57 protein-coding genes and 1 pseudogene (2 of these 58 only partly in view) are annotated in these 57,671 nt (G+C 49.5%); 8 read left to right on the top strand and 50 right to left on the bottom strand.

The features are described from left to right. From EV294_RS18690 to EV294_RS18660, 7 genes are all read right to left on the bottom strand, one after another. On the bottom strand, positions 1 to 45 hold the beginning of the coding sequence (locus EV294_RS18690) for an SRPBCC family protein (protein WP_132309465.1). 414 nt of this gene lie to the left of the window's left edge; the window shows 45 of its 459 coding nt (coding positions 1–45); it begins with the start codon at positions 43 to 45; its stop codon lies off the left edge, out of view. 16 nt (positions 46 to 61) lie between these two features. Then, the gene (locus tag EV294_RS18685; protein ID WP_132309464.1) at positions 62 to 571 is read right to left on the bottom strand and encodes a GNAT family N-acetyltransferase; all 510 of its coding nucleotides are present in this window, start codon (positions 569 to 571) and stop codon (positions 62 to 64) included. A 126-nt stretch (positions 572 to 697) separates the two neighbouring features. After that, positions 698 to 1,879 (bottom strand): GTP-binding protein, encoded by a 1,182-nt coding sequence (locus tag EV294_RS18680; protein WP_132309463.1) that lies wholly within the window; start codon positions 1,877 to 1,879, stop codon positions 698 to 700. 90 nt (positions 1,880 to 1,969) lie between these two features. After that, positions 1,970 to 2,893: a metal ABC transporter substrate-binding protein gene (locus tag EV294_RS18675; protein ID WP_132309461.1), complete on the bottom strand. Its 924-nt coding sequence runs from the start codon at positions 2,891 to 2,893 to the stop codon at positions 1,970 to 1,972. 25 nt (positions 2,894 to 2,918) lie between these two features. Next, complete coding sequence (locus EV294_RS18670) at positions 2,919 to 3,782, bottom strand: metal ABC transporter permease (protein WP_132309459.1); 864 nt, start codon at positions 3,780 to 3,782, stop codon at positions 2,919 to 2,921. Further along, a complete protein-coding gene (locus EV294_RS18665; protein WP_132309835.1) occupies positions 3,719 to 4,438 on the bottom strand; it encodes a metal ABC transporter ATP-binding protein in 720 nt (239 codons plus the stop codon). The genes EV294_RS18670 and EV294_RS18665 overlap by 64 nt, the downstream gene beginning before the upstream one ends. A 185-nt stretch (positions 4,439 to 4,623) precedes the next feature. Further along, entirely contained in the window at positions 4,624 to 5,820 is a 1,197-nt protein-coding gene (locus tag EV294_RS18660) for an NAD(P)/FAD-dependent oxidoreductase (protein WP_132309457.1), read from the bottom strand. Positions 5,821 to 5,994: 174 nt separating this feature from the next. Here EV294_RS18660 and EV294_RS18655 point away from each other — a divergent pair, with 174 nt between their 5' ends. After that, positions 5,995 to 6,633, top strand: a complete 639-nt coding sequence (locus EV294_RS18655) for a cysteine hydrolase family protein (protein ID WP_132309455.1) — start codon at positions 5,995 to 5,997, stop codon at positions 6,631 to 6,633. On the opposite strand, the gene EV294_RS18650 is transcribed toward EV294_RS18655, so the two are convergent. The 6 genes from EV294_RS18650 to EV294_RS18630 all read right to left on the bottom strand — a co-directional run bounded on the left by EV294_RS18650 (position 6,630) and on the right by EV294_RS18630 (position 12,353). Further along, positions 6,630 to 7,547, bottom strand: coding sequence for a tyrosine-type recombinase/integrase (locus tag EV294_RS18650; protein ID WP_132309453.1), 918 nt, complete (start codon positions 7,545 to 7,547; stop codon positions 6,630 to 6,632). The two genes, EV294_RS18655 and EV294_RS18650, sit on opposite strands and share 4 nt — an antisense overlap. 190 nt (positions 7,548 to 7,737) lie before the next feature. Continuing rightward, on the bottom strand, positions 7,738 to 7,878 hold the full coding sequence (locus tag EV294_RS30350; protein WP_165930728.1) for a hypothetical protein: 141 nt from the start codon (positions 7,876 to 7,878) through the stop codon (positions 7,738 to 7,740). Positions 7,879 to 8,218: 340 nt separating this feature from the next. Beyond that, positions 8,219 to 9,757, bottom strand: coding sequence for an MDR family MFS transporter (locus tag EV294_RS18645; protein ID WP_132309451.1), 1,539 nt, complete (start codon positions 9,755 to 9,757; stop codon positions 8,219 to 8,221). A 444-nt stretch (positions 9,758 to 10,201) separates the two neighbouring features. Then, the gene (locus tag EV294_RS18640; RefSeq protein WP_132309449.1) at positions 10,202 to 10,531 is read right to left on the bottom strand and encodes an antibiotic biosynthesis monooxygenase family protein; all 330 of its coding nucleotides are present in this window, start codon (positions 10,529 to 10,531) and stop codon (positions 10,202 to 10,204) included. Positions 10,532 to 10,582: 51 nt separating this feature from the next. After that, the gene (locus tag EV294_RS18635) at positions 10,583 to 11,476 is read right to left on the bottom strand and encodes an oxidoreductase (RefSeq protein WP_132309447.1); all 894 of its coding nucleotides are present in this window, start codon (positions 11,474 to 11,476) and stop codon (positions 10,583 to 10,585) included. A gap of 313 nt (positions 11,477 to 11,789) precedes the next feature. After that, positions 11,790 to 12,353 carry a TetR/AcrR family transcriptional regulator gene (locus EV294_RS18630; RefSeq protein WP_132309445.1) on the bottom strand — a complete coding sequence of 188 codons (564 nt, stop codon included), beginning with the start codon at positions 12,351 to 12,353 and terminating at the stop codon, positions 11,790 to 11,792. A 124-nt stretch (positions 12,354 to 12,477) separates the two neighbouring features. On the opposite strand from EV294_RS18630, the gene EV294_RS18625 reads away from it, so the two are divergent. Genes EV294_RS18625 through EV294_RS18615 form a run of 3 tightly spaced genes read left to right on the top strand, consistent with a single transcriptional unit; the run spans position 12,478 to position 15,954 of the window. Beyond that, positions 12,478 to 13,806 carry a spore germination protein gene (locus EV294_RS18625; protein ID WP_132309443.1) on the top strand — a complete coding sequence of 443 codons (1,329 nt, stop codon included), beginning with the start codon at positions 12,478 to 12,480 and terminating at the stop codon, positions 13,804 to 13,806. Then, entirely contained in the window at positions 13,736 to 14,902 is a 1,167-nt protein-coding gene (locus tag EV294_RS18620) for a GerAB/ArcD/ProY family transporter (RefSeq protein WP_132309441.1), read from the top strand. The genes EV294_RS18625 and EV294_RS18620 overlap by 71 nt, the downstream gene beginning before the upstream one ends. 11 nt (positions 14,903 to 14,913) lie before the next feature. Then, a complete protein-coding gene (locus EV294_RS18615; protein ID WP_243711703.1) occupies positions 14,914 to 15,954 on the top strand; it encodes a Ger(x)C family spore germination protein in 1,041 nt (346 codons plus the stop codon). Between the two features lie 41 nt (positions 15,955 to 15,995). Here EV294_RS18615 and EV294_RS18610 read toward each other — a convergent pair whose 3' ends face one another. The 8 genes and pseudogenes from EV294_RS18610 to EV294_RS18575 form a co-directional block, all read right to left on the bottom strand. Continuing rightward, positions 15,996 to 16,616 carry a hypothetical protein gene (locus EV294_RS18610; RefSeq protein ID WP_132309437.1) on the bottom strand — a complete coding sequence of 207 codons (621 nt, stop codon included), beginning with the start codon at positions 16,614 to 16,616 and terminating at the stop codon, positions 15,996 to 15,998. Between the two features lie 83 nt (positions 16,617 to 16,699). After that, positions 16,700 to 17,989 carry a UDP-N-acetylglucosamine 1-carboxyvinyltransferase gene (murA, locus tag EV294_RS18605; protein ID WP_132309435.1) on the bottom strand — a complete coding sequence of 430 codons (1,290 nt, stop codon included), beginning with the start codon at positions 17,987 to 17,989 and terminating at the stop codon, positions 16,700 to 16,702. A 21-nt stretch (positions 17,990 to 18,010) separates the two neighbouring features. Then, entirely contained in the window at positions 18,011 to 18,709 is a 699-nt protein-coding gene (locus EV294_RS18600) for an FHA domain-containing protein (protein WP_132309433.1), read from the bottom strand. 173 nt (positions 18,710 to 18,882) lie between these two features. Then, positions 18,883 to 19,356 carry a hypothetical protein gene (locus tag EV294_RS18595; protein ID WP_132309431.1) on the bottom strand — a complete coding sequence of 158 codons (474 nt, stop codon included), beginning with the start codon at positions 19,354 to 19,356 and terminating at the stop codon, positions 18,883 to 18,885. Between the two features lie 144 nt (positions 19,357 to 19,500). Continuing rightward, the gene (locus tag EV294_RS18590) at positions 19,501 to 20,661 is read right to left on the bottom strand and encodes a Ger(x)C family spore germination protein (protein ID WP_132309429.1); all 1,161 of its coding nucleotides are present in this window, start codon (positions 20,659 to 20,661) and stop codon (positions 19,501 to 19,503) included. Next, a complete protein-coding gene (locus EV294_RS18585) occupies positions 20,658 to 22,106 on the bottom strand; it encodes a spore germination protein (protein WP_132309427.1) in 1,449 nt (482 codons plus the stop codon). Before EV294_RS18585 ends, EV294_RS18590 begins: the two co-directional genes overlap by 4 nt. Before the next feature lie 73 nt (positions 22,107 to 22,179). Then, positions 22,180 to 23,196 (bottom strand): annotated as a pseudogene (locus EV294_RS18580) (endospore germination permease); the annotation flags it as partial. Positions 23,197 to 23,307: 111 nt separating this feature from the next. Next, positions 23,308 to 23,700, bottom strand: coding sequence for a winged helix-turn-helix transcriptional regulator (locus EV294_RS18575; protein WP_132309423.1), 393 nt, complete (start codon positions 23,698 to 23,700; stop codon positions 23,308 to 23,310). Between the two features lie 171 nt (positions 23,701 to 23,871). Here EV294_RS18575 and EV294_RS18570 point away from each other — a divergent pair, with 171 nt between their 5' ends. Next, positions 23,872 to 24,414, top strand: a complete 543-nt coding sequence (locus EV294_RS18570; protein ID WP_132309421.1) for an NAD(P)H-dependent oxidoreductase — start codon at positions 23,872 to 23,874, stop codon at positions 24,412 to 24,414. On the opposite strand, the gene EV294_RS18565 is transcribed toward EV294_RS18570, so the two are convergent. The 4 genes from EV294_RS18565 to EV294_RS18550 form a co-directional block, all read right to left on the bottom strand. Next, positions 24,415 to 25,506, bottom strand: a complete 1,092-nt coding sequence (locus EV294_RS18565) for a GerAB/ArcD/ProY family transporter (protein WP_132309419.1) — start codon at positions 25,504 to 25,506, stop codon at positions 24,415 to 24,417. It abuts the gene before it with no gap. Next, complete coding sequence (locus EV294_RS18560; protein ID WP_132309417.1) at positions 25,503 to 26,666, bottom strand: Ger(x)C family spore germination protein; 1,164 nt, start codon at positions 26,664 to 26,666, stop codon at positions 25,503 to 25,505. The genes EV294_RS18565 and EV294_RS18560 overlap by 4 nt, the downstream gene beginning before the upstream one ends. Beyond that, on the bottom strand, positions 26,663 to 28,060 hold the full coding sequence (locus EV294_RS18555) for a spore germination protein (RefSeq protein WP_132309415.1): 1,398 nt from the start codon (positions 28,058 to 28,060) through the stop codon (positions 26,663 to 26,665). Before EV294_RS18555 ends, EV294_RS18560 begins: the two co-directional genes overlap by 4 nt. A 126-nt stretch (positions 28,061 to 28,186) precedes the next feature. Next, complete coding sequence (locus EV294_RS18550; RefSeq protein WP_132309413.1) at positions 28,187 to 28,903, bottom strand: RNA polymerase sigma factor; 717 nt, start codon at positions 28,901 to 28,903, stop codon at positions 28,187 to 28,189. A gap of 173 nt (positions 28,904 to 29,076) precedes the next feature. Here EV294_RS18550 and clpP point away from each other — a divergent pair, with 173 nt between their 5' ends. Beyond that, complete coding sequence (clpP, locus tag EV294_RS18545; protein WP_132309411.1) at positions 29,077 to 29,661, top strand: ATP-dependent Clp endopeptidase proteolytic subunit ClpP; 585 nt, start codon at positions 29,077 to 29,079, stop codon at positions 29,659 to 29,661. 53 nt (positions 29,662 to 29,714) lie between these two features. Here clpP and EV294_RS18540 read toward each other — a convergent pair whose 3' ends face one another. The 14 genes from EV294_RS18540 to EV294_RS18475 all read right to left on the bottom strand — a co-directional run bounded on the left by EV294_RS18540 (position 29,715) and on the right by EV294_RS18475 (position 40,291). Next, complete coding sequence (locus EV294_RS18540; protein ID WP_132309409.1) at positions 29,715 to 30,953, bottom strand: hypothetical protein; 1,239 nt, start codon at positions 30,951 to 30,953, stop codon at positions 29,715 to 29,717. 73 nt (positions 30,954 to 31,026) lie between these two features. Continuing rightward, complete coding sequence (locus EV294_RS18535) at positions 31,027 to 31,395, bottom strand: YrdB family protein (protein WP_132309407.1); 369 nt, start codon at positions 31,393 to 31,395, stop codon at positions 31,027 to 31,029. A 125-nt stretch (positions 31,396 to 31,520) separates the two neighbouring features. Next, positions 31,521 to 31,820 (bottom strand): spore coat protein, encoded by a 300-nt coding sequence (locus EV294_RS18530; RefSeq protein ID WP_132309405.1) that lies wholly within the window; start codon positions 31,818 to 31,820, stop codon positions 31,521 to 31,523. Next, positions 31,817 to 32,026 carry a hypothetical protein gene (locus tag EV294_RS18525; RefSeq protein WP_132309403.1) on the bottom strand — a complete coding sequence of 70 codons (210 nt, stop codon included), beginning with the start codon at positions 32,024 to 32,026 and terminating at the stop codon, positions 31,817 to 31,819. Before EV294_RS18525 ends, EV294_RS18530 begins: the two co-directional genes overlap by 4 nt. A 26-nt stretch (positions 32,027 to 32,052) precedes the next feature. Continuing rightward, complete coding sequence (locus EV294_RS18520) at positions 32,053 to 33,189, bottom strand: zinc-dependent alcohol dehydrogenase (RefSeq protein WP_132309401.1); 1,137 nt, start codon at positions 33,187 to 33,189, stop codon at positions 32,053 to 32,055. Continuing rightward, positions 33,186 to 33,578, bottom strand: a complete 393-nt coding sequence (locus EV294_RS18515; RefSeq protein WP_132309833.1) for a spore coat protein — start codon at positions 33,576 to 33,578, stop codon at positions 33,186 to 33,188. The genes EV294_RS18520 and EV294_RS18515 overlap by 4 nt, the downstream gene beginning before the upstream one ends. 17 nt (positions 33,579 to 33,595) lie before the next feature. Continuing rightward, entirely contained in the window at positions 33,596 to 33,844 is a 249-nt protein-coding gene (locus tag EV294_RS18510; RefSeq protein WP_132309399.1) for a spore gernimation protein GerQ, read from the bottom strand. Between the two features lie 367 nt (positions 33,845 to 34,211). Further along, positions 34,212 to 35,021, bottom strand: coding sequence for an HAD family hydrolase (locus EV294_RS18505; RefSeq protein WP_132309397.1), 810 nt, complete (start codon positions 35,019 to 35,021; stop codon positions 34,212 to 34,214). After that, entirely contained in the window at positions 35,014 to 35,790 is a 777-nt protein-coding gene (locus EV294_RS18500; protein WP_132309395.1) for a DeoR/GlpR family DNA-binding transcription regulator, read from the bottom strand. The genes EV294_RS18505 and EV294_RS18500 overlap by 8 nt, the downstream gene beginning before the upstream one ends. Positions 35,791 to 36,094: 304 nt before the next feature. Then, positions 36,095 to 36,994, bottom strand: a complete 900-nt coding sequence (locus EV294_RS18495; protein ID WP_132309393.1) for an SDR family oxidoreductase — start codon at positions 36,992 to 36,994, stop codon at positions 36,095 to 36,097. A 118-nt stretch (positions 36,995 to 37,112) separates the two neighbouring features. Beyond that, positions 37,113 to 37,895, bottom strand: coding sequence for an ABC transporter ATP-binding protein (locus EV294_RS18490; RefSeq protein ID WP_132309391.1), 783 nt, complete (start codon positions 37,893 to 37,895; stop codon positions 37,113 to 37,115). 68 nt (positions 37,896 to 37,963) lie between these two features. After that, a complete protein-coding gene (locus tag EV294_RS18485) occupies positions 37,964 to 38,614 on the bottom strand; it encodes a response regulator transcription factor (protein ID WP_132309389.1) in 651 nt (216 codons plus the stop codon). 118 nt (positions 38,615 to 38,732) lie between these two features. Beyond that, positions 38,733 to 39,713: an aldo/keto reductase gene (locus EV294_RS18480; protein WP_132309387.1), complete on the bottom strand. Its 981-nt coding sequence runs from the start codon at positions 39,711 to 39,713 to the stop codon at positions 38,733 to 38,735. A 95-nt stretch (positions 39,714 to 39,808) separates the two neighbouring features. Continuing rightward, the gene (locus EV294_RS18475) at positions 39,809 to 40,291 is read right to left on the bottom strand and encodes a tetratricopeptide repeat protein (protein ID WP_132309385.1); all 483 of its coding nucleotides are present in this window, start codon (positions 40,289 to 40,291) and stop codon (positions 39,809 to 39,811) included. Between the two features lie 110 nt (positions 40,292 to 40,401). Between EV294_RS18475 and spoVB the strand changes: the two genes are divergently transcribed. Beyond that, complete coding sequence (gene spoVB, locus EV294_RS18470; protein WP_132309383.1) at positions 40,402 to 41,949, top strand: stage V sporulation protein B; 1,548 nt, start codon at positions 40,402 to 40,404, stop codon at positions 41,947 to 41,949. Between the two features lie 61 nt (positions 41,950 to 42,010). Here spoVB and EV294_RS18465 read toward each other — a convergent pair whose 3' ends face one another. The 11 genes from EV294_RS18465 to EV294_RS18415 all read right to left on the bottom strand — a co-directional run bounded on the left by EV294_RS18465 (position 42,011) and on the right by EV294_RS18415 (position 56,813). After that, positions 42,011 to 43,237, bottom strand: a complete 1,227-nt coding sequence (locus tag EV294_RS18465; RefSeq protein ID WP_132309381.1) for a VWA domain-containing protein — start codon at positions 43,235 to 43,237, stop codon at positions 42,011 to 42,013. A gap of 3 nt (positions 43,238 to 43,240) precedes the next feature. After that, the gene (locus EV294_RS18460; protein ID WP_132309379.1) at positions 43,241 to 45,580 is read right to left on the bottom strand and encodes a DUF5682 family protein; all 2,340 of its coding nucleotides are present in this window, start codon (positions 45,578 to 45,580) and stop codon (positions 43,241 to 43,243) included. Next, a complete protein-coding gene (locus EV294_RS18455; protein ID WP_132309377.1) occupies positions 45,538 to 46,632 on the bottom strand; it encodes an ATP-binding protein in 1,095 nt (364 codons plus the stop codon). The genes EV294_RS18460 and EV294_RS18455 overlap by 43 nt, the downstream gene beginning before the upstream one ends. An 81-nt stretch (positions 46,633 to 46,713) precedes the next feature. Continuing rightward, entirely contained in the window at positions 46,714 to 48,417 is a 1,704-nt protein-coding gene (locus tag EV294_RS18450; RefSeq protein WP_132309375.1) for a hypothetical protein, read from the bottom strand. A gap of 13 nt (positions 48,418 to 48,430) precedes the next feature. Continuing rightward, positions 48,431 to 49,879: an SWIM zinc finger family protein gene (locus EV294_RS18445; RefSeq protein WP_132309373.1), complete on the bottom strand. Its 1,449-nt coding sequence runs from the start codon at positions 49,877 to 49,879 to the stop codon at positions 48,431 to 48,433. Positions 49,880 to 50,041: 162 nt separating this feature from the next. Further along, positions 50,042 to 51,313, bottom strand: coding sequence for a metal-dependent hydrolase (locus EV294_RS18440; RefSeq protein ID WP_132309371.1), 1,272 nt, complete (start codon positions 51,311 to 51,313; stop codon positions 50,042 to 50,044). Between the two features lie 55 nt (positions 51,314 to 51,368). Then, the gene (locus EV294_RS18435; RefSeq protein ID WP_243711701.1) at positions 51,369 to 52,121 is read right to left on the bottom strand and encodes a uracil-DNA glycosylase family protein; all 753 of its coding nucleotides are present in this window, start codon (positions 52,119 to 52,121) and stop codon (positions 51,369 to 51,371) included. Positions 52,122 to 52,269: 148 nt separating this feature from the next. Then, a complete protein-coding gene (locus EV294_RS18430) occupies positions 52,270 to 53,496 on the bottom strand; it encodes an MFS transporter (protein WP_132309829.1) in 1,227 nt (408 codons plus the stop codon). Positions 53,497 to 53,529: 33 nt separating this feature from the next. Beyond that, positions 53,530 to 54,558 carry an ROK family protein gene (locus EV294_RS18425; RefSeq protein WP_132309369.1) on the bottom strand — a complete coding sequence of 343 codons (1,029 nt, stop codon included), beginning with the start codon at positions 54,556 to 54,558 and terminating at the stop codon, positions 53,530 to 53,532. A 143-nt stretch (positions 54,559 to 54,701) separates the two neighbouring features. Next, positions 54,702 to 55,679, bottom strand: coding sequence for an aromatic ring-hydroxylating dioxygenase subunit alpha (locus EV294_RS18420; protein WP_132309367.1), 978 nt, complete (start codon positions 55,677 to 55,679; stop codon positions 54,702 to 54,704). Between the two features lie 27 nt (positions 55,680 to 55,706). Next, positions 55,707 to 56,813 carry a BMP family ABC transporter substrate-binding protein gene (locus EV294_RS18415; RefSeq protein ID WP_132309365.1) on the bottom strand — a complete coding sequence of 369 codons (1,107 nt, stop codon included), beginning with the start codon at positions 56,811 to 56,813 and terminating at the stop codon, positions 55,707 to 55,709. 334 nt (positions 56,814 to 57,147) lie between these two features. Between EV294_RS18415 and EV294_RS18410 the strand changes: the two genes are divergently transcribed. Next, on the top strand, positions 57,148 to 57,671 hold the 5' portion of the coding sequence (locus tag EV294_RS18410; protein ID WP_132309363.1) for a LysE family transporter. Its footprint extends 106 nt past the window's final position; 524 of the gene's 630 nt are visible here — the first part of the coding sequence; the start codon lies at positions 57,148 to 57,150; the stop codon falls past the right edge of the window.

Genomic DNA, 57,671 nt, shown 5'->3' with positions numbered 1-57,671 from the left:
GTCGATTGGCGCTTCGATAAAAAGGGTTTGTACGATAACGGGCACAGGAGAACCTCCGATCTTACGCGAATGCCAATTTCTTTTCCATAATAAAGTCGTCCATCACATAGCCATTGCCAATGTCCGCAACTTGCTCCCTCACGCTGATGAAGCCTTTTTTCTCATAAACCGCGATACTGGATGCATTATCCCGGTTAACCGTCAGCCAAATATGGCTTAATCCGCGTTCTATGCACAGCTGCTCGATAAACTGCATCGCTTGACTGGCATAGCCTTGGCCGCGATGCTCCTTGGATACGTAAAATTTGCTTAAGAACAGCTTCCCGTTGTCTGCTCGAATAGACAAATAACCAGCGGCAGTGCCGTCTTGTTGCTGCAGCAGGCAATATTCATAGCCCTGATTCTCAATCTGGCCGGTTATCGCGGACACGGATTGAAATTTCTCAATCATATAATCAATCTGCTCGATTGTAATGATGGATACGTAGTGCTCGCGCCAGATTTGCTCCGCCAAGCGGGCAACCTCGGCGATTTGTTCCGCTGTATGGACCTTCCTAATATCTATCTTCATCCGGGGTACCTCCCTATTCCGATTTATAGTTCCATTTTACCTTATCCCTTCTTTAAATTCATGCGTTCTCGTTCGCGAACAATAAAAAAGCCAGCCATTATCGAAAATGGCTGGCTTCCCGCTAATCTAACGGATATCCGGCAGCGTATCCTTGAGTCGGGACCAGTCTTCCAGCATCTCGGCTTCGGTTAAGAGACATGCGTCCAGTGTTTCGTTTATGGATTCCCGGTCCATCTTTATGCCGATAAATACGACTTTATTGATACGGTCGCCATACTCAGGAGACCAGCCGTCACGTACCTCCGGATACTCCCGAAGGTACATATCCTGTTCCGCTTGCGGCAGCGCGGCGATCCAATAACCGGACGGACCAAATTGAATAGAAGGACCGGCTTGGCTAATCGTTTGGCCGATATTGTTTCTCGAAGCGACCCACATGACTCCTTTGGCCCGCACGACATCTTCCGGCCAGTTTTTCAGCCATTTCTTCAACCTTCCGGGATGAAAAGGTTTAACGCGCTCGTAGACGAAGGAAGAGATACCGTACTCCTCCGTTTCCGGCGTATGCTCCGGCTTTGACAGCTCCTTCACCCAGCCCGCAGACTGACTGGCTTCATCGAAGTCGAATAAGCCTGTATTTAATATCTCCGCCGGATTCACTTTCCCGTTAACGGTTCGGATCAGCTTGGCGCGTGGCTGGAGCTTTCTTAACACGCCTTCTAATTCAACCCGTTCATCCTCTTCGATCATGTCGCATTTGTTAAGCAGCAATACATCGCAGAATTCAATCTGGTCGATAAGCAGGTCAACGACTTCGCGCGTATCCTCGTCTCCCACAGCTTGACTCCGGGCGAGCAGCGACTCCCCTGAGGAAAAATCATGCCAGAACCGGTTCGCATCCACAACCGTTACCATACAATCAAGCTGACAGAAACGGGATAAATCGATTCCTTGTTCTTCATCGATATAGGTAAAGGTTTGAGCCACGGGGACAGGCTCACCTACGCCGGTAGACTCGATTAATATGTAGTCGAATCGCCCATCCAAAGCCAATCGTTCTACTTCGCGAAGCAAATCCTCCCGAAGCGTGCAGCAGATACAGCCGTTCGACATTTCCACCAGCTTCTCATCGATACGGGAAAGGCCGCCTCCTTCTTTAATAAGTCCCGCATCTATATTTACTTCGCTTAAATCGTTTACTATAACGGCAACCTTCATGCCTTGCCGGTTATTCAGAACATGATTGAGAACCGTCGTTTTGCCGGCGCCTAAATAGCCGCTTAGAACGGTTACGGGTATTTTTCTCATAACGTCATCTCCATTTCCGTAATTATTACGATTTATTACGGTAGATAAAGCCGGGCTTCATCCCAGCGTATCTACCCTTGCATCGTCGAATTATTTGTTGAGCGCTGCCTTTAATGCCTCAAGATTATGGGTCATGATGCCGATGTAGTCCAGGTTATTCCGGATGTCTTCCGCGGTCAGTCCTTCCAGCGGGTTAAGCACAGCCGTTTCCGCGCCTATCTCGTCTGCCACAACTTGAGCGACTTTCGGATCAACCAGCGTTTCGAAGAAAATCGTCCGAACCTGATGCTCCTTCGCGAACTCAACAACCTCCGCCATCTCATCCGGGGAAGGCTCCTGCTCCGGCGATAATCCGGAAATCGGAACTTGGGTGAGTCCGTATTGCTTTGCCAGATAACCAAATGCCGCATGTTGGGTAACAAATTCTTTATGCTTGGCGTTTGATAAGGCTTCCTTGAAAGCATGATCCAGCTCTTGCAGCTTCGCGATATATTGATCCGCGTTCTTCTCGTAATCCTTTTTATTGCCGGGATCCGCCTGTTCCAACGCAGCCTGGATTGCTCTTACCTCTTGCTGCGCAAGTACCGGATCCAGCCAAACATGGGGATCCAGGTGCGACTCTTCCCCATGCTCGTGCTCTTCTCCCTCCATCAAAGAGATGCCTTTGCTCGCCTCAACGACTACACGCTGCTCGCTTGCCGCACTGGATAACGCGCTATCGACCCAGCCTTCCACGATGCCGTTATAGACGAATACATCCGCGTCTTTAATGGCAGCCATGTCTTTAGCGCTTGGTTCCCAGTCGTGCGGCTCGGCTCCGGAAGGAATCAAGGCAACAACCTCCGCATGGTCGCCCGCAACCTGCTTGCTGAATTCATACATGGGGTAAAAGGTTGTGACCACCTTCAGCTTGCCTTCCGTACTTGCTGCCTCTTTTGCTTGATTGCCGCAACCGGTCAGGATGAAAGACAGTCCTGCTCCCAGCACGATCGATTTTTTCAACCAGGATTTCATAATATAAAGAACCTCCAAATTTGATTTATAATTGGCCGCGGGATACGGGCGATTCCGGACGCGCAACCATGCTGGATCTCTTGGATCCAAGCGCAAGCAGCTTTTTCAAGCTCAAACCTGCCACTAAAAAGATTAAAAGAACAAAAGCAATGGTGCCTCCGGGAGGCGTACTTAACTCGTAGGAAGCGGTTAATCCCGTAAACGTCCCGGTTAAGCCGATTCCCATCGATACAAGTATCGCCGTCGTGAAGCTTGACGAGATTCGCACCGACAGAGCTGCCGGCAATATAATAAGTGCCGATACGAGCAGCACGCCTACAATCGGCATAGCTGCGGCTACGATCATGCCCGTAACTATGCTGAATCCAAGGGAAATCCACTGAACGGGTATTCCGCTCGTTCTGGCGGATTCCTCATCGAAGGAAACTATATAGAGCGGTCTTCGCAGCAGGAAGAAAAACAAAGCGCCAATAAGCGCGGCCGCGAGCATAATCATCAGCTCCATCCGGTTGACGGCAACTACGGAACCAAACAAATACGAGGAGAAGCTTTTGTTAACCGTCTTATTCATAGTCATCAGGATGACAGACAAAGAGAGACCTCCAACCATAATAATGGCTACGGAAAGCTCGCTATACGTTTTATAGGCTTTACGGACGTATTCCACCGCAATTGCGCCGATAACGGCTACGATAAAACCCGACAGGGACGGATTGATCCCAAGGTATGTACCTGCAGCAACCCCCGCGAGCGATACATGCGAAAGCATATCCGCCATTAAGGCCTGCCTTCTCAGGAGCAAATATACGCCTAGCACCGAAGCCATTAACGCAATGATTCCGCCGGCGAAAAATGCCCGCTGCATGAAGTCGTAGTGCAGCATTTCCAGCCCCCCTCCTCCCTTCTCTCGAGCGATATGATCCGGTCCAGCATGCCGTCCAGCTCGGACAGGTTATGGGTCACCATAACGACCGTCTTGCCATATTGATCGATCTGCTCCCGCATTAGCCGGTAGAAATCTTTCCGGCTTTCTTTGTCCATGCCGGTTGTCGGCTCATCGAGAACAAACAAATCAGGAGACATAGCCAGCGCCCTGGCGATGCAAATTCGCTGCTTCTGCCCGCCGGACAGTTCTCCGATCCGGCGGTTGCGCAGTTCCCATATGCCCATGCTCCGCATCGCTTCATCCGCGGCTTGTTTAGCCTTAGGACTTAAGCTTCTAAGCCAATTCCGGCTTTGCGAGTAAAGGCCGGAGCGTACAAATTCGGTCACTTGACTAGGGAACCCGCTGTTAAAGGCGGCTATTTGCTGCGGGACGTAAGCCACAACAAGCTTGTCGCCGTTAGCATTCGTCGAGGATAGATTCACCTCCCCCTGCCAAGGATAAAGCAGCTGCAGAGCAAGCTTTAGCAAGGTGGATTTGGAAGCACCGTTCTGACCGGTAACCGCAATGAATTCTCCCGAGTGAACCTCGATGTTCGCCTTTTCGAGACAAGGTACATCCCCGTACCCAAAGGTCACATCTTGGAGTGAGGCAAGCAGCAACATAATCATCCTTTCGTTTATATAATTGCAATGAAAGCGTCTCATTTCGTAATGATTACGATTAATAGCTAAATAAAAAGTCCAACAGCTTGTGTTGAACGTAATCATTACGTATAAGCAACAATAACAGAACTTTTCTTAATCGTCAATATTACGATTAAGAAAAGTCCTGTCGCATAGCCTGCTTAGGTTGTCAAAAGCGGTCGATCTTGCAAATAGCGCTCCATATAAGGGCTATATCCTTCGGTAATCTCCTGAATAATGATTTTCGACAGGAGCTGACTGTATACGGTCCCGTTATCGCCGTAAGCAAGCAGGAAATAGCTATTCGGGTATTCCTCGTACTTTCCTATAATCGGGAGACCGTCCACCATCCCGCCGTAAAAGGCCGCACACGAATAAGCAGACTCAACGGGAATGTCAGGAAACCTGAGGTGAAACTCCTGTTTACTGTCCCTATCGTCGGGATACATCGTGTTTTCATCGAGACCGCCTATAATTACGCGATCGTCTGCCGTCGTGCGGATATAGATATAAGGACGCGCCGTCTCCCATAGCAGCGTCCGATTATGCCAAGTTGAGAAATCGGTTACCGGCTGCGTAGTTACTGTATAGGTACTAACGAAGGAAGCCTGCTTTTCTTTGCGAATGTCCATATTGTCGTATCCCGCCGCAAAAATGACATAGCGCGCTTGTACGTTATATCCGTTTTTAGTGGAAATCATCATCCGTTGAAGCCCTCTGTCATAGTGATGTCCGTTCATTTCGGATTGCTCATACACCATGACTCCCCGATTCGCGGCATATTGGAATAACGCATGAGTGAATTTATACGGATTCAATTCTCCGTCCCGGTAGGAGTAGATAGCCGCTTCCCTGCTAAACGGATAATGGGCCTCAATTTTGTCCTTTAACCAGAAGTCCACTTCCGCTCCATGCTGCTTAATGAATTCGTATTCGCTCCGCAATCGATCGACATCCTCGGGACAGCTGGCTGAATATAGCGTGTCGCGACGTCGGAATTCACAATCCGTTTCCACTAGCAAGGAGGCTGCTTCGATGTCGTCAATGGCTTGTTTCAGCAGCTTGATATGGTCAGCGATATATGATTCTCCGAACGTATGGGCAAGCGAGGTAAACATCTTTTCCCCGGAATATTGAATGATGGCCGTATTGGTGCTTGTGCTGCCCCCGCCAATCCTCCCCTTTTCCAGCACAACCGTCTTTAATCCCTGCTCAGCCAAATAATAAGCGCATTGTGCCGCCGAGCTTCCTCCCCCAATAATCGCAACATCGCATTCCGTGTCTGCTTGAAGCGAAGGGTATGCCGGGGCATCCGGCAAGGTTGTTGGCCAATAATATGTACCAGACTGTAAATTCATCACGTTCCCCCTGTATCGGCTAGAATGGAAATTATTATGCCCGGAAATTCCGTTCTTAACAGATAAAGAGCCGCAAATGAGCGGCTCCTTATTGATGGAATCCATATGCGTATGGATAGGAATGATTCTTTTCCGGAAAACTAATTTCCAAAAAACGATAAGCAGGTGTAACCAATGGATAAGTTAAACCAAAGACTTGAACAGAAAAATGCCGCCGTTATCGTCGTTGACGTCCAGAATGATTATTGCCATCCCAAAGGCGCCATCGCCAAAACCGGGATTGACGTAAGCGCCGCGGGCGAGATGATACCCGATTTGCAAGCACTGCTGGACGCTGCCCGGGAGCATGGCATCCCTGTCATCTTCCTGCAAACCAATCACGAGAAGGCGACGGATTCCGAGGTTTGGCTATCTCGCTTCGAGGATGGCGTTAATCCGATTTGCCATACCGGCAGCTGGGGTGCCGAATTTTTTGTTGTCTCACCCAAAGAGACGGACATCATTGTTAAAAAGCACCGTTACAGCGGCTTTATCCATACCCGCCTGGAAACGGTTCTGCAGACCTTAAAAATTGAAACTCTTATTATGACGGGAGTAAGCACTAATCTTTGCGTCGAATCGACCGCAAGGGACGGCTTTATGAGGGACTATCATATCATCCTCATGAAAGATGCATGCGCAGCCTTTTCTCAGGAAGAGCATGATATGACGGTTAAGACGGTTGATGCTTATTTCGGCATGGCCGCGAGTACAAACGACGTGATTGATTACTGGAAACAGCACGCCGGCCGCATACCCCAACTGCAAACTTAAAGATTCACGGGCAATCGGATGGTCGCCATGGCGTCCTTCTTCTGTTCGTCGTTCACGTGGGTGTAAATCATCGTTGTTTCGATTGAGGCATGTCCAAGCAGCTCCTTGACTACACGGATATCTACACCATTCTTCAGCAAGATGGTGGCAAACGTATGGCGCAGCTTATGGCAGGAGAGCTTTTTATTCGCCGCATTGGGATTTACGCTTTTGAATGCCTCAAAGGTTTGACCGGCAATCTTCTGAATTTGCCGGATCGACAGTCTTCTCCCCTTTTGCGAGACGAAGAAAGCATCCTCCTGCTCCTTGTATGGCGTTAGGCGGTCCTGCGCGACTTCGGCAAGGATGGCTGCCAGCTCTTCCGGCACCGGAATTTCATTCCATTTCCGTCCCTTGCCAAATACCTCGATGGTTCCTCTTACCGGGTTAAAGTCGCTCCGGTTCAACCGGTGAACCTCGCCAACCCGCAGGCCGCAATAGCTCATCAGCAGAAAAATGGCCAAATTGCGCGCACGGTATCTCCCTTCTATGCAGGACAAGCTGGCTGCCAGCTCGACTTCTTCCAGATAAACCGGCTTCTTGTTCTTCTCGGTCTTCGATTTCTTCACTTCCATTGCGGGATTGCGTACGGCCAACTCGAAATCGATTAACGCCGTATAGAAAGATCGGATTGCCGATAAGGTCCGGTTCCTCGCACGGTCCCCCGCCCCGCGCTGCTTCGATACAAGAAACGAAATGACATGCATCTTCCCGGCTTGCTCGGCGGCTGCCCCTTCGAGAGATTCCAAATAGGCATAGGCCTCCCTCATATATTCTTTTTGCGTGGTATCCGTGTATCCGGCTTGCTTCATCCAGATGCGAAAGGCCTGCGTCAGCTTCCCGTACAAATCTTCCAATTCATGCTGCTTTTTCAACGCGCATTCCCCTATCTTATGTATAAAAAAATGGCTCTCAAGCGAAAGTACGCAAAACTCTGATTTTGCGCACTTTATTATAGCATATATCTGGCTTAAAATTGCCGCATCAGGACCGAAAAGCATGAAAAAAGCAGCCCCTGGCACTCAGGGACTGCTCTAACGATTATATTGTCTTCCTTATTGTCACTTATTCGCCATCCATATATAACGAAGACTCGTAGATCATCTCGCCAAGCGTTTGGGGCTGAGCCGATTGATCCTTCAAGGGTTGGTTAAGCTTCATGGTCAATTTATCCAAGATATAAACAAACAGCTCTTTTATTCTCATTAATAATACCTCCCATTCATTCGGTTCATATTCCCCATCTGACGGTCTGGAGCCATATTCGTAATAAAAATCCAGAGATGCAGCGTTCGGAAGGTCGGATAGTCCAAGGACATTACGATCCGGGCAACGGTTAGTAAGATCTGCTCTCAATGACTATCGCCTCCGTCTTCATGTTTCATGGCCTCAGTATATCAAGAATATAAACGGACCAAATCTGTAAAAAGTCATGAACGAAGTTATGCATCCCCTGCCGAAAGTCATTTTGTTAACATAATAATTATTATGTAACTAATTCGAATCAAAAAAAAGCAGCCGCATAATGCGACTGCTTCATATTTAACTAGTGCCCGCCAAAGCTTTGTTGTTCCATCTCTGCATTCGGATCAAGCTTGCTGCGGCCCATGAAGAACGAAACAATCAAAGCGAGCACGGCCGGAATGATTGCCCATGCGAATGTACCCACGATTGAATCGGCCAAGGAGTGGATGATTTTGTCCAGAACTTCAGGCGGAATCTGTTCCCGCGCTTCCGGTGTCAGAATCTCGCGCGGATCCTTGAATTGTATGCTGCCTTCAGGAGCGGCTTGCCCTCCGGCCGCAAACGCATCGGTCATTTTGCTTGTAAATAGATTGCTTTGCACAATTCCGTAGATCGTGATGCCGATTGTCATACCAAGCGAACGGATAAAGTTAAGCGTCGAGCTTGCTGTCCCCCGCTGTCTGGCAGGCAAGCCATGGATGGCCGTATTTCCGAGTACCGAGAAGGAAGCGCCGATGCCAAGACCAATCAGAATCATATAGATTGTCACAATCAACCGGGAGGAATCGGCCGTAAGGGTGGTGGTCAGAATCGAGCCAACAACCAGGATAATAAACGTTGCCACCATAATATTGCGATACGGCATCTTGGTCATCAGGAAACCGCCGGATGTAGCGGTAACTACCGTACCAAGCATCATTGGCAGCAGGACGAGTCCGGAGTTGGTTGCCGAACCGCCGAGCACCCCTTGAATAAAGATCGGAATAAATACGGAAGCGACGATAAACGCTGCCCCGCTGAATAATGCGCTTAATATACTCGTTGAATACAGCCGGTTCTTAAAGAGCGCGTACGAGATGATCGGCTCTTTTACCTTTGTCTCAACAAACAGGAAGGTAACCAGCAGGATGGCGAATCCGGCAAACATGCCAAGAATTTGAACGGAATCCCATGCGTAGGTTTTGCCGCCAAGCTCAAGCGCGAACATCAGGCAGACAATAGCGCCGATTAAAGTTGCCGCACCGTACCAATCGATTGGCTGCTTCGAATGCTCCATCGATTCCTTATAGAAGAAGCCAATCATGCACAGCGCGATAATGCCAAGCGGAAGATTGATGTAGAATACCCATTCCCATGCAAAGTTGTCGGTGATATAAGCACCGATCAGCGGGCCGAAGATAGAGGACATTCCGAACACGGCTCCGAACATGCCGCCCATTTTGCCCCGGCTTTCCAAAGGTACCGCGTCAAACATAATGGTAAAGGCGACGGGCATCATCGCCCCTGCCCCAATCCCTTGAACCGCGCGGAATAAAGCGAGCTCGGTAATCGAACCGGCCGTCCCGCACAAGACGGAGCCCGCCATAAACATGATGATGCCGAAAAGGAAGAACCGCTTTCGGCCATACATGTCGGACAGCTTGCCGAAGATCGGCATCCCTGCCATTTCCGCCACCATATAAGCGGATGTCACCCATACGAACTTGTCGAGTCCGCCTAGTTCGGCAACGATATTCCCCATCGCCGTAGCGACGATCGTATTGTCCATCGACGCCATTAGAATACTAAGCAACAGACCAGCGATAACAAGCCCCACGTTGCTTTTTTTGTTTGCTGCCAATTTACACGCAACCTTTCTTTCGTAACATTAGTTCTCTTTTTAATTGGTTTAAAACAATGTTCTGCTAAACCTGAATTCCGACAAAAAACAATGGCCTGCATCTCAAATACGTTAGCTCTCCGCCCCTAAATCAACGGTTCGTCCGCAATTTCCAGGATGATATAGGATTTGCCGCACTGTTTCCTACGTATGACATCGTAACATAACATTGTTTCGTTGCATAGTCCAGAATTTTGGATTCCGGATTCTAATGATTCCCTCCTTGCCAATCGAATCACGCTTTCTTCAAGGAAATGGAAAATCGTACATTCATATATTAAAGAACGGGTGTTCCCCTGTCAATTCTTATTTTATTCGTCCGTCAAATTTATTATTAATTACATAACTTATATTATGTTAACTAAAAATGCCCCAAGGAGATTTCCTCCCTGGGGCAAAAGTCTGTTACGCTTTGACCGGCTCAAACGTCTTGACGACCTCGTACATTCCCGGTTCGAAGGTTGCTATCTTTAATGCTTCCTGCAAATACGGAAGCGGCTTTGGATCATCCCGCATTGCCTGGTAGTCCTCCAGGCTTCTCCATTGCGCATACATCGTTACTTTCTTGCCGTCCGTGCTCCTGTGCAAGCTGGACGAAATGAATCCGTCCGCATACCGGACAGAAACGTCCGTTGCGCTTGTAAGAAGCTCGACCAGACGATCCTGATTCTCGGGTTCAACGGTAAATACGTTGATAAAAGTTAAAACCGGATGATCGGCGGAAATATGAGTCATGCTGCACACTCCTTTTATTTTCTTCAATAATATTTGCGAATCCCCTCACGTTCATTCAACGTCTTGCTTCTGTTCAAACTCGTCATACATACGAGTAACCTGCGGATTCAGCTCTTTTGCTTCAAAGTCGGTAGATACGCTCAGCTTCTCCCATCGTTTGGTTTCAGCCAGCTTGCCGGCATCCACTGCGTTTGCAATGGCGACAGCATCGCTGCCGAGCAAGAGACGAAGCGGCGGATTTTCTTCATTTGCAATGGCTAGGATGGCTTGCGCGGCTTTGTCCGGGTCTCCGTTCTCCTTCCCGGTTACATCGCGCAGATGCTTCAGCAGACCGCCTACCGTTTCTTGGTATTCGCCGCGCGGTTCGATATGCTGCATGGAGGATCCCGCCCAATCGGTACGGAAGCCGCCCGGTTCGATCAACGTAACTTTGAGCCCAAGAGGAGCAACCTCTTTCGCCAATACCTCGGAAAAGCCTTCAACTGCCCATTTTGACATCTGGTAAGGTCCAAGGCCAGGCGCGCCGGAGCGTCCTCCGATAGACGAGAACTGAACGATATGCCCGTGCCCCTGTTCCCGCAATAACGGAAGCGCGGCTTTCGTAACGTTCACGACCCCCCAGAGATTGGTTTCCGTTTGTGCCCGGAAATCCTCCATCGGCGTTTCTTCAATGGAGGAGACATTGCCGTATCCTGCGTTATTCACAAGAACATCCAATCGTCCGAACGCTTCGAACGCCTCTTGAACAGCTGCCTCCGCCTGCTCGTAGCTCGTAACGTCCAGGGGAACAAGTCGAACCTGGCTGCCGTAACGCTCTTTCAGATCGGCCAATTGCTCCGTTCGGCGCGCGGTTGCGATCAGCCGATCTCCGTTTGCCAATACGGCTTCCGCCAGACTGCGGCCGAAACCGCGGGAGCTTCCTGTAATGAACCATACTTTAGACATATAAAAGTACCTCCTGATTGTTTTAGATTTAACTTGGAACATTCATTCCACCGTTAGTATAGTCCCGTTGATGTTTAAATGCAATAGTTTTCGGAATGTTTATTCCAACCATATTTATACATATGCCAAAATCCCTTAAATCACAACGTACTTCGGCTATTTAAGAGGCCTTTCCCTTAATCCATTCCTCCTCTGGCTTTTATTAACCTAAGAACAAAACAAACAAACTTCTTAAACGTTTTCGGAATACATATTCCAATATGAGCAAAAATAAAAACAGCCCTTGGATTCAAATCGATCCGCAAGGCTGCCGCTAGACTAAAATGGCTTTCCATGACGCTTCCAAAATCTGTTGAACCTGAACATCGTCCAAAGGATATTTATCTATGTAATAACCTTTAAGTATGGACGAAATGATACCGTGAATAAGCTGGTGGCACAGATGCGAGTCCATCTCCTTGATAATCCCCTGTTTCTGCCCCTCCACGATCAAGGAAAGAACGATCTCGCTGGACTGACGGGCATCCTCCATGTTGCGCAGCTCGGGCGAAATATAGGGGGAGAACGAAAAACTGTCGATAAACAAAAATTCCTTCGGATAACGGATCCCGAATTTCAATCGGTTCAACTGCAAGCACTTAAACCGCTCGTATAAGCTTGCTTCCGGATTATAGTCTTGAAGCAGGTATTCTCCCATAAGAAGGCGTGCTTCTCTATACACCGCATTAACTAACTCTTCTTTGTTTGCGAAATAATTATAGATCGTTCCCGCTCCGACGTTTGCGCGCTTGAATAGCTTGGCGAACGTGACGGACTGAAGTCCCTCTTCATGGATCAAGTCGAGAGTAGCCTCCATAATATCCTGCTTTTTGCTCATGTGTCCCACCTCTTGCAATAACATTAGTATGTTTCCGAGTATGGTGTCAAGGATACGGCTTCATCCAAGAGTAACAATGGAAAATTAGGGCATAATATTTTTTGACCTTATACCTTAGAGGAGCATGGCTAATATGGATGCAATAGATGAAGTAAGAGCCCACTTTTCAACCTACCCGGATTACGTAAACCAGCAGTTGCAAATTGCGTCTGATACCTTTACCATTACCGGCTTAAAATCATTGATAAACTTCCCGCAAACGGTATATATGGTTCGAGATTCGCTGCTTACGGCATCCCTTAAACGTCTGGAGCTAGTCGATGTATTTGCTGGGCTTGGCCAGATCATGCCGGCCGACTCTAATCGATTAATTTCAGAAATTACGGACGGTATGCTTGTTGCCGTACATCATGTCTCCGGCCAGTATGTCAGTATATACCCTATTCCGCAACCGAACAGCAGATCAATCGCGATGCCGATTATGGAAAACAACGTAGGCGGCTCCAACAGCGCGTTTAATGAGAACCTGGAATCCAACATTACTCTGCTTCGTTCCCATTTGAATACGAAGGACCTCCAATTAAGGACCTATACATTCGGCATTCATGTGAAGACAAGGGTGATTTTATGTTATTTGGAATCCTGTACCGATACGGAGCTGCTAAATTCGCTCACAGAGAAGCTTGAATCCGGACAAGCTAAGGATGTTTCCAACATTCAAGACCTTTCCTCGATTTTAGGATTTTCGAAGTTCTCAATGATTACCCGTTACATGACCTATGAGCTGCCTCAAAACGCTGCAAAAGCATTAAAAGACGGCAAAGCTGTTTTATTTCAGGAGAGGCTTCCGTTTTCCATTGTATTACCCAATTTGATTACGGATTTATTTATTACGGAAGACGACAGGAACCATCCGCCGGTTTATACTTGGCTGCTTCGAGTCCTCCGTCTAATTGGAATATTAACGACATTAATTGTGCCTGGATTATACGTAGCGCTCGTATCGGTGAACCCCGATGTATTACGATTTGAGCTAGCCCATTCCATTGCGCGAAGCCGGCTTGACGTCCCCTACCCCGCCATTGTTGAGGCTCTGCTTCTATTAATCATAATGGAATTGATTATGGAGGCTATTATTAGACTCCCTTCCAGCATAGGACCCACGGTGACGATGGTTGGTGGCATTGTTCTTGGACAAGCAGCGGTTGATGCCAAGTTGGTAAGCAATCTGCTTATCATCGTAATTGCCGCCGCAACCATTGCGAATGCTGCCGTAGTGGGATTTCGGAATTCCTATTCGATTCGCGTATTTAAATATTTGCTGCTGTTCCTGTCAGCGTTCCTCGGAGTTCTTGGTTTATTATCGGGGCTTGTCATTTTATGTGCTTACTTCGCTGGCATCCGTACACTTGATGTTCCCTATTTACAATTTAGACGCTCAAAAGGAGAATGACATGTCAAAAAGTCTGCAAGTTTCCTTGACCTATATCATCATGCATATGGGGCTGATTTTTTTCTTGTATCCTTTGGATGTGATTGAATGCGCGAATGAAGCACATTGGATACCGGTACTTGCCGGTTATTTGTTTCATATTCTAATGATTTATATCTACCTCAAGGGTTTAAGTTATTTCAAAGGCGAGAGTATTGTAAATATACTGATGAAAAAGAATAAATGGTTGGCTTGGTTAGCATTACTGCCTATGCTGATCTATTTGATGTGGATTATCGTATTATGCATTCGGTCATTGGCTGAGGTTATTTCAATCGCCTTTTTATCCAACACGCCTCTATGGATTCTTATGCTTCTCATGCTTGCCATTTCCGGTTATATGACCATTCACGGGAAAATTGGAGGCCTGTTAAGATTATCGGTTCTATTTATCGTACTGTTTATCGGACCGATGTTTTTTGTTCTAGTCTCTTCTTTCCAGAATGTCGATTGGCATTATTTATTTCCGATATGGCCAGCGACCAACGCGTTGACTTTTCTCAGTCATCCTTCTTTCTACAAAAGCTTGTTTGCTTACACGGGCGGCTTCCTAATGCTTGGATTTCTGCCTCCTAAAGCGGCTTTCACACCAAAGTCCATATTTTGGTCAAGCCTCTTGCTCCTGCCCATTTATCTCGTTTCCGTCTACATTCCTGTACTTAAGCTGGGCGAAGAAACGGCTCGTCGGCTGCAGTTTCCATATATTTTTGCGGTAGACACGGTTGAAATAAACTGGCTGATGTTTGAGAGGATCAATGTCTTCTTATTGCTTTCGATTGTTGCTTTCTGCATGTTGTTTGTAGCAGTTACAATCTGGCAAGTTATTTGCATCTTCCAACAGAGCATAAAGAACATCAGCTCCAATATCCTGATTCCAACCATTATCTTCATCACGTTTATCACCTGCCTAACGATTCCGGATTGGAAAGAAGTCGACAGCTTCTTCCAATGGAATACGGGCTTGCGGCTGTACGTTGCCATTACAACGCCAAGCCTTCTTTTATGCCTCGGTTTGTTGCATGCGAGGAAGATGAGGTTAAGGTTGAAGAGCTCATGAAGGTTCGGATAATGATTAGTCTTATTGTCATTGGATTACTCGGCGGATGTTGGGATAATAAGGATATTAACCACCGGGCACTACCGATCGCGATGGGAATCTCCTATGAACAAGGCAGTTATGAGATCTATCTGGACATCCCTAAGGTCAGCGAGAGCGACCAGGGCATTCAAGTAATTAAGGCCAAGGGCTCTTCCATAAGCTCGGCGTTTGATCAGATCTCCATGAACATGGAAAGTCAGGTCGATTTGCTCCATCTGAAGGTCATTCTTGTCAATAAAGCATTCGCAATTCACGGATTAAATGAAGTAACAGCCAGTTTCATCCGATCCCGTCACGTTTCTCCGAAAACCGTCATTTCCATTTGCGATGAACCGCTTGATCAATTTTTCAAAAAGATTAACCTGCTTAATAACGGTGACGGAAAGGAAATCTACGACTTTTTCCAGAAAAACGCCGGTTGGAATCCTGAAATTGCCTATACGCCGCTGTGGAAAGTATTCAGAAGCATCCACTCGTATACCAATGACGTTGTTCTGCCAATTATCGAATCGGGCGAGACAACCGCTATCCAAAGCAAGGGAGCGGGAATTATTAAGAACGGAAGAATGGTAGGCCGATTGAATAATGATCAAACCCTGTTGTACAACGTCTTTGACGGGAATAGTCTGGATGGAAAGATTGAAGTTATGGGCAAAGCTACCGTTCAAATAGCAAGCACCCGGATCCATCATGAAAGTAAGTTTGTCGACAATCAGCCTGTATTAAACAGCCGGCTTATACTGAGGGTCATTATCCTGGACGTCATTGGTGAGCCTTCGATGGAAGTTATCAAGACGGAACTGCAAAGTCTACTGCAACGCATATTGAATCAAATTTTCAAAAAAATTCAAAGCGTAAACGCGGATATCTTTGGTATCGGCCAGCATTTCCGGGATGATCTGCCCCGAACGGAATTGGCGAAGTGGCGCACCAAATATCTGCCCGAGGCCAAAATCAATCTCGAAGTGAAAACAACCATCAGAAATACGGGCAATCTTAAACTGCACTAAGTTTTACGGTTTGAATTCCGTAAGGCTTTCTGCCAACTGGTTTATCGTCGCATCCGTATAGTAGTATCGAGAACTTTGAGCGTTTCCTCAATGGATAAACGGATATATTCCAGGATCGTGTCGAGGCTATAGATTTCCAGATCGTCCGGGGAAAAGGGCTCTTCGATATGGAAGTCGCCGATAAGCTGGTTCGCAATATCCGGTATGTACTCCGGATATAAGCCGTCGATCAGGACGTTGTCAATGACGGGGACTTCCATGGGAGGAGATAATGGATATTCTCGTAACAATAATTTGTTTAATCTTCTAAAATCACGGTAGCCTTTTTCTATCGCGGCTTGCCTCTCCTCCTCCGGGAGTGCCTTGATCAATTTCAGGTACATCGTTTCGTACCAGATGTGATCGGCTACTAGATGGCTTAAATAACCGACATAAAAGGAATCGTCAAAGTTGTCCTTGTATTTCTGAGCGAAAAACTCGTAATCCGTCCTCTTCTTGCCCTCCTTGTCGATACGAACAAAATGAGTGACCGATTTAGGCGCGTAAACGGGATGGGTTAAGTCGGGAGCGAGACCTCCCAGATGAATTCGGGCTTCTAGCGAACTATAAATCCGTTTATTGACTTCTGATGTAATACAATAATGCATCATGCGGGATCCCATTTGCATCCACTCCTCTTTATCCATGATTGGTATTAAAAAAGCCTCTAACACGAAATGGTTAGAGGCTTCTGTGATGTCGTATATTAACTCAGGATTTTGTCTCCGGTGATCAACGTATCCGCCCGTTCGTGAATGGACAGCTTAGCCCCGATTGCGCGAAAGCTGCCAATCACGTCTTCATAGCCGCGTTCGATATGCTCAACGCCCGTAATGTTGGTGCTTCCCTCCGCGGCGAGGCCCGCCAGCAGCAGGCATGTACCGGCGCGCACATCCGTTGCGTGCACCCAACCGCCTTGCAGCGGGATTCCGCCTCTGATAAACGCGCTTTCCTTCCGCAGCTCAATCTCTGCGCCAAGCCGCCTTAACTGCGGGACGTGAGCGAACCGCATCGGGTAGACGCGCTCCGTGATGATGCTCTTGCCTTTCGCCTGCAGCAGAAGAGCCGTCATGGGCTGCTGCAGGTCCGTCGCGAAGCCGGGATACATGCCTGTCCGAATGCGCGACGCTCTTAACGAACCGGAGCTATACGCCGTAATATGGTTCTCGCCGCATTCAATTTCCAGCCCTATTTCTTGCAGCTTGGACAGACAGGACCCCAGATGTTCGGGGATCACATCCTCCACGGTAACCTGTCCGCCGTTCATTCCGGCAGCCATCAGAAAAGCTCCGGCAATCAAACGATCGGGAATAACCGTATGTCTTCCCCCATTCAAATAAGACACGCCTTCAATGCGGATCCGGTTCGTTCCCGCACCGTAGATTTTCGCGCCAAGCCGATTCAGGAAAGCCGCCGTATCCACAACCTCCGGATCTACGGCCGCGTTATGAAGAATCGTGCGGCCTTTCGCCCGGGAAGCTGCGAGTATCGCGTTAATCGTTGCGCCGGATGTGACCATATCGAAGTAGATGTCCGCGCCTTTGAGCTCCGCGCCATCCACAACGTAATAATCCTGGAACATGTGAACCTGGGCGCCAAGCGCTTGGAACACCTTAATATGCTGATCAATCGGCCTGGAGACGAAATTATCGCCTCCGGGGAATCCGATCGTTACTCGTCCAAATTTAGCCAGCAGGGCACCCGCAAAATAATACGATGCCCGGTAGCTCGAGGACTTGCCCGGATCGATCACGGCACTGTGAATCCAGCGCGGGTCAAGGATCATTAGCCCTCCCTCTTGCTTCAGCTCCATGCCGATATCCTGGCTTATTCCTTCAATCATTCTTATATCGTCGATGAGGGGAATACCCTCGAGCATGACAATATCATCCGCCAAACATGCTGCGGCAAGCAGCGCCAGAGAACTGTTTTTCGCTCCAGGAATATGTACTTTTCCGTTAAGGGGTCCTGAATACTCTGTCTGTATATATTTCATGAAGGAATTCTCCTACTTTCGTCAGGAAGATACAATCTCCGATTCGAGTACGTAGCCGCTGCCGCGCACTGCGCTTATCAGGAAGGTGTCTTTGCCGTATTTTTTGCGCACCCGGTAAATCAGGGCATTTAATTCATCGAGCGTAACATCCGGGATGCCTTCTTCTCCCGCTAGCCGTTCAGGCCATACCGTAGCCTTAATGACTTCAAGCGGTACAAGCCGATTCGCATTCTCGTGCAGAAGGCGGATCAGCAAATATTCCTTTTCCGACATCGGAATACGCTGCCCTTCCACTATGCATTCTCTCTTCTCCCAATGAATGGTCAGCGGCATTCCCGGGATTTCAAGCTGTCTGGTAATGCTAAGCGGTTCAAGCTCCAGCGTCTGGTCGGCGAACACGTAGGAGAAGTGAAGGACACTCATGCCGTTGGCCAGCTTGATGATGTCGAAATTGTTCAAAGGATAAGGTCGGTGAGGCTTCACGCGTTCCCCGTTGATCTCCGTTCCGTGCAGGCTTCCTTTATCGTACAGCACGGCTTTGTCCAGTTCTTTCCGTATGACGATATGCTGACGTGAAATAAACGGATTGGTAAAGGCGATATCCGGAGTCAACTGATTGGATAACCGGCCAACCGTCGTTTCATTCTCATCCAAATTCACGATGGTTCCCGACTTGTAGGGCTCACCGCGAATGATATATAAGCATGCAAAGTTTTCCACTTGTGTTCCTCCGTATGGGATGGCGGACTGCCATCGGTAGTGACTCCATTAGATATCGTAACTCAAACCGGGCATGATTAAAACCTCCGCACACTGACGCCCCGCTTATTTTTCAGTAACGCTGCGGGAGTCAGTGAAGCAAAAAAAGAGCCGCTGCCCGAGCGACTCTACCCTTACAACCAAGACATGAAATCTTTATCGACCATCTTTACGTTGTTAGCTGCGGCCCACTCTTTCAGATCCATTATACCCTGATCTTCATTCGCAGCGAAACTGAAGCATAACCGAAGGGGGACGATTTTCTTTCCTTTTGGCTTTATGCCGATAACCGGATTGAAATAGCCCATTTTCATAATGACTTTAATCTCTTGCGCAGAAAGGGTGTGGCCGTTCACCAGAATCGCGTTTTCATGCATAGATAGCCCATTAGGTTTTCTTAAAGCTCTGATTACGGTTAATATTAAGAGAACGATATAAACCAGGAATATGAAAGAGTTCGAATCTAAGATAAGCAACTCCGTCTCGCCTCTACTTGAATAGTCCCTCCAGCGATGGATAATGATAAACAACCAAATCAGACTTGCGACTGAAAAAACGATCATATTTTTTAACCTGGTTGGGTTTTTCACGGAATACGTAACGTTCAAGTCAGTTCCCCCTTTATGCTGCCTATCTTTTTCTCGCCTTTAATCCCATCCAATTAATTCCACGCAACTTGCCTAATATCCTGCATTAAAGGCAACGCAAAAAAATCCGCGGGCTACGCGGATTTCCACTAAACTTATTACAACTTACGGCTCCATATCATACATGCCGGAGTGAGAGATGTTAACCTTTACTTTTACGTCCTTTAATGAATTTTCATTCAAAAACGATCCGTGTTCCGTGCTGCCCGCAGCAGCCGTCAAAGACTTCCATGTTTTCGGATCCCTTCTGTACAAATACTGCTCCAGTCCGTAAATATCCGTAGCATTCGCGATCCCGGCGTTATAAGTTTGAACCACTTGTTCTCTAATTTCTTTCTCCGCGATGACTTGAAATTCCTTAGCTCCGGAGCCCGTAAGCACCTCTTCGATTACTCCTTTGAATTCCAACTCCAAACGTATAAACGGTTTGCCGCCCTCGATTGCGAAATCTACTTTTTTGTCCGGCTTTAAGATCGACATCATCCCTATTCGCCTGCCGTCTTTATTAATCGGCAGAACGGACCGCCTCGTCTTGGGAGTGACCCATCGCACGCCGTCCAATTGTTTTTCCGAATAAAAATGCTCCGCTCTTCCGTCATCCAAAGCAAAAGCCCCATTCATTTCAAGAACCGTTTGATCCCTTTCCGTGTCTTCCCACTTCTTCTTGACGAGAATCAGGTTCGGAATCAGATCGGTTTCCCCTTTCTCCTCTTTATTGGCCAATACGGTGTTGAGCCGAATCGGCGGAACGTAGGACAGTTGGTTGTGAAGGACCCTAGGGTTATGCAAAAGATTCGAAATAGGCGAAAGATTGAAAAAGGTGGAGTATTTGAACAACTCGCTAATAGGCTCGCGTGTGCTAAAAACCCAGGTATTATACCGAATTTGCGGAAACCGCGGAATCGAATCAAAAAAAGTGTTGATATCGTTTTTTATGGCGTTTTCGCTAAACACAATGGCCATCAGATGATCCCAATACAAATTTTGCTGCGAGGTTTTGTAAAGCTTGTTAATCGCCTCATACAGGGACTCCCCTTCGCTTCTGCCAATCCATACATTTGATCGGTCTCCAGGAGGACTCTGGTCATGCGTACCCATGTCGCCGAAATCCATAAGTTGTACATAAATGGTATACTTGCCCTCTTTGTGATCAATACCCATCGCGGTAACAAAATTGTAGTCGGATACAGTCTTTACATCCCAGCATCCCGTTAACACAAGGCATATACCGAGCAATATGAAGGCGACTCCGACTCTTTTTCTCATTTCCCGCTCTCCTTTCGTTCGATATCCTGCGGTTTGTAAATGAACGGCCTTCTCTTTACCCTGGATCTCGGTTTGGTCAGCAAAGCCATAATCATATCCTTAAATACCGGAGGCGAGAATGGCGCCAGATAAGGCACTCCGAACGACTGCATTCTTGTTAAGTAAATAAGCAGCGCGAACATGCCCCAGAAGAAACCATACATGCCAAGAAACGCAGAGCATGCCAATATAAACAAACGCAATATCGTTACCAATCCGCTTAACGATTGATTAACCAGCGTGTAGGTTGAGACCATGGACAAAGCGGTTACTACGAGCATGGCCGATGAGGTTAAACCTGCGTCTATTGCAGCTTGACCAATGAATAAGCCCCCTACCACAGTAACAGTCTGCCCAACCCCTTTTGGAAGCCGGATGCCTGCTTCACGGAACAATTCAAAAGTAAATTGCATGAGAAAGGCCTCCAAGGGTGCGGGTATTGGCAGCCCTTTGCTGACGTTAATGACGGTCGCTAACGTTGTAATTGGAATTTGGTCCAGATGATACGACGTAAGGGCAACATAGAAACCCGGAATAAAAATACCGATAAACAAGCCCAGATACCTTAGAAGGGACTCGCAAGCAACAAATAAATAGTTGGCATGAATGTCTTCGGGTGTTTTCAGTAAAGAAGACAAGGTGGCCGGTGCAATAAGCACCATTGGCGTCCCATCCACGATAATAACGAAACGCCCCCTGAGGATCGCCTCAACCGCATAGTCAGGTCGTCCGATATAATCTATGGAAGGAAATATACGGAATGGCCAATCCGAGATGAATTCCTCTAATTCTTCGCTGCTGACTAAAGCATCCACATCGATTTTCTGAATCCGCTTGCGGGCTGTCTCAAGAATTTTCGGGTGGATAATATCGCTGTCATACAAAAGCGCAACCTTGGTTCTGCTCCTGCGGCCAACCACAAAGCTTTCGCAGCAAAGAGTTGTATTACGCAACCGTTTGCGCACAAGCGCGATATTGGTAGAGATATTCTCCGTAAAGCCGTCACGCGGTCCTTTAACCGATACTTCCGTATTGGATTCCTCGGTATTTCGCTGTGGAGGGTTGGAAATATCAACAGCATAGATCCTTTTGTTTTGGTCGAAAAGGAGCAGGAGCTTTCCGGAAAAAACGGCATCCACAATACTTTGCTGCTCGCGTTCCACTGGCAAGAAAGACAAATTTCCCAGGGTACCTGTCATCATTTCTTCGGCTGTCAATTTTTCCAACTGGGGAATTATGGTTTGGTCGATAAGCTTCCTGTCCGTTAAACCCTCGCAATAAACAAAGAGCACCCCCCACCTGCTCTCCTCGTTTATAAGATGAACGGGCTGGAAAACGACATCGGAGCATTTATGGAACCATTGCCGCAAGACCGATTCAATGGGATGGATCTCTTTTGACTGCATGGCTTTGACCTCCCCTTTCTCTTATGCGGACAATAAATGCGAACAGAAGCAGCAGACACAAAATACCCATGAGTAAAATCAAGGCAATCGGGTAAAACCATTCCCTCAGAAACCAGACGAACGCGGGATCGCTTATCGGAAAAAGCGGCATGATCAACATGAACGCCGTAAGCGCCAAAAGGGTAATATTTCTCGATAAGGCATGCTTGAATTGAAACAGCTCGACAATCAAAAACATGCAAAGCGCCAAGCGGATAAAAGCCCCGCTTAACCATTCGTAGATTGACAAAAAATCAAGATGGGCTACGTTTTTCCCTATGGTGACAAGGCCCCATTGCTCAAAGGTTGGATACCGCTGCAGCCCGACTTCGCCGGGGGAGAAGTTGGTTATAATATCAACCAGCGTACCTAACACAAGACCGATATGAACAGCAACCAACAGGAATATGAAGCCAGGACGGACCTTCGATTGAATATGATGCTGGATAAATAAAAGAATGATTATTTCTAGCACCGTATGGGAAGAAAAAATCATTCCGTGCAGTACCGGCGGCATACCGTTCTCCAAAACCGGCATGACATATTGATAGTTTTTATATTGAAGGTTTACGAATAGCAAAAATATTTCGAGCAGGATAAAAAACGGAAGCAATACTCCAGCGCATAGTGTAATGGACCAAAAGCCCGCTTGCGCTGCCATGTAGCATAACAGCGTCAATGAAGCAGCGATTACAAACCGCGGGGTTTCCTGAAGAAAGGTTGCGTCTACCCAATTAGTCGTATCTTTTAGCGTTATCAGACTATCGGATAATAAATAAAGCATAAACGGAATCGCGATCATCCAGCTGGAAAATACACCGAAATGACGTTTTACCCAAGGAATAATGGACTCGTTCTTGGTTGAATTCATGATAAATTGGAGGATTAATAGCAGAAAAACGCCCGGCACGATTGCAAGTACAACGCTAATCCAGGAGTCTCTTCCCGATACTTTCAAAATAAGCGGTATAATGGTGGACTGGTTGGTAACTGCAGATGTAATTACAAGCAATAAAAAGGCTTGTACCAGAGAGATCTTAAGCGAATTCATTCTTACACACCTTTATCAATAGAGATTTGTTGTAGTATTTTCCATGTCCGATGAAATTATCCAAGAAAGCGCAATCCTGCACGGCACAGCGCAACAAAAAAACGAATACCGTCAGGTATCCGCTTGAGACAAATAAGGGGCAGGTTCCTTCCGCTGCTCTTCCCCATGCTGTTTCATAAAGTTCAAATGCTTGAAGCCCCATCCGCACATATCGGTCAAAACGGAACCAAGAGACCCGCCATGGTCGGATAATTGGTACTCCACTTTGGGAGGCACCTCCTGATATACCTTCCGCACGATTAGTCCGTCCCTCTCCATTTCCCGAAGCTGGCTGGTCAGCATCCCTTGCGTGACGTTCGGCAGCATCCGCCGCAGTTCTCCGAACCTCTTCGTACCTTCGTATAACAAAATAAACAAGATTAACGGCTTCCACTTCCCGCCTATAACCTGAAGGGTCGCAAGGATTCCTTCCGTGGAGGCAGGCCTTTGGCTGTCCTTGCTCATCGTTCTCCTCCGTCCCTCGTAGCTCTCAGATCGATGTATTTATTATAGCAGAGCCCTCAGCAGCGGCAAGATAGTACGGTAAACCGTACTAAGTACGGAAAAAGAGCGTACTTTTCAGTTCAGTCATATTGCTTAATAATGGGGATACTTCAACTCGAAAGGAAGATTCCCATGAAAATTTTGGTTATCGCAGCCCATCCCGACCTGAACAACTCCCGGGCCAACAAAGCTTTATTGCAGGGGCTGAATAAGAATAATGATGCCATCCATATTCGCAAGCTGTATGAGCTGTATCCGGATTGGAACGTGGATACGGAGAAGGAGCAAGCGCTCCTGCTGCAGTATGACCGGATTGTGCTGCAATTCCCCTTCTACTGGTACAGCTGCCCGCCACTATTGAAGAAGTGGTTCGACGACGTAATGAAGCCGGGATGGGCATATGGTCCGGGAGGGAACCGGCTGGTTGGCAAAGAGTTTCTTATCGCCACGACAACGGGCGGTTCCGATAAGTCCTATCGCTCAGGCGGAGACAATCAATTCACAATCAGCGAGCTACTGCGTCCGATGGAGCGCACCGTAACCAAGTGCAAGGGTACCTATCTCCCTGCGTTCGTATGCTACAATGCGAATGCGTTAACGTATGAAGGGCTCGAACGGGAAGCGAATCGTTACGCGGAGCATATTCGAACCCTTATGCCCGTGCTTGCCCATTAATCAGGAGGCTGCAACCATTCGTTTACGGATCATGCCGGCAAGCAGGAATAGGATTGGAAAGCCCACGACAAAGATCGGGAAGATATACTTGATCCAAACGAAGTTCGCGTAATCGAGCAATCCGAATACATTGGCCGGGATCAAGGTTGCCGCGAAAATGACGGGAGCCGTAAACGCGATCAGCTTCCGCCATTTTTTTACGCCTAATATTTGAGCTGTGCCGTAACTATTGATGAACAGATAGATGGACAGCTTAACGAATACGCTGAAGATCCAAATAAACACGATCCACACATCCATATTTTGAATGAAATCCAGGTAATTTATAAACCGCACCATGCTGAAATACGGGAAATATAAGGTTGATCCGATTTGAACGCCAAAGGTGGAAACAACCATGATGGCCGTAATAATCGCCAAGACAGACGGGATGCAGATCGCCAATAACACAGGCCTCTGAATGTTTTTCGGATTAGCGACAAAAGGGATCAGCATCATAATCATCATGGACTCCCCCAGGAACGACGCATTCACGAAGGATCCCTTCAAGATGGACATCGCTCCCGTATCCGTAAATACAGGAAGCATAAGCGATAAATGCAGATTGGGGATATTGAATACGAAAGTAATCAATATCCCCAGCAGAAGCAGCGGGCCCGCCATCTCGCTGAAACGGGCGATTGCCTCAACGCTTCCCGCCCAGGTGATATAGATCATTGCCGTCATCATCAGGGCGGAAATCATCCATATCGGGGTATCATGGAACAGAACCTGCTTGATGAACAAGGAGAAGATTCGCAGGATATCCGCGCAGACCGAATACCACATCAGAATGTACAATAGGCCGATCAGCTTTCCGATCCATTTGCCGAATAGAGTCTGTGCGAATTCCACCAAGGTCTGGTCGGCATGCCGCTGACTAACTCGTATTAAGATCCAAGTCAATGCGATCCCTATAATTCCCGCTAAGGCAAACGAGATCCATGCGTCCTGTCCGGCAATCTCTATGGTAGGAGATACCGTAAGCCATATACTCATGGATATCTCCAGCGTTGTGAGGATCCAAAACAGTTGCCAAGATGAAATCTTCACTCTCTTGCTCCTATTCTAGGGATGCGCTTGCGAATATCCCCCGTGCTCTGAATTTTAATGCCGACATCGACGGCTACTTCCACGGTCGGGAAAATGTTGTCCCATTGGTCTTTCAGCTTTTTCCATTTCTTCGGATGTTCCCGGTGAAACTCTTCGCCAAAGCCGAATACGTCTTGACCGTAAGTCGTTTGTATTTTCCTGATTGTATCCTCGATTTGCTTTGCCTTGATCTCATTAAACTTCCGTTCCGTATGAATACGCTGGGCGGATACGGAAAGATCGATAGGCGTATTGTTTTCCACAACCCTGGCATTCCCTTTCAATTTCACGTAGACCTTAAGCTTATCCCCTTCGATTGCGGTGCGGAACGTTCTTCTTAGATTGGATACATACAAGGAGATGCTGCCTTCCCCGGTATCTTCCGATACATACTGGTTTTTGAGCACGCCTTTTACCCAAAACAGCTCGAGAGACTCCCTGTCCCGGACTTTCCCGACCATTTTCAAATCCTTGTTGAAGATCGCGACGGCCCTTACTTCAAAGATTTTGTTTTCCTCCAGCTTGTTCATTGGAGCGATATCGATCATCGGTATCGAAGGGCGGATGCCGTCTCTTCCCGCATCCAACAGCAAATCCCGCAAGGACGTATCTCCGAGCCGGCAATAACGGTCTTGATGCACCGCAACGATCGCCGAGAACTGGTTAAAGGGACTGTTAATCGTTAAAGCATCCTTGCCCTTTCCATCGTTGACCACGAAAATATCGGTTCTCATGCGGGTGTCGGGATTCCGGGTAAACTGATCCATGATATCGACCAGCCCTTTATGGGCCAGTTTTTCCCCGATGAATATCGACCTGCGGTGTCCAAGGAAAATGCGCCGGGGCAGCTTTTCCTGGATTTGTTGAATCAAATCGACAATGGATGTGCCCGTTGCCGATATGACGATATTGGCCCTCTCCCCTTTCCCCCCGCTGCCCTTCATCGTTTTGAACTCGGCGGGAATCGCGATTTGAGCGCTTTTCTCCAGCTTCCCCGAGTCCGTCAAATCCAGAGCGGTACCGATCCAAAAGGCGTATTCGTTAATTTCGTTCCTGTCCCAGCAGCCCGTGAGCAGCAGCGAGCAAAGTGAACAAACGATAAAACACCGTATTTTTTTCATTTTCTGCGTGGCGCCGGAACGAAACGTTTGTTCATGCGTACCAGCGTATCCTTCCAAAAAGTGGGCCAGATTGGAGCCGTGGGTTTTAAGTAAGGGGTTCCGAAGGACTTCAGCGTAACAAGATGTATCGCAATAAACATGATTCCGATGGCAACGCCGTACAATCCGAGAAACCCGCCTAGGATCAATAACGGAAACCGGAGAATCCGGAAAGGCAAAGCGAGGCTATAGCTCGGGAAGGCGAACGAGGCAATTCCCGTGCCCGCTACAATCATGACGATGGGGGCCGAAATAAAGCCTGCCTGCACCGCAGCCTCCCCAATGACCAGCGCGCCTACGATACTGACGGCCGAGCCGATTGCCTTGGGTAACCGAAGCCCGGCTTCCCTAAGGCCCTCAAACATAATTTCCATGAGCAGGGTTTCAATCACGGTTGGAAACGGAATTCCTTCCCTGGCTGCCGAGATGCTAAGCATGAGATTAAGCGGAATCATTTGCGGATGAAAGGTGGTAAGGGCCACGTACAAGGATGGAAGCAGACATGACATGACGGCTAGCAGCATCCGCAGCATTCGGACCGCCGACACGTACAGGAAACGCTCGTAATGATCCTCTGCCGCTTGGAAGCCCGACCAAAACGTCATGGGAAGAATAAGCGCATTCGGAGAACCGTCTACAATAATCGAGACTTTCCCTTCCAGCAGGCTGGAGGACACGGTATCCGGACGCTCCGTGTTTCGAATTTGGGGAAACAAGGATAACGATTTATCCTCGATATACTCCTCGATATAACTGGAGTCCAGCAATTGGTTCGTGCGGAAGGAAGCTAGTCTCCTTCTCACCTCTTGCAGCAGCTCCGGCTTTGCGCAATCCTCGATGTAAGCAACAACAAACTCCGTATTGGACAGCTCTCCGGCTTGATAGCTTTCGAATTTCAGTTTCGAATGACTGATTTTTCTCCGGATCATGCTTAGATTCGTTTTTAAATCCTCCGTGAACCCTTCCCTCGGACCGCGAATGGAAGCTTCATTGGAGGGCTCATCGATGGAACGCTGCTTAAAGGAGGTCAAATCAGCGATATACGCAATAGGCAACCCGTTCATAAAAATGGCCGTACAGCCTTTAAGCACTTTGGCGACAATCTGCGAATAGCTGTTCACGCTCGTATATTGCGTCAGTCGGCTAAAGTCGTCGTTCATCATGCAGGTAGAGATAATCTTCTCTAATTTGGCCGTATCCGTCAATTCGTCTATATATACAAGAAGAATGCCCGGACGGTCAGGTAGATTCAAAGGCCGAAACACGATATCCGCGCAGTGATGGAAGATGTTACGAAGCACGTTCTCGTTGTCTTTTAGGCTCGCGCTCACATTCACCGGCTTAAACGGCTCCATAACAATTGCCACTCCCTTCCTGTTGTCGTGGATATTTTTTACGGATTCGGATTGCCTTATTCGTAACAAAAAAAGAAGCACGGCCATAACGGCCGTGCTTCTTCATGCTTACCTATTTCAATTTCGTTAAGATGCGAGCTGCATGGACGGTACGGAGCGGCCGCGGGGAGCTTGGTTCGAGGCTGCCCGGACTCTCCTGCTTTGCAGGACCGCAAGCGCAGGGGCAGGCTCCAGATCCCCTTGCTGCACAAGGGTCAGCATCGCGTCAATATCGCCGCCTTCATAAGCGATGGCAAGCGTTCGCAAGACCTCCCGCAGTCCTTCGTCCTTTGGAGCTGGCAGCGTGCCTGCCTCGACAGCCTGCCTGATCGGCGGCAATGCGGCGCGGGCCCGGTGCAAAGCCGCTTTGACCGCACCAGTTGTTAGACCTAAGCGCAATGCCGTCTCCTGAGCCGAATACCCGATGACGTCCCGCAGCAGGAAGACCGTTCGTTGAAGCGGAGACAGAAAAGTCAGAAGAGCCTGCATAATCAGCTCCGTTCCGATCCGACTCTCCTGCGTCATGGCTTGATGCTCTGCCAAGCTTCGGATTGAATCCATCATCCGCGAATGGGTCGATTGCCTTCTTACCCGGTCAATCCAAGTATTGCGGGCAATTCGGAGCAAATAAGCTTCAGGATTGGCATGCTCCGGCAGCTGCGCCGAATCCATAGCCTTAACCCACGTGTCCTGAGACAAATCTTCCGCTTCCGCCCGAGATTTGGTTAAAGACAGGCAATAGCGGCTAAGCACTCCCTGCAGCCGTTCCAGCTCTATATTTTTCTTTTCCATCGTTGCTTCCATCGTATCGGACACCTCCGCTCTTTCCTATTATACGCATCCTTAATTCAGTAAACGAGCGAAGACTCGAAAAAGATACGCCCTAATCAAATTAATTTTGTTACGTATCTTTTCGCCTTCTCTTTTCGTTTGCCGAATGCAAGACATCAAACAAACAAAGGAGTGAGGGATTAACGATGAGCAGCTTTATCCCCTATGTTGTTGAACAATCCAATCGCGGAGAACGTTCCTACGATATTTATTCCCGGCTACTGAAGGACCGGATTATCTTCCTTGGTTCAGCGATTGACGACCAGGTAGCGAACAGTATCGTCGCACAGCTCTTATTTCTGGCCGCCGAGGATCCGGATAAGGAAATCAGCTTGTACATTAACTCTCCCGGCGGCTCTACAACGGCAGGCTTTGCGATCTATGACACCATGCAGTATATAAAACCCGAGGTTCATACGATTTGCGTTGGAATGGCAGCCTCCTTTGCGGCTATTCTGCTTCTAAGCGGAGCCAAGGGCAAGCGATTTGCTCTGCCCAGCAGCGAGATCATGATCCACCAGCCTCATGGCGGCGCACAAGGCCAAGCCAGCGATATCGCGATCAGCGCGAAACGAATCCTCGATACGAGAGCCCGCTTGAATCGGATCGCCGCCGACCGTACGGGCCAACCGCTTGAGAAAATCGAGAAGGACATGGACCGCGATTATTTCCTCTCCGCCCAGGAAGCTCTTGACTACGGGATAATCGACCAGGTTGTCCATTCGGTTTAGGACAAAAATAAGAAGGCTGCTTTATGTGGCAGCCTTCTTATTTTCGACTTGGTTCACCATTCTTCCTTTGCATTCATGCGAGTTAATTCGTCTTGAAGCCCTAGCTTCACCATTACGGATACGACTGCTTCTTTTACCTCATCATCATAGCATCCTATAGCGTTGAAATCGCGTATTAAGGCCATTTTACCTGCAACCGAAGCATGCACTAAATAATCCTCAAGCTCTTCGATACCAAGATCTTCATCTACGTTTAAGCGCTTATGTTCTTTATCCTCGAAGGGCGATAAAGTATTAATTATACCTAGGCTGTCATGCGTTGAAACCAATACGCGCTCTTGTCTCTCCTGCCTGACCCTTTTTGAATAGGTATACGGATTTTCAATTTCCGGTAGTTTTAAAAATTTAACCATGCTTGCCATGACTTCTCGGTTTCTGACCTTATCTTCTTCTGTAGGCAGCCATTCCGGATTGCTTGCTTTAAGCTCGGCCTCTTCTTTCAATACATAATTCTCATATTCATCTGTATTGTCAAACTCAATATAGACCAGCGTACTATCAATCGCTTTTATTCTCAGAAACTCTCTTATATTATGGGCAATGTACTCTACGGCTTCGTCTCCTCCCATGGGGGATACTCGTACGATAGGAGCGTTCTCCAAATCTTCCACCGTACCGAAATCAGTCAAAAAACCATAATGTTCTCCATCTCCGCCCGTATGGCCAAACACGATAACATCGTAAGGCGTTTGGCTGTAAGGGCTATGCTCATTGCTTATGTAAAAACCAACCTCATCCAAAAATACACGGCCTGTTTGGTCCAATTGGAGGCTAAAAGCATTCAATTCGTTCAAGATTGGAGGAGTAGCATATTTACCGTAATTGATTTTCGCGCTTTCTTCCGGGCTAAATTCCTCTGGTTCATATTCATCATTAGCCTGTTCGTTAGTAATAAAGCCGCTCTCCTCTGCAGCCATTTCATCAGTAATTGTTATTGTTGCATTGCGGTTACTAATTACGATTTCTGTATTTGTTACATCGCTTAACCGATTGGAACAAATAAAAATTACTCCATCAATCTTTCGAAGAGAATCCTCCCATTCATCATGCAGCCATGCAATTCGTTTACGCTTAGGTAAGTCCGGACAAACTGCCAGAGCGCCATCCTCTTCTATCCAATAAGTTCTGCCCCATGCGGACAGGATTGAATCGAGATGGAGGAATGATCTTCTTCCGTCATTGAAAGGCGGAAAATCCGTTTTTAGCTCAGAACCATTTACGATTATTCTCAACTGATTTCCTGCTCTCCTATTAATTCTGGGAATCTCTTACTTTATCGTCACATTTGACTGAATAATGAAGGTTCTATTCCTTAGCGGCATCTGCTTTATGCAATTTCACTAGAAATACAGCTGCGATGATAACGATCGCAGCGATTAGAAAAGCAAGCCCGAGCTTTTCATGCCCCGTGGTAAACAAAGCGGCCGATGCGGCCAGGAAAACAACCAGCTTCAGGGCCGTTCTTACGGGGTAGGTGAAGATTGCCACGGATGCTTTTGGCGAAAGAAACATCCCCCACAGAACCGCGAGAACAAGAGGAGTCGCTACTGCCAGTAGAATACTTATCATTTTTACGGACTGCAGCTGATAACCCCAATAACCAAACACGACAAACGCGGCAAGCTCAAGCAGAAAAAAAGCCGCAAGCAAAATGCCCGTTCCCAATCCCTTCATTTACAGTTCCACCCTTCGCGAAAAACGGCTTCCTTGTATTTCCATTCGCTATTGCCATTCTAACACCTATACGTAAAATGGAAACAAAAAAAACCGCAATATGCGGTTTTTCATCCTCATTAAGCTTATAGAGTTGGCGCTTTTAAGGATAGATCAATATTCTGAAGATCCAGCTGGAACTGCCCTTTAATATCCCAAGGCTGATACCATTGCTTCTCAAGCATAAAGGCCAAGATCCGATCATGCGTATCTATAGCCTCCTCCAGCTGTCTTAATAAGACTTCCTTAACCTCTGGCGTTCCGGCTTCCGTTATCGCAAAGGCATAGTTTCTTACGCCGCTTTTCGCGGAGTTCAGAAAATCCATGGCAATCACCTGATCCGTGAGCGTGTTCATGCCGGTCAGAAACTCCATGATTGGATTCATGCCTCTACCCCCTTCTCCACCGCGCTGGACAGAATACGTCCTAACTCCTCAAGCTGGCGGCTGGAGGTGATGACATCCTGCATCAGAATCTCTTTCAGAACAGGATCCGAGACTAATCCTTTCATCGTCTTGGACTTGGTCAAGCTGACGGCCTTGAATCCGGCAATCTCGTGGATTTCCAACGTTTCGTGCAAACCGTATCCCATCTGTCTGCTACCCCTTTCAAGCCTTGCTATGGCTTCAATACGACTTTGATGCAATTATCCTGACGCGTGTCGAACAGCTCGTAGCCTTTCTTAGCTTCGCTAAGCGGCATCACATGCGTAACCACGTCGCCGGGATCCACCTCTCCCGTATCGATTAGCTCATACATATAAGGCATATAATGAATAACCGGTGCTTGCCCCGTGCGGAGATTCACGTTTCTTTGAAAAATATCCCCTAGCGGGAACCCGTTATATCGGCCTCCGTATACGCCGGTTACTTGAATCGTTCCGCCTTTGCGCACGGCTTGCGAAGCGATAACCAATCCGCCCATTGCTCCGCCTTGCAGCTTTAGTCCGGATGCCAGGGCTTCAAGCGGCGACATCTTGCCGCTCATTCCGGTGCAATCGATAACGACGTCGGCTCCTCCCTTGGTCATCTCCTTCAGGTTATTGCCAATATTCAAATCCGATTCGGCATTTACGATTTCGACTTTATTGGTCCGTTTGGCATGCTGAAGCCGGTAATCCAGATAATCCACGGCAATGACGCGGGAAGCGCCTTTGAACCAGGCAAACTTCTGAGCTATTAATCCCACCGGTCCGCAGCCGATCACGATAACGGTGTCCCCTTTTTTCACTCCCGCATTATCTACGCTCCAGTATGCCGTTGTCATCGCATCCGCGATCAGACAGAGCTTCTCGTCTGGCTGCTCGCAGTTTTCAGGAATTTTGAAATGCGTAAAGTTAGCAAAAGGAACCCTTAAGTATTCGGCTTGCCCGCCCGGATAGCCGCCGGTAGTACCCGAGTATCCGAAATAGGAGCCCATATCGCCATGCTCGTTCGCGTTGTCGCATTGGCTTTCAAGCTGGTTTTTGCAGTAAAAGCATTCCCCGCAGGCAATCGTAAACGGGATGATGACGCGATCGCCTTTTTTCAAATTGGCAACACCGGGTCCCACTTCTTCAACGATCCCCATCGGTTCATGGCCGATAACGTAATCTTCCCCGAGATTCGGAATCATTCCGTGAAACAGATGCAAATCCGATCCGCAAATAGCGGTAGTCGTCAGCCGTATAATCGCATCGTCAGCCTTCTGAATTTTAGGGTCCGGCACTTCTTTGACATGGACGTTTTTGATGCCCTGGTAAGTGACTGCCTTCATGCGAAATGCCCCCCGATATGCTCGTCCGGCGTCCGGTCAAACATGCCTTTGCGAGTGTGATCATCCGGAAACAGCTTCTGTTCCGCAATCTCCATGGTATTCTTGGCCGACAGCTGATCCAGCTTGTATTGCTCGGACAGTTCGTAGGGATGAAACCATTTTTTGCGGATCATGAGTTCCGTCAATTCCTGATGCATGGCAATGCCCTGCAAAAGCTGTGCCCGAAGTAAAGACCGCACATCCGGCGAGACCGTTTCCGTAATGGCGACTGCCGTATTGCGGACTCCTTCCTTGACTCGAATCAGAAAATCAACCGCAAACGTCATGTCCGCCATTTCCGGCATATTTAGCGACTTTGCGGGATCCAAATAATCCGTCTTGTAATCCATCAATCGTCATCCCCCCTTCAATTTAAAATGGGTGTCGGCCTTACATCCGGTACGAGAGCGCGAAAAGGAGCTCTTGCGTATACCGCTTGCAAATCGGCTATAGCCTGCATTGTCTGCTGGACATCCTTTTCCATCAAATCCCTGAGCTCTTGGTCGAATACTAAACCTTGCATAAGCTTCGATTTTGCCAGAGCCAAAGTTTTTAAGTTAAGTGCTTCGTGAATTTCCAGCGATTCATGTGCTGCTAATCGTTGTTGTTTATCCATTCATCCACCTATTCCAAAAAATTAATGACAAGCCAATTTTATGTTGCTTCCGGGTTTATGTTCTTATTCAACGCGCCCTTTCTGATGTACAACCGGCATGCATGCGGTAATTTAACCGGAGAAGAGTCTCCCGATTATCATGGAGATCCAAAATAAAATAACGGCCAGGCTTGCGTTAGAGGCAGGAATGGAAAATGGTTTGGAGAGGAGCGACGGCAGGAAATTGATAAGGCTTATTTCCAGACCTATGCAGAGGAATACGAAGCCGATAAAATAAATGAACGTAACTAAGGGAAACGGAGATCCAGGCGGCTCATCGTGATCGCAGCTTGATCGTTAATCTCCGGCAAATAAGTGCCTAAGGCCGTTAGTTCGCGACTGACATGGTATTATAGGCAAGGATTTGATCGATAGCTTCAGCAACGGAATGTACAATCGTGCTCGCCTGCCCGCGGATTTCATCATGGCTTTCGGCCATGGCAAAGCTATGCGGCGTTAAGGCAAACATCGAAAGGTCGTTAAACGAGTCTCCGATACATGCGATTTCATCCGGCGCAATGCCCAATTCCCGAATGAGGAGCGATATCCCCGTGCCTTTGGAGACGTGAAGCGGCATAATGTCCAAACAATCCTTATCGCTGATAAAAGTCTCAATCTGCCCGGGAAATTGGCGGTTTAACCGTGCTTCCAGCCTGATCAGCTCGGCTAACTCTCCGAAGCAAGCGAGCTTGCTGCAACGAAATACCTCATTCGCCAGAGCATCTTCCAGATTGTTATGAACGGAGCTTTCGGACATAATACGCTTCTCATAGGAGCGGGAAACTTCATTATGCACCCGCGCATAATAAGAGTCATCCGTACAATGAACGAAGCTGATGAATTCCTCGCGAGGGACGGCTTGAAGCAATTGCAGGGATAAATCGGGAGCAAAATCCTTCGCGCCAAGCAGACGCCGGTTATTTAGCCGGACGGTTGCTCCGTTCTGACCAACCGCATGATATTTATTCGGGAAAGGCCGCATAATGATAGTAATCTCGGCATTCATCCGGCCGGATGCGATGCATAAATCAAGACCGCTATCAAAGGCTTTTCTTACCGCGCGGCGGTCCCGCTCGTTAATCTGCTTGCCTTGATCAAGCAGCGTGCCGTCCAAATCGCTGACAATAAGTTTAATCATCCAAATCCTCCTCCGTTACGACGCGAAGTTCCACACGATGCTCCGCAAGCTTCTCCATCATGTCCCGGTCAGGATGCTGATCCGTAATCAGGAGATCAATGGCGTCCAAACCTCCGATTTTATAAAACATCTGTTCGCCGAATTTCGTATGGTCTGCCAACAAAATAACTTGGTTCGCTTTCTTGATCATCTCGCGTTTGACTGCCCCATCCTCCACATCGGGATAGGATAAACCGTTTGCCGTAATTCCGCATGCGCCAAGGAATAATTTATCCACCTGGTAATTGGCCAGGTTATCGATCGTCGCTTGACCGAACAGGAAGCGATGTTTGATATTTAACTCGCCGCCCAGCAAATACGTCCTAACGGCATTTTTCCGCGATAAGGCATCTGCAATGTCAATGGAATTCGTAACGGCAACCACTCTTTCAGCCGTAATGTGCTCGGCGGTGAACTGTACGGTCGTTGAAGCGTCCATCATAATATAGTCGCCGTCTTTTACGATCGATGCGGCAAGGCGTCCGATATCGCGCTTGACGTCGGACTCCTTGACAAGCCGGTCTTTGTACTCGAATACTTCCATAGACTTCTTAGGCAAAACCGCTCCCCCATGCGTTCGGAGAATAAGACCAAGCTCCTCCATCCTCAGCAGATCCCGGCGTGCCGTATCGCGGGATACGTCGAATTTTTGGCACATGTCCTTTATATCGATCCGCTTATGCTCATTGAGATGCTCCATTATGGCGTTGATTCGTTCTTCCTGAAACATAACCTCTTTACCACCTCTTCCGGATTTTCTCAAACAATTAAGTCGTTGTGCAACATTATATAAGCCATTGTATGCCTCAATCATCATTAATGCAACAAATTAATGAAATTAAACGACAATGACTTAAATATGCGCAAAAGAAAAGACAACAGCCGATGGTTCGGCGGTTGCCTTTCTCCATTATGTAAGCTTCAACTCATCAAAACCTAGACATTAATGATCTTCCTGTGTATTAAACTTATGACGCTTATCAAGGCTAAACACATAGGAGGATATTTTTTCCTGTTCACTCGGCTTTGTCACGTTAGGTCACAATCGAACCGCCATTAACGAAGTATACTTGTCCCGATATGTAGGATGAATCGTCGGATGCCAGCAGCACGTAAGTTGGCGCTAGCTCGAACGGCTGCCCCGGACGTCTTAAGGGAACGTCCGTAGCGAAGGTCGTGATCTCCTCTGCCGTAAATGCCGAAGGGATTAACGGTGTCCAGGTTGGACCCGGCGCAACGGCGTTTACCCGTATTCCCTTCTCTGCCAGCTGCAGCGATAAGGAGCGCGTAAACGAGACGATAGCCCCTTTGGTAGCGGTATAATCGACCGTATTCGCCATTCCCGAAAATGCCGTATCCGACGTTGTATTAATAATCTTGCTTCCCGCGCGTAGATGGGGCAAGGCTGCTTTGGTCATATCGAAAAAAGAGATAATATTCGTCTGGAAGGTATTCATCAGCTGTTCCCGCGTAATTTCCAGGATGCTTTTCTTATGAAACTGGACGCCATGATTGTTTACCAGAATATTTAATTTTCCGAATGTCTTTATCGCAGTATCTACAACCTTCTTGCAATTCTCTTCAATCCGTAAATCGATAGGCATCATTACGCAGCTGCGTCCAAGCCCCGTGATCATCTGTTTGGTTTCTTCCGCATCCCGATGCTCATCCAAATAAGGAATAACGAGATCCGCCCCTTCCTTGGCAAAAGCGATAGCGACGGCCCTGCCAATTCCGCTGTCTCCACCGGATATGATGGCCACCTTATCCTGGAGCTTCCCGCTACCTTTATAATACGGGTTATCCGACAAGGGGCGCGGGGTCATCGGATATTCAAATCCCGGATGGCGGTTCTGATGCTGCGGCGGAAAGACGAGCGGCACATTGGCGCACTGCTGCTTCCAGCCGATATAGGGATAATAGAGATAAGACATGATTTCACCTCTCCGAAATAAACTTCCTGTCTCCATCTTATTCTTCAGCATCAAATAGATGCCGGACGGTATCCTGTAGCCAATGCGAAAAGCCGCACTCCCTGTGCGGCTTTCATGATTATTCCGTTAACTTTATGGCATTCTCATCCGCTAGGTCGTCCTTCGTGAAATCACAGGGCTTCAAATAGACAATCTCATCGGCCAGACCCGCAATATATTTCTCATCGCTCACGGGGATGATCACTGAAGCACCGGAGTCTCTAAGGATGCCAAGCAGCTTTCTCCCAAGCTGCCCAAGGATATAGAAGAGTCCATGGGGTTCGATCCAAGGGACGCAATAGAGCTGTTTTTGAAAAGCATAGCCAATCGCCAGGGAAGCTCTCCATCGTTCGCCGCTGTTGAATGCAAGAGGGCGATGAATTTTGCCTTGATAGCGCTTTGGTTTATCCAAGCCGGTTAATTCGAACATCCCGGCGATTTGCCCCAAGGTCAGCGGATTCCCGCTCCGCTTGATTCCCTCTGCAATCTGGTCGGCAACCGACCGTACTTTTTTTAATTTCCATGTAAGAGGACCGGGATAGGTTTTGAAGCTGCGATACGGAAACTCGGCGACCCCTTCGCCTACATAACAAGAAATACGCTTTAAGACTTCATTATTAACGGGATCGTCATCCAAGGTTACGATCGAGTGGGACATATCCAGACATTCCGACAACAGTTCTTCTTTTCCGGCCAAAAAATAACTGAGAAGCCAGCCTCCGCTGCCCATGGATCCAACTAAACCATAAATTTTGCCGGGTTCAATGGTAAGATTGAAATCCCGAATGGAGTCGATCATCGAATACTGATGGAAAAGCGTTGGCGTCGAGGTGCTGTTTAAGTTCCGGATCTGGATCTTCATAGTTATCCCCACCACCTTTTACCCGAGTGTTATATATTATGCGGTAACCCTTGACGAAAGGACCGAGCTTACTCATCCGGATGCTCCTCCAGACTATACCCTAAGCCCCGGAACGTCTTGATCCGGGTCTCCCCGATCTTCTCCCGCAGACTGCGGATATGGGTATCCACCGTCCGGTCATCCCCGTAGTAGTCGAATCCCCATACTAGATCCAGCAGCATTTTCCTTGGGACGATCTGACCCTTGTTCTGGATGAGATACTTCATGATCTGGAATTCCTTCGAGGTTGCCTGCACATCGTTGCCGTCACGGTATATTTTCTGAGCTTCCATATCCACCACCAGATCGTCTGACCGCAGCTGAGAAGCCCCATTCAACAATTTGCAAGCACGGGCAAGCAGCACTCTCGGATCAAAAGGCTTGGGCACGTAGTCATCCGCACCGGCATTTAGAGCATAAAGCTCCTCTTCCGGTTCGCCTTTCGCCGTCAGGAGCAATACTTTGGTCCGGCTGACCCTTTTGATCTCCTTGCATACCTCTACCCCGTTCACCTTCGGCATCATCCAGTCCAATACGGCAAGATCCACCCGATGCTCGTAAAACAATTCCAGCGCTTCTTCGCCATCCCCGGCTGTCAGCACGTTAAAGCCCTCTTTCATAAAATAGCTTTTTAAAATTTGCAGCATCATCGGCTCGTCATCGGCCAGCAGCAAGTACATACGTCACCCACTCTCCAACTATCAGTCTTGCCCATTCCTCGGCATTGTTTTCCACTATTACCGAATAAAATAGTCACAAAAAAAGCTGGCTCCGATAAGGAACCAGCTTTTTCCCGGCTTACAACGCGCCAACAACGCGGTGAGGAACATACGGTTCCTCCAGATATTTGATCTCTTCCGGCGTTAACGCAAGCTCGATCGATCCGATTGTCTCTTCGAGCTGAGCCATGCTTGTTACGCCGATGATCGGCGCCGTTACCTGTTCTTTTTGCAGCAGCCATGCCAGGGCAACCTGAACGCGTGGAACGCCGCGCCGCTTCGCAATTTCCGCAACACGTTCGGCAATAACGCGGTCCTGCTCGGCGAATGCGTCATATTTCATCTTCTGAGCCTGATCGGTTTCGGAGCGGTGCGTAACGGTACCCCAGTCGCGAACCAATCTTCCGGAGGCAAGAGGACTGTACGGAATGGCGCCAATCTTCTCCTCCTTGAGCAGCGGCATCATCTCGCGTTCTTCCTCCCTGTACATGAGGTTGAGATGATTCTGCATCGCGACGAACCGGGTCCAGCCATTCTGCTCCGCGACATGCAGCGCTTTCTGGAACTGCCAGGCGTACATGGCGGAGGCCCCTATGTATCTTGCTTTGCCTGCTTTCACGACGTCATGCAAAGCCTCCATTGTCTCTTCAATTGGGGTATCGTAGTCCCAGCGGTGAATCTGATACAAATCTACATAGTCTGTTCCCAGTCTCTTCAGGCTGTTATCGATTTCGTTCATAATCGCTTTACGGGAAAGACCCGCGCCGTTCGGGCCCGGCTGCATGCGGAAGAATACCTTCGTTGCAATAACGACCTCATCACGGTTAGCGTAATCCTTCAAGGCGCGACCGACGATTTCTTCGCTTGCTCCGGTAGAGTAAATATTAGCGGTATCAAAAAAATTGATGCCGAGATCAAGTGCTTTCTTAATAATCGGGCGGCTGTTCTCTTCATCCAGAATCCACGGATGATTCCAACGCTCCACTTCACCAAAGCTCATGCAGCCAAGACAAAGGCGGGAAACATCCAAACCCGTATTTCCTAATTTCACGTATTCCATCCATATCCCCTGCTTTCCTTTTCGTCCAACCTATTATCGCACTTGGAGTTAACTCCAAGTCAAGACTGGTCTGGCAAAAATCCCAAATTGCATGCCTAGTCCCATCTCTGGTCTAATTTATCCGCATAGAAGAGCAAAGCTTTGCGATAGGATTGAATCCCTTCGTCTTGGCTCGTCTCCGCCAGCTGCTTCAGCAGGATCTCCATTGCGGCTCCATGCTCCCGAAGATTATAAAGCACCATTGCGTAGAACACCTGAAACTCCCGGTTATCCGGATATTCGCTTATCGCTTCCCGGAATACGGATTGCGCCTCAGCGTACATTCCCAATGTGCGGCAAGTGCTCCCCCATCCCAAATAAGCGCCTTGCCGATCCTCGCCGCTAAGGCCAAGCTCTATGGATTTTTGATAATAAGGGACGGCTTCCCTCTCCAGTCCCATCGTATCATGCACCCATGCGCATTGATAACAGACGGACGGATTAGCGGGATATCGTTCAACCAACGCCAGCAGCATCAATCTGGATTCCTCTAGTTGTCCCGATTCTCTTAATTGTACGGCGATCTCCAATTCATTCAAGGTTACAGCTCCTTCCAAAAAAGCCTCCCGCCATGCAAGCAGCTTGTTCGCATGCTTTTCCAATCGGTGAATACACTTAAGTATTCAAGCGTTTTTTTCGGGAGGAAAGTATGGCACATCCTAAATCATCGTTCGTAAAAGGTACGTTAGTCTTGTCGGCCGCCGCTTTCATCAACCGGATCCTCGGTTTTATCAGCGGCATGTACATCGCCCGCGCGTTAGGCGCGGAAGGCATTGGCCTTCTTATGATGGCGCATCCTCTTGTTCCGCTGGTCATAACGATTACGGAGCTGGGACTTCCGGTTGCCATCTCCAAGCTGGTCGCCGAAGCCAACGAACAGGGCGACCGCGCCAAGATCAGGCGGATTCTGAATGTCTCACTTGCGATCACATCCGTACTCAGCATTTCGCTGACGACGTTCTCGCTTATTTTTTCGGAATGGATTTCATCGATTCTGTTAAGCGACCAGAGAGCTTATCTAGCCATGCTGGCGATTACGCCGATTGCTCCGATTGTAGCAATCTCCGCCGTCTTGAAGGGCTATTTCCGCGGCATGCAGCAGATGAAGGCAATTGCCGCATCCGATGTCCTTGAGCATACGGTGCAAATTGCCTGCGTTTTGGCGCTTGTCCATTTACTGCTGCCCTATGGCGTTGCTTATGCGGCCGCGGGCGCCATGGCCGCTTCCGTCATTAGCGAGATGATCAGCCTTCTCTTCCTGGCAGCCAGCTACAAGCTATACGGCGAGCGGAAGGCGGCGGGAGAAACGTGGAAAAACCATCTCAAGCACGGAAGAAGCACGCTTAACGAGCTGCTTAATCTGGGACTGCCAACGGCGGGCCAAGGCGTTATACATTCGTTATACAGCGCCTTTCAGCCTCTGCTGATTACGACTAGTCTTGCGATGGCCGGCATCGGCACGGCTATGGCGACCAAGCAGTTTGGTTTGCTGGCCGGCTACACATTCCCGCTGCTTTTTATGCCCAGCTTCATAACCAATTCTCTATCAACTGCACTAGTTCCTGCCATCAGCGAAGCGGCGGTCAGCAAGAACACGCTGCTCATTCACGAACGAATGAATCAGGCGATGATTGTAGGTCTCCTAATTGGAGCTCCGGCAACCGTTATTTTATTTCAGTGGGCAACGCCGCTAACCTCCGTAATATACGGGGCTCCCGATGCGGGAATGCTGCTTCAGATCCTGGCTCCGATGTTTTTCTTTCATTATTTTGACGCGCCGCTGCATGCCATTCTTCTGGGGCTTGGCCGGACGAACGCCGCATTGTGGAACTTTATCATCTCCACCGCCTTCAAAGCCGTCTCCATCTTTGTGTTTGGCAGCCAATTCGGCATTGTTGGGGTTGCGTTTGGCATCGGGATTGGCATGGTTCTGCAGATGATGCTTAATTTCTTCTCGATCTCCAGCTCGATCGGCTTCTATTGGCCGGCAGAGCCCTACATTAAGGTAGGCTTGTGCATGGTGCTCATGGCTCTCTTCGGACGCTGGTCCATGGCATTCTTCACCTACGAAGGATGGCCGATGTTATGGAGCATGGTTGCCTCCATTGCCCTTTCCACGCTCTTCTATTTCATAACCCTTATGTTAACCAACACCATTAATTGGAAAAGCTTTCGACGCGCGATACCGCTGCCGTAATCGATTTGGTTAAGCACAAAAAAAAGCCTGCAGTCCGTCTGCAGGCTTTTTTCCTATACGTTTAATTCCCTTTCGCGGATTGCCCCATCCGGTCGGCAAGCTTCTGCAGGTCCATTCCTCTCAAAGCGCCCTCGATCAGCTCCGCCAATTTATCCGGCGTGCAGCCAAAGCAAGGAATGCCGTATTGCGCCAGCTTCTTCGCGACCGATTCGTCATAGGACGGCACGCCGTCATCCGACAGCGCGAGCAGACAGACGGTTTTTACGCCGGACTCATGCATCTCCTTCAACCGCCGGATCATCTCGGTCCGGTTGCCGCCTTCATACAGGTCGGAGACAAGAATAAAGATCGATTTCTTCGGCTCGGTTATAAACGGCTCGCAGTATTGGAGCGATTTATTGATGTCGGTTCCGCCTCCAAGCTGAATGCCGAACAGCATATCCACCGGGTCGTGGGCGCATTGCTCGCTTAGATCCACCACCTCGGTATCAAAGGCCACCACCTTTGTCTCCAAAGAAGGCATGCTCGCAAAGATGGACCCAACAAGCGACGCGTAAATAACGGAGCTTGCCATCGAGCCGCTTTGGTCGATATCGAGAATGACGGTCCATTCCTTGCTTTTCCGAGCGCGGTCGAAGAAATAGACCTTCTCGGGGATAAGCAGCCGGCGCTCCTGATCGTAATGCTTCAGGTTTTTGCGGATCGTGGCCCCCCAATCGAGACCGCTTAAAGAAGGCAGCGGAGAATGCTGCCTCCGGTTCAAAGCGCCGGTAACCGCACGGGTAAGATCCTGCTCGAGGCGTTTCATGATATCGTCCACCACTTCCCGAACGAGTGCCCGCGCGGTCTCTTTCGTACGCTCCGGAATTTGGCCGCGAAGCGACATTAAGGTGGCGACCATTCCGATATCGGGCTTAACCTGGGACAGCAGCTCGGGTTCGAATAACAGCTGGGTGAGCCCCTTGCGTTCTACGGCATCGGCTTGAATGACGGAAACCACATCCGGCGGAAAAAAATGCCGCACATCGCCAAGCCATTTAGCCAGCTTGGGAGAAGAGGCACCAAGACCGGCAGAGCGGGATCTGGATGCATGGCCGTTACCCTGGCCGCTAAGCCCGGCTCCTCCTTCCCCTTCGTAAATTGCCGCCAGGGCTTCATCCATCAGCAGATCCTCATCGCTTAAAAGAGGCCTTCCTTGCAGACCTCCCGCTCCCTGCAGCTTTTGTTCGGCAGAAGCTCCCAATATAAGCCTCCAGCGTCTGACTTGTTCCGGATCCATTGTCGTCATAGGCTATATATCTCCAAAGTCAAAGTCGTTAAGTTCATCCAGCTGCTCCTTTTCATCGTCGTTAAGCGGACGTTGAAGGGCCTCGCCGGTTGGTTCCGCGCCGCTTCCCCACAAATCGCCCAGCAGCTCGGCAATTGCCGCTTTTTCCCTAGGTTCGAAGCCGCCGAACGCGCGCCGCAAAAACACAAGCGAGCGCTTAAACGGCTCTTCCTCAAGCGAATTCACGTATTCATCCAGCTGTCGCCATAAATAATCCCTCGACAACAACGCGTAACGGTTGCGCATCGACATGCCTTCGAACCAGCCGGAACCGATGTCCGCCGGAATACCGGGCGACAGACGGCGCGATACCTCCCTCGCGCATTCCTCTTCGCCCGCTTCATTCTTCTCTAGCACGATCGCAAAGGCAAACCCGGACAGCTTTGCGTTGCGGTCATCCCGGGCCGCAAGCTCCTTGAGCCTATTCATCCAAAGCGCCCCGTCCACGAGCTGGTAATGCTCTTCCGCCGCCGCATTCATCGCTTGAATAGCGGTCACCATCCCTGCCGCCGCATCGTCATTGCAGCCTGCCGCATCCTGCAGCATAAGGGTACCGCGCAGAAACAGCTGCTGCATAAGGGGCTCCAAGGTCTCCGTCTCGATCCGGCGAATGGAGCCGTACTGCAGCAGAACGGACAGCTCTTGAACCGTTTCGGCAATTTGCTCGAAACTTCCGGCTTCAACGGCCAGCCGCTGCAAAACGCCGGTCGCCTGCCCCATCACCTGCGGCAGCCCGCATTCGCAGGATTTGCGGATCAGCTTCGCTGCCTCGGCGATGTTCGCGCAGGCCAGCAGCTCTTCATGAATAACATAAGCGGCTGCAAGCTCTACCGTTTCGCCTTTCAGGGTGGATTCCACAGTCTCGATCTCGGCTTCCGGCGACCATTGAAGCACCCAATGCTCCGCCCAAGTCGCATCCGTCTGACTGACCCGCTGCTTGCGGGCGAATCGGATTCCCAGCACGGCCAGCCGGTGCAGGAAAATAGAACGATTCAAATCAAGGAATGCGGATTCCTCGGATTTCACCCGCCTGTTTTCCCGCAGATCCAGCTCCAGACCGGAGGCAACAAGCGTCTTGTATTTGTCCAGCTTCAGCCGCTTGAGCTCGCGGTTCAAATCATCCTGCACGGGAGTCTGGCTGACGCCTTCCGGCAAGCTGCCGATCACCGTTCCGATATCGACTCTCGCAAGCGCTTCTGCGACAGACGAGAATTCCCCAAAGCCAAAAAGCACGGTGGCCGCGTCCCGCAGATCCTTCCAGGTCGGCAGCACGCCATCATGCATAAACGCCAGCGCATCTGCCATTCTCACTGCCTCGATGACCGAAGCCGTCGAACGCCAGGTTCCTTGCTCCCGCATTTGCTTGGCAACGGAGGACAGATATAAGGCCGGCAATTCCTTCATTTTCCCTTGCTTCATGCATTGCCACAGCAGCGAATAATAAGCAGGCGCCTGATTGCCTGCCCCATAGCCGGAATGCGAGGATAATTTATAGAAGGAATAAGGCATTAAGGTCATCTTGGATGGTACCCGTGGCAGCTTTTTAATCTCGGCATCCGTCATCGCCGGCAGCTCTAAGTTCAGCGCCGAGGTATGATGGGCGCCGCTGACCACAACGATTTTATCCGGCTCGTGTCCGGCTGTAATGGTATCTTGAATTTTACGCCGCATGAAGGCTTCCCGAATCTCGTTATAGGCGTAGCCTCGCGGTGTCAGCTTCTGCTCCTCCTGATCCGTCAGCTCGCGCATCTCATGCGCATACGCACGGATTGCGCTGCGGTAAGCGTCCGGCTGTAGACGATGCTCGAAATGCCGCTCCCAATACGCCTCGTAATCCGGTTCGCCGGACAGCTCGGCTATCCTGCTATAAAGATCCGCAGGAGGGGCGGCTTCCGTCAAGCTGCCATCCGACAGATCCGGTACCGCATCCCTTCTCGCGTCGGCAAGGGCAAGAGATACCTCCGTCGGCAAATCGATAAACTCCGAATGACAATTATGGTTTCTGGCCCATAACAAGGCCTGATATTCCGGGGAATAGTCGGCAAACGGATACAGCAGCGTACGCACGGGCAGCCGGTCCGTATAAGCCAGCATGGCCACCGGCGGGACTACGCCGCGGGCGGTCAGCTGCTCGGCAAGAATACCCGCGTCGCTTGGACCCTCGATTAATACCGCAGTCGGCTTTACCTCCCCGAGCAGGGCGAGGAGATGATAGGAGCCTGCCGGCGATAAGTGCCTGATGCCGAAATAATGCGGTCCGCTCAACCGTTCATCTCCGCGCACGCGTTGTACAGGCTTCGCCATGACGCCCCCCGTTTTTTCATCACGTTATCGAGATATTCCTTCCACACCTGCTGATCCTTCGTATCATCCTTCACGATGGCCCCTTGCAGCCCGGCTGCGATATCCTCGTCAGTCAGTTCGCCGGTGCCGAAGCTTCCGGCAAGCGCCATGCTGCCCGTAAGCAGTGAGATCGCTTCGGCCGTTGATATAACGCCGCTTGGCGACTTTACCTTCTCTTTGCCGTCAAGCGTCAGGCCGCTGCGAAGCTCGCGGAAAATCGTAACGACCTTGCGGATCGCCTCGTCATCCGGCTGCGATGCGCGCAGCTCGTAGTTCGTCGATATTTCGCTTACCCGGCGGCGCACGATATCGATCTCGGTATCCAGACTTGAAGGTGCCGGCAGCACCAGAATATTAAAGCGGCGCTTCAAAGCAGCCGACATCTCGTTAACGCCGCGGTCCCTTGTATTAGCCGTAGCAATAATGGAGAAGCCGCGTTCGGCGGGAACTTCTCTGCCAAGCTCGGGAATGGCTATCGTCTTCTCCGACAGGATGGAAATCAAAGCGTCCTGCACTTCGGAAGCGCAGCGGGAAATCTCCTCAAAGCGGGCGATTCCTCCGCCTTCCATGGCACGAAGAATCGGGCTTCGGATGAGCGCTTGGTCCGACGGGCCTTGCGCAAGCAGAAGCGCATAGTTCCAGGAGTAACGGACATGCTCCTCGCTCGTGCCTGCCGTGCCCTGCACAACCTTGGAAGAGTCGCCGTGGATCGCGGCGGTCAGATTTTCCGACAGCCATGATTTTGCCGTTCCCGGCTCGCCGATCAAGAGCAGCGCCCGGTCTGTCAAAAGAGTTGCTATAGCCATTTCGACGAGCCGTTTATTGCCGATATATTTCGGAGTAATCGTGGTCTCGCCCGCCTGGCCGCCGGTAATAAAGGTTAGCACTGCTTTAGGCGACAGCTGCCAGCCCGCCGGCTTCTCGTTATTCTTATCGGCGGCTTTCAGCGCTTCAAGCTCATGCGCATACAGCTGCTCCGCCGGTAATCTCAATACATTTTGTTTTTGATCCATGCCCATACTCCCTTTCCACTCTCCCCTGCCATATCGTCTGGCATGGCTTCCAATGCCTCGACAATCTCTAGCAATTCATTTTTAACCGGATTCGTAAGCAAGAGCTTCCGCAAACGCGCGCAGACGGGGCGCGTAAGCCTTCGGCATCGAGGCGAACAGCTGCTTCATCCGCCAGTCTATGTAATAGAAGCTGCGGGAGGTTTTGTTCTCAAGCATCCCCATGAACAGCTCGGGAGCTTCCTTGAACCCAACGCGAAATAACGTCAGCAGCACATTTTGCGTCCGGTAATCGTTAACTCTTGAGCCGTCCTTCAGCTTCGATACTAAGTAAGACGTAACGTCCCGGTCATTCTCATGCGTAAATGCGCAGACCAGATCCGTCAAATCCTGACCGGCCAGCGCCTTCACCCAGCGCCGGTCCCAAGCCTCTTGCGGAACGGCATCGGCACGTTCATCGCTGCTCGCCAGCTGGTCGTGAACGATTTGCTGAATCGCTTGCTGCAGCAGCTTTGCGGGCGCCGAACGTCCCTTGATGGCATCCGCATACCGGTCGTAGAGCTCTGCCGGAGACAATTGCCTAAAGGCAGCGCGGAAGCTGTATCCGATAAATTTGCCTTTATAGGCGGAATGAAGGCCAATCGCGAACCGGTCGGCCGCTTCCGATTCCATCGCCAGCAGAAGCTCTGCCGCCGCGTCCTGCACGCCCCCCGCGTCTGCAGTCATGAATTCATCGGTTGCCATCAGTTTGCCAAGCATCGGGAAGGCTGCCTCGGCGAGCTCATTCGCATGCCCGCTCAAACAGCGCAGATCGTAATACAGCTGCTGCAGTGCAGCTTCTTTCGCCTTGCCTTCGCTGGCCGCATAACGGACCAGCTGTTCATCCGCGTGTCCGATGATTCGCTTATGAAGCGCAAGCGCCGAACATTTGCGAATGGGGTAAATAACAAGCTCTGCATCCTTCGAAGCGACGGCTTCAAACAAGCGGTCTTGGCAAGGAATGGTTGAAAGCCGCGCAAGGGCATAATAGGCCGCTTCTCGGACTTCCTTCCTTTTTTCCCGGCTCTGCTCAAGCAGGAAGCCCTCTTGACCTTCGTAGCCGCTGAGCAGCTCGATAGCCGCAATCTTTAATTCAGGAGCACCCGATGCGCCGGCTTCCGCTACGAGCTCCAGCGCGGATTCCCCTTGCAGGAGATGAAGCAGCTGAAGTCGTCTTGCGTCCCCTTTGCCGCCCTGCAGATTCAGCTGGTTCCGAAGTAAGGGAACAGCCGCTTGGCCAAACTCCGGCAGCATTTTCTGCTGAATGAATTCCGGGATTTCGGAATAAACATCGTCTAGCGCGCTGCATAAAGCCGGCAATGCCCGAAGATCCAGGAAGCACCTGTCTTCGCAAGCCTGACGGATCTGCTCCAGCCTGCCCGAGCCCTTTGTCGTTAAGGCTTCAAGCAGCGGATGCAATCTCCGGAAGGTTACCTCCGTAGGAAGCGACAGTCCTGTGCTATTGACGGGCTGCGTCTCTCCCGCCACATCGGTTTTGCCCTGCGTGTGCAGGACGGCGCTGAGCAGCGTGGCCAGCTCCAGCAGCTTCGAAGCGCTTTCGGCGCGCGGGGCTTGGATAAGATCCTCCGTTGTATCTGCCAACCGTTTAAAGACAGGCGCCGCCTCCCCGGCTTTTTGCAAGGAAGGGAGCAGCTTCGATAACCGGATATCCCCTTCGGACAGGCTGCTGCCGGCAATAAATAATCTTCGAACCTCAACCTGAAGGTCAAGCAACAGATCTACGCTCATGGTAGTCACTCCTCTAATACAACAGCCGAATAATCCGGCTATCCGTAATGATGCTCATCGGCTGCGCCGACAGACGTCCGCTGTCCATGTCATGCCGGAACATGACTAATGCTGCCTGATCCCGCAGCTCTTCTTCCTGCAATAACGGCACAACCGTCTCGAATCGCGCAGGCGTAGCGATCATGTCCGATGTAACCGGAATCGGCTTGCCTTGCTTATCCCGGAACAGGTAGCCCTCTCCGGACTTCTCGATCGTATGGTAGGCGATCAGCACCACCGGATTGCGGCCCGACAGCGGATTTTTAATGATGTTTTTCACTTGTTTGATCACATCCGGGAAGGAGCCGTTTGCTGCTCCCTTTACCGCCTTGTAATCCTGCACGGCAGCCTCGCGGAATGTTCCCTTTTCCCACCTTACGCGGGCATTGATCTCGCCTGGATATTGGTACAACTCATCCGTTTGCACAACGGCGTATACGGTATCCTCTTCCTTTAACTGCTTGGCTGCCCGGAACGGACGGAGATTACGCGTGGCATGAACCATTCCGTCCTGCAGATCGGCCCACCATCCGGCATCCACGTATTCTCCTCTTGCCAGATCGGTATACGACAAGAAGGAAAGCTGCAGCAGCTCGGATGCTTGCCGCGTGCGGCCATATTCTTTTAGTTCGGCTAACTGCCACGCATGACCAAGCTGTTCCTCAATCGTTGAATCCGTGTCTAACGGCATTTCCGGTTCCGCTAAGCGCCGCTCCAAATACGCTTTCCCCTTCTTAACCAGCGAATGGATACGGATCAGCTGCTCGATAGCCTTCGAATAAACCGCTTCTCGGTTCCCTTCATCGCCAAATAACAGGATAAGCTCCCTTAACTCGGCCTGCACGCCGGGAACATAGTAATTGCCCAATTCCTTCGCTTGTTCTTCGAGAAGCTGAATATTTTTCTTGCTCAAGCTGCCGAGTCCGCCTTGAACGGTTTGCAGCACCATTTTTTCCAATAGATGCAGGCCTTCAAGCTGGGCATTGATCTTCTTAGCCAGCGCCGACTTGTTAACCTTGCGTCTGGCAGGAGCCGTACCGCCTGACTCAGCGGCTTCGGTTTCCTTCTTCTTCTCTTCCCGCTTCTCCGCTTTGCCCCGTTTCTCGGCGATATCCGGCGGAAGCTCCGCCAGCTCGAACGGCTTGCCGAGCGCGTAAGCATACATTAATCCAAGCGTATGCTTGCAGGGGAACTGCCGGCTTGGACAAGAGCAGCGCGACACGGGACTATCCGGCTGAACAAAATCAACCGAGCAACGGTACGGTTCCTTTCCGCTTCCTTTGCATTCGCCAAACAGCAAGGTTCCGTCTTCCGTTCTTCGAAGCACCGGGAAGCTGTTCTTCTTCACCAGATCCCGGCCGTTCTTCATCGCTCCCGCATTGGGAGCCAAGCTATCAATGTAAGCTTCCGTTAGTGACGTCATAATCTACCTCTCAGCCTTTAAGGAATTCTATTAACTTCGACAAATTGGTGTAACTTCCTGTTTCAGGAAACCATCAACTAATGTATGAGCCTATGATTTCAATTATGATAGAGGGTCGCAGGCCCCATGAAAAAAGAAGGCATCTTCATGCCTTCCATTCTCTCATTGTTTCATGAATTTTTTTCCATCCCAAGCAAATGTACTTTTCACGTGTTGGCCCGTGGAATTATCGTAGTAATCGGTTTGGAACGATGAATCGTTTAGTTTGTTCAGACCGGTGGAGTACGTGGAGTCCACCGCGCTTATAAAGAGCCCCTCGCTTCCTCCCGCTTCCAGCTCCTGAAACTCGTTGCTGCCGGTCAGAGTAAATAGCTTGTAGTAATTCCCGTTGCTTGTTCCGTACTGCCCTATGGTAAAATCCGGGTCACCGTCTCCGTTATAATCATCAAACGAAAGCTCAAACGTAGAGTTGAACAGCAAAGGATCCGTGTAAAAATCATTCAAAGCTACCCGGCTGAGCTCATTGCCGAGGTCATCCCTCAACACGAGCTGAAATTCTCCGCTCCAATTCGGCCCCATGAACGGTCCCGGCGACCAGTCTTCGGAGTAAATTCCGTTAACCAGCTCAATATCGATAAAATAAGGCTTATTCATAATCGCAATCATATCGTTTCTGGATAATGTCATCGTCCCGGCTACGGTTATCGGCGAGGCGTCAGCCTCTGCTTTTTCCATGCGTTGAGTACTGAAGCTGCTTTCATTGTCGATTTCAATCCGGTTCCCCAAGAGGGATGCGCGGCCAAATACGGCGGCAGTCTCCGTCCGCAGCATAAACCTCCAATGCCTGCCAGAAGGATCCGGATAAGTCAGCAAAGACTCAACATGGTCCTGTTTGTACCTTTCCATCAAGCTATGCTCCAGGTCTGCCTTGGAATAGGCCAGAGCTCCGATATATACGCAGGTGGTTAGGACGCCGGCTAGAACCAAATACCTGCCCTTCCGAATCCACAACCCGATACTCAAGGATAGCAGCAGCGGCAATAGGACAAAGATATCGTCCCGATCGATAACGCTGAATTCGTATTCACGGTCAATAAGCGGATAAAACAAAGCTGCTCCGTTGCCTATATAATCAATCAGCAAATGAGTGCCTGCACTTATCATGAACGTCAGCCACATCCGCTTGAACGAGACTTCCTGTTGGACCTTGGAATAACTATAAGCGAGTACCCATCCGATGAGCGGAACAAAAAAGACGGAGTGAAAAAGCAAATCGCCAAAAAACTTCGTAAAATCCGGCGCCAGCCCGGCAATTGCTCCGAAGAGAAGCAAAAGGGAACGCTTCCCTAGTGAATCCGCGTATGCTCTGCCGAACAAATAAGCGGCGCCGGCGCCGGCCGCAACGTGAATTAACGTATGTATGATTAGATCCAATAGGCTCCCCCATTATCCGTTTCATTTCCTTAATATGTAAACGAATAAAATGGAATTATTGTTGCAGCAGCACAAAGTTTCTAATCCCCTTCTCCATCTCGTCTCTGTATTGCTGGAACTGCCGCAGCCGATTCCCGTTTGCGCCGGAGGGATGAGGGAATCCCCATACGACTTGCTTTTCGTTGATCTTTTTTTCGCTAAGCAATCGCTTGAATACCAATTCCACCGATTTCCCTAACGGAATAATAAGCGGAGTATGGTTCAATGCTTCAAGTTCACTCATCATCAACTGATAGGCATAGGTGTACAATAAGACGTTTTTCGAAAGCTCGGGGCTATGACCGCTGTAATTTTTCTTATTCGTAAAGACGGGATAGCGAAGCAAGGAAGTGGTATGAAGGAGCGTAGATTCATCTTCGAATAACGCCTTGCAATCGGCAAGTCCGTAATACGAATGCAAGTTCAATTCGTTCAGCATCTGGATGAGATTGCTCCGCATAGATCCGGCAAATCTCGCAGCCATCTTGGCTTCTTTACATATTTCTTGGGCGGATTTATGCTTGAGCATAGCCAGCTTCGCAGTCCGGATCGCGATCTCCATTTGATTCCAGCCTGGCGTGATGCCGACAATCATGATTCTGGCTAGAGGATTGCCGTAATCATTGTGCGGCGCATAATACATCTCGATCGGCCCTTCCCGCATCATGCATAATTCGGGAACGAGCAAGTCGTTAGGCGAGTAACGGGACTTGAGCGGCAGTTCGCGAATAAAAGCCTCGTACTTTTCAAGATTCGAATTTATGAGCATGCTTGGATGTTCCTTCCTCTGTTTTTGGTGCAGCCCCCGCGTATCATGATCATGTGTGGAAGATCGGATTTTATTCGAACGGTAAGCGTCCATTCATGAAATAACGCCAATCTCCTGCCCATAGGGCGTGAATATTGGCGCTTCTTCATTAAATGATTTCTTTTCTCTTATACAAATAAATATACAGAATAATGCCGGTTATTGCGCATAAGGCCGCGCATAAGCCAATAAAGCCGTAGCCGGCTTGCAGGCCGCGGAGCAAGCTGGTTGGCGAATTCTCGCCCACCAAATGCTTGACGAGCTCAGTCACTCCCCCGATCAGATAGTTGCCGATTACGCTGCCCAACCCCATCATGGTGACCGTAAAGGTAATCGCCGTATCGCTGCCTTTCGGATATCGCTTTGCGATAAAAGCCATTACCGTCGGATAAATCATCGCAATACCGACGCCGGAAGCGGCAAACAGGAACGCAACGCTCTCGCCGCCGGCAATTGCGGCAAAGGTGCATAATGCCGAGAAGCCTGAGAAAATAATGAGCGATAATACGAAGCCGATCCGATCCGTCAACGGACCAAGCAGCAGCCGCGCCAACGCGAAGCATAAGAAGAAAATAGACAACATGCCGGAAGCATTAACGGTATCCCAGTTATAGGCTTTTTCCAGGAAATTAACGAGCCAGCCGCCAACGGCCAGTTCGGACACAACGCCAAACGTCAGCACAAGCACCATTAACCATAGTACCCGGTCTTTCAGCAAGGTCTTTAGCGGAACGCGGTCTTCATGCGAGATGCCATCCCCCGGGAACGTACTGAACAACGCGATGACAATCGGAATGACGGACAACAGCAGCATCAAGAGGTACATTCCGCGCCAATCCAGCGTATGGCCGGCAATCGTCACTTTCATCAGGCCTGTTGCGATAAGCGGCGCAACCGTGGAGCTTAAGCCGTAGAAGCCATGCGTCATATTCATCATGGTACCGGTATTTTTCACGAAAATCCGGGCGCTTAGTATAGCAAGGCCAATCTCCAGCATTCCGTTGCCGATATACATGAGGAAATACGAAGCCGAGAACAACGAGTAATGATGGGAGAAGAAGATAAGAATGCCGGATAAAGCCATAGAGGCGAATGCGGCAGCGGTTACCCATTTGATCCCCCATATTTTCGTCAAATATGCCGTAAATGAACAGGCTATCAAATACCCCAAAGCGTTTAAGGATAACAAGGTGCCCAGCTGGGACTCATTCAGCATAAAGTCGAATTGAATGCGCGGTATAGCCGGACCTTTAATATTTTCCGAAAAGCCGAAAATAATGAATCCGATAAAAATGGTCGCCAGCTGCATGGCGTAAATCTTATTGAACTTGCCCATACTTTTTTCCACTCTTCGCGTGCTCCTAACTTGTTATCTTTTCTCCGTAACCTGCAGCCGGTAAGTCAGGCTTTCCAGCGTCGCTGCAACAAGGCCCGTCATGTACTCCCGATGCGTATTGTTCTGTATGATAAGCTGCGGCATATGCTCCTCGGGAATATCCTTCAGACATCCCTCGCGCAGATCCTTAAGCTGCGACTCTCTCGGAAGCTCGCCCGTTATCGCGATAGCCACCGGGTTAATGATAGCGATGATCGAGGCTAATGTCATAACCCCCAGCCGGATAAAGCCTTCCTCCGTATGCAGCTGACGCAGCTGCTCCTTGCGTGTAACGCCGAACGGAAGGAACGATACCTCGCCGCCAAATGTCGTGTTGCCCGACAAAATCCGGCCGTTCACGATAAAACCGGCCCCGGGAAAATGATTCTTCGGAAACGTCACTACCGCAAACGTTTTATCCTCTTCAAAATTTTGAAGGTGGTAGAAGCCGTACACCGTCATGTTCATGTCATTCTCGATCGTAACCGGGACCCCGTACTTCTCCTCCAGGTATGCTCCTAACGGCATTCCGGCCAGATCCGGCACATCGCATACGCCAATCACTCCGCGGTGAACGACGCCCGGAATCCCGATCCCGATGGCTTGAACATTCTCCTTGTCGTTGATTATGCCTTCAATGATCTGATCAATAACCTCCCTGTCGATGCGAGGCAGCTCCACGGTTGTCTCGCTGACGGTCTCGCCTAGCAAATTCACAATGCTGCAGCCGATGGAATGAATGCCGCCTTCCGTCCTGACAAGCAGGCAAATAACGCAGCCAAACTCAGCATTGTACTTATACTGTTTGGCTGGCCTCCCGCCATTTGCCCCATCCGGCTCGAGTTCAATGATCTCGCGGGCGGCCAGCAGCTCGTTCAGAATCGTCCCGCAAGTAGCCACGCTTAGCTTGGTCAACCCGGCAATCGATGCTTTTGTAGCGATCCCCTGAGCCTTTAAAGCATTTTTGACCAGCTCGACATTCATCTTTTTTACATGAATCGTATTATGCGTGTGAGAAGACATGTTCTCGCCCCTTTTAGCAAACACTTTTTAAAACACTTTTAATAAATGGAGTATAAAGTCCCCTAGGCCATAAGTCAATAAGGAATAGGAATAGACGAAAATAAAAGAAACCGCGATAAACGCGGCTTCTTCATGTTCGAATCTTATTCTGTTCCAATCGTTACCCCTAGCTCCTTCAATTTACGCCGGTAAGCGATGGCAACGCGGTCGCATTTGAGATGCAGCTCTGCCTGCAGGTCCAGAGGCAGCAGCTCCGGCTTCTGCTCCTCGACAATGCGTTTGTCCTGCTCAAGCAGCGTATTCTGAAAATCGATAAACACCTGATCCGGAACCTCGGGCGCATAGTTGCGGAGCTGCAGCATAAACGCCGTGCAGGTCGTCTCCGTCTCCGGGAGTACGATCAGGAACAAATGAAAGATTTCGTCCGAGCCCTCGCTTCGCTTCGCCAGCTTGACGCAGCACGGCGTATAGATCTCATAGATATACCGGTTATCGACGCCGATTCCGCGTCCGTCAGGGTCCGGCTGGTAAACGACGATCTCGTCCGTAACTAGCGCTCCGTCTATATGATGTACGTTGTAGTCGTTGATCTCGGCGAATTCACTGTCGCCAAGCAGCCCTTCATGCACAAACATCAGATGCGAGACATCCAGGAAATTCTCGATAACGCGCGGGGCGGATGCCTTAACCGGGTATGGCCCCATCCGGATCGGCAGAAGCCCCTCGTCAACTCTCCCTTCAAGCGGCGGGGCATCCTCCCTTGGCTCTCCCAGGCAAACCCAGACAAATCCGTGCCGTTCCCGGCACAAATAAGTTTGCGTTCTCGCTTTAAGCGGGATCGCCTGCGATTTGGGCATTGCCGGTATGCATACGCAGCGCCCGTCACCGTCATAACGCCAGCCATGGTACGCGCAGACAAGCTCGTCATTGTCCACGCGCCCAAGCGACAGCGGGACTCCGCGATGAATGCAAAGGTCCTTCATGGCTTTTACCCCTTGCTTCGTGCGGAATAGGACGACCTTCTCTCCCAATACGACGACCTGCTTGGGAGTGTCGGTAATATCCGAGGCTATCGCTACCGGATGCCATTCATGCTCGAGTGCGGGATCTTTTCTAATCATGCCAGCCACTTCCCTTTCTGTCTTGATCTATTGCGGTATGGTTCCTTCAATGCCTTTGACGAACCAATTCATGCTCAATATTTCGTCTACGGTCATCCGTTTGCCTTGCGGCACTTTCTCCGTACCGCTCTGATCGGCGATAGGTCCGTTAAACACATCGAAGCTTCCGCTTAAAATTTCCTTCTTCTTCGCTTCGACGAGGTCTTTGACTGCCTGCGGAACGTTCTTGCCAAACGGAGCAATATCGGTGATGCCGTCCTTCATCGAGCCGAAATAGCTTTCGGACTTCCAGGTGCCGTCCATAATGGCTTTAACCGTCTGCACGTAATAGGGACCCCAATTCCATTTCGGATTGGAAATGTAATAATCCGGTGCGTATTTGCTCATATCCGAGTCGTTGCCGATTCCCCATACTCCGCGTTCGGCAGCGGCTTGAATGCTTGCCGGCGAATCCTGATATGCGGCCAAGACGTCTACGCCTTTGTCGAGCAGGCTTGTTGCCGCCTGACGCTCGGCCGTTGGATCGAACCACGTATTGCTCCATACGACGTCAACTTTCGCTGCCGGATTAACGCTTTGTACGCCTAGAGCAAACGCGTTGATGGTATAGATCACTTCCGGAATCGGGTAAGCGCCGACATAGCCGAGGTGATTGTTTTTCGTCATTTTGCCTGCCGCCATCCCTACAAGATAAGCGCTTTGGTATTCCTTGCCCAAGTATGTGCCAAGATTGTCCGATGTTTTATAGCCGCTTGCGTGAAGGAACTTCACATCGGGATGCTTCTTGGCTACGGCGACCATCGCATCCATGTAGCCAAAGCTTGTGCCAAAGATAATATCATTCTTCTCGGCAAGCTCTTCGAATACGCGCTCCGCGTCCGCGCCTTCCGGTACGTTCTCGACCGTAGTTGCCGTAAGGCCAAGCTCTTTCTCCATCATCTTGCGGCCTTGATCATGCTCGTAAGTCCAGCCTCCGTCCCCCGGAACGCCGAGGTAGACAAAAGCAACTCTTGGCTTTGTCTGATCACCGCTTGCGGATGCGCCCGTTTCCGTTGAATTCGTTTTTGTTTCCTTCGAGCATGCCGCCGTAAAGACAAGCAAAGCAGCCGCTGCAACCATAATGAGCTTCTTCATGCCAAGACCCTCCCCCGATTTGCCGAACAAATGAGATTCTTCTTACAGAAAGCTTAGAGGTAATATAGGTCATTGTTATATTGGCGTCAATATCACTCACACGAAATATGGCTGTAACACTAAAAACATACGGTTGTTGTGTGCCTCATGCACACTTACCTCACGTTTATGTAAGGTTATCTTTCGTGAAAATAACTTCCAGAAAATGACTTTCAGCTTCTCTTGGTATTAACCGGAAAATAAAATAGTTCCCTCTCAAGCATGTAGGGTTGTACGACCGTGCGTCGCAGAATAGATTAGTACGAGCTTATTAAATCATGGAGGTTATCGGAGCATGACATTTTTTCTCGAATATATTTTGCTTGGTCTTTCTTTGGCAGCCCCAATCGGTCCGATTAATGCGGCACAAATGGAACGAGGTATTCGGGGCGGATTTTGGAATGCATGGCTGCTTGGCTTGGGGTCGATGACTGCTGACATCCTCTATTTGCTGGTTGTCTATTTGGGAACCGTCCACTTTTTGCAAACGCCGTTTTTGAAAACTTTACTATGGTCTTTTGGTTGCTTTGTCCTGCTCTATACCGGCTTCGAAAGCCTTTATAATACGAATAAAACGGCAGCCATGCACAGAAACAGTCTTAAAGAGCCGGTCTTGAAATCGTTTGGAACCGGCTTCTTTTTATCTCTGCTTAACCCGTTATCCATCATGTTCTGGATTGGTATCTACGGCTCCGTTCTCGCGGAAGCGGCGAAAAAGTTTGAGCCAACGCAGCTCATTATTTACACGTCCGGCATTTTGTTGGGGATTTTTTTGTGGGATTTATCCATGGCCGTTGCTTCCAGTCATTTCCACCGCAT

Origin of the sequence: Paenibacillus sp. BK033 (assembly GCF_004345425.1) — a bacterium.
In the GTDB taxonomy this organism is placed as follows: Bacteria; Bacillota; Bacilli; order Paenibacillales; family Paenibacillaceae; genus Pristimantibacillus.
This window is presented reverse-complemented; position numbering and strand designations above follow the sequence as displayed.

What these genes read in the sequence shown, in the direction of transcription:
- spoVB (WP_132309383.1), top strand. Translation starts at nt 40,402, where the DNA reads ATGGCACATCCTAAATCATCGTTCGTAAAAGGTACGTTAGTCTTGTCG.
- EV294_RS18505 (WP_132309397.1), bottom strand. Translation starts at nt 35,021, where the DNA reads ATGATTAAACTTATTGTCAGCGATTTGGACGGCACGCTGCTTGATCAA.
- EV294_RS18530 (WP_132309405.1), bottom strand. Translation starts at nt 31,820, where the DNA reads ATGAATCCAATCATGGAGTTTCTGACCGGCATGAACACGCTCACGGAT.
- EV294_RS18525 (WP_132309403.1), bottom strand. Translation starts at nt 32,026, where the DNA reads ATGGGATACGGTTTGCACGAAACGTTGGAAATCCACGAGATTGCCGGA.
- EV294_RS18510 (WP_132309399.1), bottom strand. Translation starts at nt 33,844, where the DNA reads ATGGATAAACAACAACGATTAGCAGCACATGAATCGCTGGAAATTCAC.
- EV294_RS18680 (WP_132309463.1), bottom strand. Translation starts at nt 1,879, where the DNA reads ATGAGAAAAATACCCGTAACCGTTCTAAGCGGCTATTTAGGCGCCGGC.
- EV294_RS18520 (WP_132309401.1), bottom strand. Translation starts at nt 33,189, where the DNA reads ATGAAGGCAGTCACTTACCAGGGCATCAAAAACGTCCATGTCAAAGAA.
- EV294_RS18550 (WP_132309413.1), bottom strand. Translation starts at nt 28,903, where the DNA reads ATGGAAGCAACGATGGAAAAGAAAAATATAGAGCTGGAACGGCTGCAG.
- EV294_RS18615 (WP_243711703.1), top strand. Translation starts at nt 14,914, where the DNA reads ATGATTAGTCTTATTGTCATTGGATTACTCGGCGGATGTTGGGATAAT.
- EV294_RS18515 (WP_132309833.1), bottom strand. Translation starts at nt 33,578, where the DNA reads ATGGATTACAAGACGGATTATTTGGATCCCGCAAAGTCGCTAAATATG.
- EV294_RS18450 (WP_132309375.1), bottom strand. Translation starts at nt 48,417, where the DNA reads ATGAGCGTAGATCTGTTGCTTGACCTTCAGGTTGAGGTTCGAAGATTA.
- EV294_RS18435 (WP_243711701.1), bottom strand. Translation starts at nt 52,121, where the DNA reads ATGCTCATAAATTCGAATCTTGAAAAGTACGAGGCTTTTATTCGCGAA.
- EV294_RS18415 (WP_132309365.1), bottom strand. Translation starts at nt 56,813, where the DNA reads ATGAAGAAGCTCATTATGGTTGCAGCGGCTGCTTTGCTTGTCTTTACG.
- EV294_RS18655 (WP_132309455.1), top strand. Translation starts at nt 5,995, where the DNA reads ATGGATAAGTTAAACCAAAGACTTGAACAGAAAAATGCCGCCGTTATC.
- EV294_RS18535 (WP_132309407.1), bottom strand. Translation starts at nt 31,395, where the DNA reads ATGAAGGGATTGGGAACGGGCATTTTGCTTGCGGCTTTTTTTCTGCTT.
- EV294_RS18500 (WP_132309395.1), bottom strand. Translation starts at nt 35,790, where the DNA reads ATGTTTCAGGAAGAACGAATCAACGCCATAATGGAGCATCTCAATGAG.
- EV294_RS18575 (WP_132309423.1), bottom strand. Translation starts at nt 23,700, where the DNA reads ATGAGCAAGGACAGCCAAAGGCCTGCCTCCACGGAAGGAATCCTTGCG.
- EV294_RS30350 (WP_165930728.1), bottom strand. Translation starts at nt 7,878, where the DNA reads ATGAGAATAAAAGAGCTGTTTGTTTATATCTTGGATAAATTGACCATG.
- EV294_RS18685 (WP_132309464.1), bottom strand. Translation starts at nt 571, where the DNA reads ATGAAGATAGATATTAGGAAGGTCCATACAGCGGAACAAATCGCCGAG.
- EV294_RS18610 (WP_132309437.1), bottom strand. Translation starts at nt 16,616, where the DNA reads ATGGGATCCCGCATGATGCATTATTGTATTACATCAGAAGTCAATAAA.
- EV294_RS18420 (WP_132309367.1), bottom strand. Translation starts at nt 55,679, where the DNA reads ATGATTAGAAAAGATCCCGCACTCGAGCATGAATGGCATCCGGTAGCG.
- EV294_RS18460 (WP_132309379.1), bottom strand. Translation starts at nt 45,580, where the DNA reads ATGGCGAAGCCTGTACAACGCGTGCGCGGAGATGAACGGTTGAGCGGA.
- EV294_RS18585 (WP_132309427.1), bottom strand. Translation starts at nt 22,106, where the DNA reads ATGCAGTCAAAAGAGATCCATCCCATTGAATCGGTCTTGCGGCAATGG.
- EV294_RS18425 (WP_132309369.1), bottom strand. Translation starts at nt 54,558, where the DNA reads ATGTCTTCTCACACGCATAATACGATTCATGTAAAAAAGATGAATGTC.
- EV294_RS18660 (WP_132309457.1), bottom strand. Translation starts at nt 5,820, where the DNA reads ATGAATTTACAGTCTGGTACATATTATTGGCCAACAACCTTGCCGGAT.
- clpP (WP_132309411.1), top strand. Translation starts at nt 29,077, where the DNA reads ATGAGCAGCTTTATCCCCTATGTTGTTGAACAATCCAATCGCGGAGAA.
- EV294_RS18635 (WP_132309447.1), bottom strand. Translation starts at nt 11,476, where the DNA reads ATGTCTAAAGTATGGTTCATTACAGGAAGCTCCCGCGGTTTCGGCCGC.
- murA (WP_132309435.1), bottom strand. Translation starts at nt 17,989, where the DNA reads ATGAAATATATACAGACAGAGTATTCAGGACCCCTTAACGGAAAAGTA.
- EV294_RS18560 (WP_132309417.1), bottom strand. Translation starts at nt 26,666, where the DNA reads ATGAAAAAAATACGGTGTTTTATCGTTTGTTCACTTTGCTCGCTGCTG.
- EV294_RS18465 (WP_132309381.1), bottom strand. Translation starts at nt 43,237, where the DNA reads ATGACGACAATGGATCCGGAACAAGTCAGACGCTGGAGGCTTATATTG.
- EV294_RS18495 (WP_132309393.1), bottom strand. Translation starts at nt 36,994, where the DNA reads ATGTCTTATCTCTATTATCCCTATATCGGCTGGAAGCAGCAGTGCGCC.
- EV294_RS18455 (WP_132309377.1), bottom strand. Translation starts at nt 46,632, where the DNA reads ATGGATCAAAAACAAAATGTATTGAGATTACCGGCGGAGCAGCTGTAT.
- EV294_RS18590 (WP_132309429.1), bottom strand. Translation starts at nt 20,661, where the DNA reads ATGAGAAAAAGAGTCGGAGTCGCCTTCATATTGCTCGGTATATGCCTT.
- EV294_RS18555 (WP_132309415.1), bottom strand. Translation starts at nt 28,060, where the DNA reads ATGGAGCCGTTTAAGCCGGTGAATGTGAGCGCGAGCCTAAAAGACAAC.
- EV294_RS18675 (WP_132309461.1), bottom strand. Translation starts at nt 2,893, where the DNA reads ATGAAATCCTGGTTGAAAAAATCGATCGTGCTGGGAGCAGGACTGTCT.
- EV294_RS18625 (WP_132309443.1), top strand. Translation starts at nt 12,478, where the DNA reads ATGGCTAATATGGATGCAATAGATGAAGTAAGAGCCCACTTTTCAACC.
- EV294_RS18630 (WP_132309445.1), bottom strand. Translation starts at nt 12,353, where the DNA reads ATGAGCAAAAAGCAGGATATTATGGAGGCTACTCTCGACTTGATCCAT.
- EV294_RS18485 (WP_132309389.1), bottom strand. Translation starts at nt 38,614, where the DNA reads ATGTACTTGCTGCTGGCCGATGACGAGCCGATGATGCTGCAAATTTTA.
- EV294_RS18570 (WP_132309421.1), top strand. Translation starts at nt 23,872, where the DNA reads ATGAAAATTTTGGTTATCGCAGCCCATCCCGACCTGAACAACTCCCGG.
- EV294_RS18480 (WP_132309387.1), bottom strand. Translation starts at nt 39,713, where the DNA reads ATGGAATACGTGAAATTAGGAAATACGGGTTTGGATGTTTCCCGCCTT.
- EV294_RS18430 (WP_132309829.1), bottom strand. Translation starts at nt 53,496, where the DNA reads ATGGGCAAGTTCAATAAGATTTACGCCATGCAGCTGGCGACCATTTTT.
- EV294_RS18640 (WP_132309449.1), bottom strand. Translation starts at nt 10,531, where the DNA reads ATGACTCATATTTCCGCCGATCATCCGGTTTTAACTTTTATCAACGTA.
- EV294_RS18490 (WP_132309391.1), bottom strand. Translation starts at nt 37,895, where the DNA reads ATGAAGATCCAGATCCGGAACTTAAACAGCACCTCGACGCCAACGCTT.
- EV294_RS18445 (WP_132309373.1), bottom strand. Translation starts at nt 49,879, where the DNA reads ATGACGTCACTAACGGAAGCTTACATTGATAGCTTGGCTCCCAATGCG.